The sequence below is a fragment of the Bacillus cereus group sp. BceL291 genome (genome assembly GCF_051776705.1).
GTDB lineage: Bacteria > Bacillota > Bacilli > Bacillales > Bacillaceae_G > Bacillus_A > Bacillus_A cereus.
In genome coordinates this window covers 1-57671 of the sequence record NZ_JBPWAP010000013.1, presented here as the reverse complement: position 1 = coordinate 57671, position 57671 = coordinate 1, and the positions used below count along the sequence as shown (strand labels likewise).

Genomic DNA, 57671 nt, shown 5'->3' with positions numbered 1-57671 from the left:
CTCTGGATATATATATTGTAATTGTTCATACGATAATGTATGCATTTTCCCCCAATGTGGACGCCCTTCATACTTCAGAAAAATCTTTTCCACTTCGCCAAAGTAAGCAGCATATTTCATACCTTTATACATATGAACAGCGATATATGCTGAATCTCTTCCATAGGCCGGACTAAGCCATATATCATCCCCTTTCACATAGCGGCATTCGATTGGGAAGTGCACCTTATACTTTTTCTTTTCAATAAGATTTGAGATTTCTTCTACAACCGTCCTCATATACTTTGAAGGAATGCTATACTCCATTTCATAAAATGGCACCGTACGTGATGTAGCAAATACTTCATAGCTCGGGCCAATTATTTTTGTGTTTGGTACAGCTTTAGCTGATAACCGACTCACGCCTTTACTTATAGAAGGAAACCATTTACATCCTTTAGATAGTAAAGAGAACATCCTATTTTCAAGTAACTCCACCTTTAGTTTATGCCATTTCAAATCACTGCCTTTATTCGTTGTTTCGTTCGTAAGTTTCACTTGTACTTCATCAGAATAAGGAAAAACGAAAAATTCAAAATGACGATGCTTCTTATATTCTTCTAGTTTGTTCATTACAGTGGATAATGACTGTTTTTCACTTTCATAAACGAGTGAATACGCTGGAATAACCTTCAATTTTATCTTTACAATGATACCTAACATTCCAAGTGACAACTGAAACGCTCTCCAATATTCTACGTTCTCAGCTTCCGAACAAACTATACTCTCACCATTAGATAGAACTGCCGTAATCTCTATAACTTGTGTTGATAAACTCCCAAAGGTAATACCCGTTCCATGAGTCCCCGTACTAATCGCTCCTGCAATAGATTGCGAATCAATATCCCCTAAATTTTCTTGCGCATAACCTTTTTCCTCAAGTAACTTCCCTAAATCATATAACTTTGTTCCTGCCCATACTTCAGCAACCATCTTCTCTGCATCAATATTCACAATACCCTTCAATTCATCTAAAGAAACTAAAACTTCTTCCGTTTGCACAAGGGGGGTAAACGAGTGTCCTGAACCGACAACACGAATTTTCTTTCCCTTTTTTCGCGCAAGCCCCACAACTTCTACTACATCTTGTATACTTTCTGGATACATCGTATAATGCGGCGTTCCTTCTACATTCCCTGTCCAATTTCTCCACTTTTGTCCCTTTATAGAAAGCATTGGCCATCCCCCCGATATGTTGAATACTCCCCGACAATCTCTCCTTTTTTAACACGATACAAAAAAGGAAAGCGTTCACATAATTCACCAGCCTTACTATGACGAAACAAAATGGTCTCTCCTATATCCACTCGTTCCTCGCCGTTATAAAAAATTGGCGTTTGTACCTCGCCAGCACCTTCTAAAGCTAATAATTTTGCACCCTTCGGTCTCCAAACTTCAGGCTCTTTATCTTTTCCAACTGCTCCTGAAGCAATATATCCACCACCTAGGCAAGTGTAAATAAACGGGACTGGTTTACGCACAACTGGTAAGGCAAATCCGACCGCTGGATGAAATTTCACCTCTTTATAATAATCAAACAGCTTCGGAGAATAAAAAGCAGAACCTATTGTAATCTCTGAAACTGAATTATCTTTCTCGGTTGTTTTTATGCTTCCTGTTCCGCCTCCATTTACAAACCTTAGCTCAATACCAATGTTTTGTATTGCTTTTACAATATGTTCTCTTCTTTCTTTAACTTCTAGCACTGATTTCTGCTTTAAATACGAAATCACTTTACTTTTCAACCATTGATTCGGTATATAATCGCCCACCCCGGCAATTTGAGCTTCATAACCCATCACACCATCTAACATTAAATATGATGACCTTCTCACCTTTTCTACTACTTTCAACGCATCCTGCACATTTTTTACTGGGGACCTTTGTACACCAAAATGAAATTGAAAGAAACGACTACTCATATCAATATCCAAACAAACACGAAAACATCCTTTGGATTTCTCAGCAATGTTTTCTAAATACACAATATGCTCTTCACAATCCACCATACAAGTTATAATGAAACCTTTCTTTGTTAACAAACTAATTTCATACAGAGCTCTTTCATCGTAAGCAGGATATCCAAGCAATAAATCATTAAATCCTTGTTCTATTAAAAATAAAATCTCTCTAGGTGAAAAGCACATAATACCTTGAAATCGATCATTTGCAGCTAGTATCTTTTGCATAATCGGAACAGAGCGTAACGATTTACTCGCTATACGAATCTTTTTATTTCCACTTAACTCTATAATCGATTGAATATTTCTATCTAAAGCTACTTCATCCAAAAATGCACACGGTAATGGAACTTCTTTAAAAATTCCTCGATCCACATTTTTCTCTCCTCTTCTCAATATGTCTTATACATATTGGAAAGAAAGTGTGATTTTCCTGTTTGCAAATAAAAAAAGTTTCTTCTTTACGAAGAAACTTTTTGAAACTACTTCATAGAAATAGTCGCCTCTACTGGATAATGATCAGAGTAATCATTATACGTATATTTTTGGAACCATGATGTAACAGTCCATTGTGGAGATTGCGGCTGTAACACCTTATTCTCTATATACGATGGGTTCGCATGGTCTTTACTTGCAATAATATAATCTAAATACTCAGCAGGACTATCAGGGAAATTATATTTTGCAATACTGTTTGTCGTTGCGTCCCAAGTCGCTGTATGTCCAGTATAAGATGGTACAGAAGCGTTCAATGTTTTAAACATAGATGCATACTCTGAGTCATTCTTGTTCTCTGCATTTATTTTATTTACGTTCATATCACCACCAATTAACACATACTCATTATTTGGTATATTTTTATTTTTAATAAAGTCTTGAATTTCTTTTAATTGGTCTGTACGTACAGATGCAGGTGAAGTTTTTCCGCACATACTATCTTCCGCTTGCAAATGCGTACCAATTACATGAACAAAGCGATCATTTTTCTTAATTTTCGTGTATACAAATCCTTTATTCGATAAATTATCTGGCCCGCATCCTTTTGCAAATACATATTGAATCTTTTCAGCGATTGGCCATTTGCTCACAATCGCAACGCCACCATCTTCAGGAGTTGAAGATGAATAGTTTCCTAACGTTTTATCCCATTCACTTCCACTACTACGACCTAATACTGCTGTTTGATTTGGATATTCTTTCTTCAAATTCCCTAATAAACGATCTGATGCGCTATTATCAAACACTTCATTTAATATAACTACGTCTTGATTCTTTATATAATCTGCCGCCCCGATTAAATCAGCACGCTCAGTTTGTCCCCAGTTCGGATATAAGTTTGTTGATAGCATATATACATTATGCGTCATCACTTTTAATGTATCGTTTTGATTTGTAGACGCTTCTGCTTGAGCTGACGTTCCGCTATATAAAGCTCCTAAACCAACACCTAAGCTAAGTACACCTTTTAGCAATTTACCTTTCACGTTTCATACCTCCATGTATTGTATAGTGATAAAAAGGCCAAATACTCTATTCTGAGATTTGACCTTTTTTAAATACTTAACGATTTCCGTACGTATCAAACCAAAGCTGAATATATCCAGCAGTAACACGTTGTGCATCCATTAAACGCTTACCTGTCATTGGTGTAACTTCAGCGCGCCATTTATCTGCATATTCTTGTGATACAGCAGCTCTCACGAACCAATCTTTCGTATTATCATTTACAATGCCAGCGTAATCTTGTTTCGCAACTACTGCCGCTCCATGAATCCAATCTTCTGGATTCGTACCTTTCCAGTTCCAATATCCATTTCCATCCGTTACTTTATAGTTATCTTTTATCGTATCTACAAAGTTTTCATATTTAGAATGGAACCCTTGTGGATACGAAAGGTTCGTAAAGTTTGCTGCATGCATCGGTTGGTTTACATCCCCTAGATAATGAAGAGATAATCCTAAATAGAAGAATGCTTGTTTCATATCTTTATTTTTGTAAGACTCACCAGCTAATTTAAAATACTTAGCTCCAGTTTCCTTTGCCTGCTTTGCATACGGAATATAAGTTTTCCCATTGTCAGGGTCATAGAAATGTGAAGCGAATGTGCTATTATCATAATAAGGATTTTCATAGTCAGCAGCATAAATACCGTTCTCTAACTCCGTACGCCATTCATTTAATAGTGCAACTCGATCTTGTTTTACAAGTGTTGTATTACGAGACATAATATCAATTGCACGGTTTACAATCCATAAATGAGAATTCACGCCTTCTTTATGTTTATCTTCAGCAGACCAGCGCGGAATAACTCCAAATCTCTGTCCCCCATCATTTTCATGAGCAAATGCAACACTTTGTAATGGAGCAACTAATGTAATAGCTGCCGCTAAAGCAAGTACTTTCTTTTTCATATAAAATCCTCCATTTTATAATTGAATTATTGTAAACATTTTGTTAGGATCCTATGATGTCGTCCGGTTAACCTATGACTAGAATATCCCACCTTTCACGAAATTTCTATCAATAAATTAAAATATTCAAATGTTCATATCATTATAACTTTATACACAGTGAATATAATGAATGAATACACTTTCATTTTAATAAACTATTATTAAGGCTTGTCTAAACTAATGTAAAAAAAGAGTAAAGCATCTGAACGCTTTACTCTTTTTTTCTATTCGATAATATACTTGGCAATTGTACATTAACTGCTAACTTATGAATAAATCCAAACACTAATCCAATCCCAATAAATATGTATAAGATTGTAAATATCTTTCCGAAATCAGTTTGCGGACTAAAATTCCCATCACCGACAGTCGTCAACGTGACCACACTAAAATATAAAGCGTCAATAGGACGTAATTCTTCAACTGTACTATAAAAAATCGTACCCGATATTAAAGTCAAAATTGTTAATACGAATAATACTTGAAATTCTTTATCTTTCCACGCTCGTAAACAGGCTCTTAACATTCGCTTTAAAGTTAACAAAAATGAAAGCATTAGATTCTCCCTTCCAAACAAAAATACATTTAGTCAAAGGAAAGTCTATCACCTTTCAGTATAGAAAAAAAGTAGCCCTCTTCTATTTCTAGAAAAGGGCTACTCTATTCGATTCTATCTTATTTAGGTGAAACAAGAATTTTCACTTGTGTTTTATCTTTTACAAGTGCTTCAAATCCTTCTTCAACAACTTGATCGACTGTAATTTTTTTCGTAATTAATTTCTCTGCTTGAATTTGACCAGAGCTAATTAATTTAATAACAGCTGGGAAGATGTGACGGTATCCTAAAATACCAATAACTTCTTTTTCTTTTAATACTAAGTTATTTGGAGTAATTGTTGCGTCTTTTTCCCATACGCTAACAATTACAGTTTGTCCTTCGAAGCTTGTACTTTCAATCGCTTGTCGTAGTACAATTTCAACACCTGTTACTTCAAAGCTAACATTTACACCTAAACCATTTGTTAAGTTACGAATTTCAGCTAACACATCTTGAGTTGCTGGATTTAATACATAATCCGCACCTGCTAATTTCGCTAACTCTTGACGTTCTTTAGAAAGTTCAACTGCAATAACAGGAGTCGCTCCTGCTGCTTTAGCTGCTTGGATAACAAGAAGTCCAATTGGACCGCAACCAAATACTGCTACAGCTTCCCCTTCTTTTAATTTACTTTGACGTACTGCATGAACTGCTACTGCTGCTGGTTCTACAAGCGCACCTTGTTCATACGTCATTTCATCTGGAATGTGATGAACCATATCTTCTGGTACTACTGTATATTCAGAGAAACCGCCGCCTTCTCCGCCAAGACCGTGGAAAACAAGTTGTTCACAAACATTGTAATGTCCATGTTTACAAGCTTCACATTTACCACAAGAATAAATTGGTTCTACAACAACGCGGTCTCCCACTTTATGAGATGTAACTCCTTCACCAATCTCTATTACCTCACCACTAAACTCATGACCTAAAATAACAGGTGCTTTCACATGTGTTAATGGATGTTCTTCTGTTGGAATAAAAATAGGCCCTGCTAAATATTCATGCAAGTCTGTCCCACAAATACCACACCATTTAACTTTGATTTTCACTGTTCCTGGTTTTACTGTTGGTTCTGGTACTTCTTCTACTCGTACATCACGTTGATTATGCCAAAGTAGTGCTTTCATTTTATACATCCCTCTCTATGTATATACTTAACCTGGTGAAGTTTACAATTCTATTATAATACTTCTATCCATATATTTCAAAAAAACAATCGCATCTCTACTAATTTTTTACAAATAACGTTCAATATTTTGTCACTTTGTACTTTTTTCCACATCTGTTAATTCAATTTCATTGCAGGTGAAATTAGCATTATGCCATAATAGCATAGGAGAGGTGAATATCGCTTGAAATATTTTATTTACTTTATCGTTATCGTGGCATTTTTAGATACATTTTCACAATTACCTATTATGAGTACTTTCGCTCAAAGCCTTGGAGGAACCCCTCTTATTATCGGGCTAGTTGTCGGTATGTACTCATTCGCTAATATGATCGGTAATATTATTGCTGGAGCAGCTGTCGATAAATTTGGTGCAAAAAAAATCCTTTATATAAGCATGGGAATTACGAGTTTCATAGTCTTGTTATACACCGTTGTTCAAAGTGGTGAACAACTATTAGTTGTTCGCTTTATGCATGGATTTAGTGATGGCTTTTTAATTCCTGCTGCCTTTACATTTTTATCAAAACAAACAACTGCAAAAAAACAAGGAAAAGCAATGGCTCTATCTGGTGCTGCTGTTGGAACAGCGGCAATCGTAGGACCTGCTTTCAGCGGTATTATGAAAGCAACAGCTGGCGTAGAATGGGTCTTCATTACTATTTCTATTTTAATGGCTCTTGGTACGATCGTATCTCTATTCTTCTTACCAAATAACGTATCAAGAAAAGATACATCAAGAACGCAAATGATGAACAAAGAAGATATGGTTGAACTTTTAAAATCAGAACCGTTATTACAAGCATATATTGGTGCTTTCACATTAATGTTTTCACAAGGAATTGTCACTTATATGTTACCAGTAAAAGTTGAGGCATTAGCGCTTAAAGCATCCACAACAGGCATGATGTTAAGTGTATTTGGTATAACTGCTATCCTCTTCTTCTTGCTTCCAACAAATCGTATTTACGATCGATTTAATCGTTCGAAACTAATGCTAATCGGAATTGCAGTTATGGCATTCGCATTATCTTTACTCGGATTATTTGCTACAAAAGGTATGCTCTTTATCGTAATGATGATTTATGGAATTGGATTCGCAATCCTCTTCCCGTCTATTAACGCTTTACTCGTTGAAAATACTACAGACGATAATCGCGGAAAGGCATTCGGATTATTTTATGCCTTCTTCTCATTAGGAGTTGTTGCTGGCTCCTTTACAGTCGGCGCAATCGGAGCATCACCTAGCATCAGCTTCATTATCGGGACAGCATTTTTATTAACATTTGCTGGGATGATTTATGTAAGAAGCAAAGTAAAAAAGACAATGATGGGATAATCCATCGTTGTCTTTTTTAAAATGCATATTGATATAATCCGTAATATAATGGAAGCGTTGGAATAATTCCAATTACTTTAAATATAAAAGGTAACGGCTCATCTCGCTCTTCATATAAACGAAAAACAAAAACTGCAGTTAAAGTCCAAATGACGCTAAACAAGAAGATACATTTCCAAACAATTGAGGTTAATATTTGTATATCAAATACAAAACCAAAGAGCCCTATCCACGTAATAATAGAAACTACAAAGTCAAACTTTTGAATTGGTGTTTGAAACATGCCCCTTACTAACGAAATAATAGCTAACATTGCTACAATAACTAAATATATTTTCCAAAGCATTATGATAATCTCCTATTCAATTCAACTTTTAACTTTCAATAAGCCGTATTTAATAAACAATATAGCATTATATTTTTCATAGAAATAATACAATGGATAACAAAATAAGAAGAAAATAAGTACAGTTGGTACATCATCTATAATAGAAAAATATTTTACTAGTAATTCCTTAATACTCTCTCCAATTATAATAAACAGTGGAATGATACAAATTGCTGCTAATATTAAGCACGGTGTGATTCTCATTTCTTTTAACCTCACCTTGCAGTGTGGACATCTGAATGCAAAAGGATGCGGGAGATCAATAATATGTTGCGCAGTAATCTCTCCTTCACACTGTGGACATTCAATTATTTCTTTCATTTAACTCAACTCCTTTCTATCTACAAAAAGAACACTATCCAATAGCGCTCTTTTACTGCCGAATATATTACTTTTGTGTATAACCAAATAACAATGTAAATAAATTGAGCCGTAAAGGCAATAATACATCTCTTCTTTTAAACAGAAAGTTTATAAATACTGACGATACTTCGACAATTTCCTCGGAAATATTTCCTTTCCCCACATAATTTGATACACTACACATGAATAAAAACTTGTATTACATAAACTAAAATAATAACTTACTGTACAAATTAAAAAGCACACTCTTCATATGAAGAATGTGCTTTTATGTTATTAACGTTTAATCCAAACAGCACCTGCCGATTTATCTTCTGCCTGTCCAACAACTTGGAATTTAAGTCCAAGGTTTGGAACTTTTCTTCCTGCGTCTGCAATTTGCTTGTTACTATATACTTTTGAATCATCAAAAGTTGTAACACCTTGTAATCCAGAATAGTTAAACTGACCACGTGTTAATGAATTTACACTCCATGCTGGTGTTTTATCAAATGAAAATGCAGCATCTGCAATTTGCATGCCCGTATTACCGTATGCTGGTTTCCCGTTTAAATTACCAACTAGCGCTTCTGGATGAGAGTCAACAACACCAAGGAATCCTTCACCTGGATGCATCCCAACCCAGTTATCTTTAAAACTATCATCTGCATACCAAACGACAAGACCTGTATTATACACTGGACCTTTTCCTGCTTTTAATCCATTATCTGATCCCGCATAGTTTCTCCATTCTAAGTAGTAGTAATGAGCTTTCTTCTCTGTCCCATCAGAAACAACAAAACCATTTAAATTCATTTTAGACTGTCCTTCTGCATCATCAGAAAATACAACTTGTCCATCAACAGTTACATTTACATTATCCATCGCAAAACCTTTATATGTTACAGCCGGATCTGTAATATAGTCGAATTGTAGTTTCACTTTTGTGCCTTTAAATTGACTTAAATCATATGATTTATCAATCCATTTCCCATCTGTTGTATCTTTATCTCCTTGGACTACTTTTTCTCCAAGTCTATCAATTAACGTCTTCGTTCCATCTTCTGTTACTGCATGTACTTCGACGAAATCGCACTCTGCTTCTAACTCATAATTTGCTTTATAATCGAATTTTGCATTTGTTCCCTTTGTTAAATCAAAGAATGGTGTCTCTAACGTTGTATGCATATCATCGCCTCTTGTACTATAATATGCACGCTTTCCAAACTCCGGTTTAATCGTTTCAACACTTTTACCTGGTAAGTTAACACGTACAACGCCTGGACGATTTGATTTCGTAACACTTTGATCAATATAGGTAGGAACTCCCACACCACTCTTAATTTTATCGTAATCTACTTCTAATATTTTTGCCCAGTTGCCACCCATATTCTTTTGTAAGAAGTCTTTATTTTGTGGTGAAAAACTAGTCGGCTCTGTTCCTGCGATTTTCCCTGTCCAACTACCTCCACTCATTAATGACCAAGCTTCGACTGGTGAACCATTTCCAGTATATTTCGTGTCATATTCATCTGGTAATCCAAGATCATGTCCAAATTCATGTGCAAACACACCTACAGCTCCATCTTCTGGTTCAATTGTGTAATCATGTGCTGCTACTTTACCACCAAAGTAATCTACCTTTGATTTCGTACCTTCAATCGCTACTGGATCTACTGCTAATTTTGAACGATGTGACCAGATCGCATCATCACCTAATTTACCGCCACCAGCTTCTTGACCAACACCAGCATGGATTACCATTAAATGATCAATTACACCGTCAGGTTCATTTTGATTCCCGTCCCCGTTTGTATCATATCTATCAAATTGATCAAACTGGGATAAATCTAGTCCTTTCTCAGCAGCTGCATGCAAAGCTTCTTTCACTAAATCACGTGCACCTTTCGGACCTTTATTATCGTGCCCACTGCTACCATCAGCTCCATAATCAGATGCTTTTCCTGGAACAGTTAGCCACTCCGTTACATATCCATCTGTCGTATAACTACCACCAGACTGCTCTTCATAGTATTGTTTAAACGTTTTTACTTTTGAACCATCAAATAAAGTATACGGCTCATTACCGAACAACATCTTTTGATAATGTTCTCTACTAAAGTCTTTCGAATACATATAACCTGGTGTTTGATCAATATTATTATGTTTATAATCACTAAATTCAACGAGTAGCACTAATACTTTATCTGATCGAACAGATCCCTTATATGGAACTTGCTTTGCTTTTGAAGTTGGAACTTGCCCATTCAATTGATTTTTATTTGGTTCTGGCTTTTGCTCAAGGCTAACATTTTTTTCAGCCTTTTTTACATTTTCCTTTTCTTCCATCTTTTTCTCTTTTACTTTTTTTGTGAAATCAGACGTTTCTTGTGAGTGAGCATCTGGAAGAATTTCTTTATTCGCCTGATCTCCTTGTTTCTTTTCAATATATTGCTCAACAGCTTTTTTCGTCTCTTCTTTAGAAGATGATGGATTAATTGTTCCTCTTTCTTTCAGTGCTTCCGCTAAACGATCTTCTTGAATTAAATTGTAATCAATTGGTGTTGTAGATACATTATCTTTCTTTTTTGCTGCCGTTTCTGCATATGCTAACGGAGCACTCATTACAGATGTACATCCGATAGTTGCCGCAATTGCTAATGATGACAACACTTTAAATGGTGCTTTTCTTCTCATTCCATTTCTCCCCTTTTATAAAACTTAAAATTCAGATAAATCGGTGCGTTTTTGTCGAAATCTCTGTTTACTACCCTCCCTATATAAAAAGACATAATTCTATAAACATTAAGCTTTTTGTTATAGAATCATGCCCTCCAGTTTTCTGGTCAGACCCTCTATCTTTTTATCCCTTGGTTCAATTAATAATCAGTGGGGGGATGAACAAAGCCCCCACTGATTAAAGTTTCACTTTATGTCGAAATATGAAAAATAAAGAGTTATGTGATATATATTAAATATCTTATATAACAAATTTAAAAGACAATATGCAAAATTGCATGAAAATTCTTTTAAATAAAAAAAAGAATCCTATTCAATTAAACTAGGATTCTTGCTTTTCTATTATTTCTCTTGTGTTTTTTCCCAATCAGCTAAGAATTTCTCAATTCCTTGATCTGTTAATGGGTGCTTCACTAATGAAGCAATTACGTTTGCTGGGATTGTTGCAATATGTGCACCGTTTAATGCTGCGTCAGTTACGTGAACACTGTGACGTACAGATGCTGCAATGATTTCTGTTTCGATGCCATGAATTGCAAAGATTTCTGCGATTTGACGAATTAAGTCCATACCGTTATGACCGATATCGTCTAAGCGACCTAAGAATGGTGAAACGTATGTTGCACCAGCACGAGCTGCAAGTAATGCTTGAACTGCTGAGAACACTAATGTAACGTTTGTACGAATTCCTAAATCAGAGAACGCTTTTACTGCTTTTAAACCTTCTGTTGTCATTGGAACTTTTACTACAACGTTTGGAGCAATCTTCGCTAGTTCTTTTCCTTCTTCAATCATCTTATCAGCTTCTAAGCTAATTACTTCTGCACTTACAGGTCCTTCTACAACGTTGCAAATTTCACGAATGCGTTCGTGGAAGTCTACGCCTTCTTTTGCTACAAGTGATGGATTTGTCGTTACTCCAGCTAATACACCTAATTCATTTGCCTCTTTAATTTCGTTAACGTTTGCTGTATCAATAAAGAATTTCATTTGTTGTTCTTCCTTCCTAATTTTCATTTTATATTTATTTATTTTTCTTAATAAGCTCTAATTCAATCGGAATAGATTTGTCCACTTTTTTACCTTGTGTTATCTCTTTTGCTGTTTGCATCGCCTTCTCCCCGATTAATTCCGGTTTTTGAGCAACTGTTGCAGCCATACGCCCATCGTTAACCGCTTTCACTGCATCGTCTGTTGCATCAAATCCAACAACGACTACATCTGTTTTTCCAGCAGACTTCAATGCTTCAAGTGCACCTAATGCCATCTCATCGTTATGCGCAAACACGGCTTTAATATCACCATTTGCTTGCAAAATGTTTTCCATAACAGATAATCCTTTCGCTCTATCAAAATCAGCCGCTTGTTTTGCAACTACTTTTAAAGACTTATCGGCTACGTTATGGAATCCTTTCCCACGTTCACGAGCAGCGGAAGATCCAGGGATTCCTTCTAACTCAGCAACGTTTGCTCCTTCGCCAACTAATTCCCGAATGTAATCACTAGCTATTTGACCACCTTCAATATTGTTAGAAGCAATGTGAGAAACAACCTTACCTGAATTCGCAACGCGGTCTACTGTAATAACAGGAACATTTGCTGCATTCGCCGCACTTACTGCTGAAGCAACAGCATCTGAATCGGTCGGATTAATAACAACTACATCGACACCCTTTTGAATTAAATCTTCAACATCGTTCGTTTGCTTTGCTGCATCATTTTGTGCATCAACAGCAATTAATTCGATGCCACTATCTTTCGCTTTCTTTTCTGCACCCTTTTTCAAAGTTACAAAAAAGGGATTATTTAAAGTTGAAACAGAGAATCCAACTTTAATAGTTTTATTTCGACCTTTATCGCTAGAATCCTTTGCCCATTCTGGCGGTTCCATTGAACAACCAGCAGTAATGACCATAATACATGCAACGAGTATAAGTAACCATTTCTTCATGAACTGTCCCTCCATTACGCTTCTTTTCTGCGATCAATTAATACAGCTAGTAAGATTACAAGTCCTTTTACAACTTGTTGGAAGAAAGAAGATACACCTAATAAATTTAAACCGTTATTTAATACACCGATAATAAGTACACCGATGAATGTACCAACAATCCATCCTCTTCCCCCAGAAAGACTTGTTCCACCTAATACAACTGCTGCAATTGCATCTAATTCATAAGAAGTACCTGCAGTCGGCTGTGCAGAATCTAATCGTGATGTTAAGACAATACCTGCGAGCGCTGCCAAAATTCCGGAAAGACCGTAAATCATTACTTTAATTCTCGTAACATTAATACCTGATAGTGCTGCTGCTTCTTCATTTCCACCAATTGCAAATGTACGGCGACCAAATGTCGTTTTCTTCAAAATGAAGTACAGTACTGCGAAAGCAATCATCATTGTAACAGCTGGTACCGGAATACCAAGAAAATAACCGCGGCCAAACATTTGGAACATTAAATGATCACCAAGACCAGTGATCGGACGTCCGTCCATATAAACAAGCGTCAACCCACGAAAAATAGTCATTGTTGCCAAAGTTGCAATAAATGGAGCTACTTTTCCTTTCGCAATGATGATACCGTTTACAATTCCCATTACAAGACCTGCTAATAATCCAACTGCCATTGCAAGGAACGGATCCATGCCACTTGCCATCATTCCAGCAACAAGTGCACTTGATAATGCTAAAATAGAACCTACCGATAAGTCAATACCCCCTGTTAAAATTACGAAGGTCATTCCGAATGCAATAAGCGCATTAATCGATACTTGACGCAGTATATTAAATAAATTTGGAATTTCAATAAACGCTGGATTTAAAGCTGTAATTACGACGATAATTAATACTAAACCGATTAAAGAACCGAGTTGTTGTAATACATTCCCCTTCTTAGTCATCCTTACTCTCCCCCTGTAGCTAGTGCCATAATAGACTCTTGTGATGCCTCATCTTTCCCTAAAATTCCGCCTACTTTTCCTTCATGAATAACAAGAACACGATCACTCATCCCTAAAACTTCTGGAAGCTCAGATGATACCATAATAACGGCATCTCCTTGCTCCGTAAGCTTATTCATAATAGAGTAAATTTCTTTTTTCGCTCCAACATCAACACCCCTTGTTGGTTCATCTAAAATGAGTAACTGCGGATGAATGCCTAGCCATTTTGCGATTACAACCTTTTGCTGATTTCCACCAGAAAGAGATTTCACTGCCTGCTCTCCGCTAGATGCTTTCACATTAAGAAGTTTCATCATATCCGCCGTAAACTGTTGTTCTAGCTCGTTGCTTAGAACACTTCCCTTTGAAAGACTTTCTAAATTCGGTAAAGCTAAATTTTCTCGAATTGAAAAATCTAACACTAATCCTTCAGACTTTCTATCTTCTGTAATGAAAGCAATTCTTTGTCTAATTGCATCTATTGGACTATCAATCTTTACTTCTTGTCCATTTATAAAAATTTGTCCAGAGTCTAAAGGTTCATAACCAAATATCGCTTTCATAATATCAGTGCGACCAGCCCCCATCAAACCAGCTACACCAAGGATTTCACCTTTCCTCACTTGAAACGAAACATTTTCAAATTTCCCTTTCTTCGTTCCGTTACGCATTTCAAAAATGACATCACCAATTTGACTATTTCGCTCTGGGTAACGTTCACCAATGCTGCGCCCCACCATCATACTCACTACTTCATCAAATGATGTTTCTGGAATTAATCTCTTTCCGACGAATTCTCCATCACGCAAAATCGTAATAGCATCACATATTGAGAAAATCTCTTCCATACGATGCGAAATGTACACGAATGAAACACCTTCTTTACGTAACTTATTGATTACTGTAAAGAGCGTTTCGATTTCACGATCCGTCAGTGCCGCAGTAGGTTCATCCATAATAATAACGCTCGCGTTTGTCATTAATGCTTTCGCAATTTCGATAATTTGCTGTTGTCCAACCGATAATTCCTCTGCTAACATAGCGCCTCTTACATGCAACCCTAACTCCGCTAGTTGCTGCTGCGCAATCGCGTTCATTTGTCGAGTGCGTAAAATACCTGTTTTCCCATACATTAACTCTTTGCCGAGAAACATATTTTCAGCTACTGTTAAATTCGGCAATATGTTTAGTTCTTGATGTATAAATGCGATGCCGTACTCTTCAGCTTCTTTCGCATTTTTAAAGGTGCGCTCTTGCCCATCGATCGTGATTGTCCCACCATCTTTTTTGTATACACCTGTTAAAATCTTCATGAGCGTTGATTTACCCGCTCCATTTTCCCCCATCAATGCATGGACTTCTCCTGTTTCAATCATAAACTGTGCATTCTTCAAAACAGGATTTCCATTGAACGCCTTTGAAATGTTTTTCATTTCAATATGCATTCCCATCACTTCCCTTTATTAAAAAATCACGCCTGCATGTAAAATTACATTTGCATAAGGCGTAGCCTCGCCTGTACGAATAATCGCCTTCGCTTTCTTTGTATGCTCTTTAAATTGCTCATGAGATACATACTCAAATGCTGGCTCTATTAATTTCTGCTCTATTTCTTTATTTACTTCCGCATTATTTATAATAACTTCTTCTGCTAACGTCACTTTTTCGATTGCCATATCATCAGCTACCACTTGCAATACATCTAAAAAGCTAGGTTTTCCAATTTCAACAGCTAAATCAATTCTTTTTACTCCGTCAGGAATTGGTAAACCGCAATCAGCAATTACAATCGTATCCGTATGCCCAAGTAAAGCAAGGATTGATGCAATCTCACTGTTTAATACGCCGTGTTTCTTCATCCAACAATCACCTGCACTTCACGTACTTTATCTCTCGTTGGCATGCCGCCTTGCGCCCCAAGTTTCGTTACAGAAAGACCACCGGCAATATTCGCGAAACGAATTGCTTTTTGAAGTGTCTCTCCTTCAGAAAGTGCAACTGCTAACGCACCATTAAATGTATCACCAGCTCCAGTTGTATCCACTACATCAACAGCAATGCTAGGAACATGTACAATCTCCGTGCCATTATGGAAACGAACACCGTTAGAACCTTCTGTCATCAATAATTTATTGGGATACTTCGCCAATAAATCTTCAATTGGTGATGTAAAATCATCTAATACGATGCGGCACTCATGCTCATTTGGCGTAATATAAGTCGCCTTTTCTAAAATTCCTTCTGATAAAACTTGTGCTGGCGCTGGATTCAACATAACAGGAATATTATGTTCCTCACAAATAGCCAATACATATTTTACTGTTTCAAGTGGAATTTCTAGTTGAAGAACAACCATATCCGCTTTTACAAGAAGGTCTTTGGAGCGATCTACAACTGACTTATTTACAAGAGCATTTGCCCCTTGTACGACAACAATACTGTTATCTTCTTCTGCTAAAACGATATGAGCAATTCCTGTCGTTCTATCTGTAACCGGTACCACATAATCGATAAAAATGCGTTCGTTCTCTAGATTTTTTCTAACTACTGTTCCATAATCATCATTTCCTACCGCTCCAACCATTGCTACATTTGCTCCTAATCTAGCTGCAGCAACTGCTTGGTTTGCTCCTTTCCCTCCTGGGATTGTATGAAACGCTTCACCAATTACTGTTTCTCCTGCTTTCGGCCGTTTTTTTGAAACAGCCACTAAATCCATTGAAATGCTTCCTACTACTGCAATATTTGGCATCTGTTTCATCTCCTTACTTTGTTGTATTTCGTTCTATAATTTCGATCGGCAAACGATAGTGTTTCTCTTCTAATGTATTTCCTTCCATTTGCTCTAACAACAACTCTGTTGCAATTTTCCCCATTTCATATATCGGTTGTGCAACTGTTGTAATAGATGGATACATCATTTCCGTTAAAGAAATTCCATCAAATCCGATAATTTGTAAATCATTTGGAATGACAATCCCCTTTTGAAGTGCAGCCTTTACAATACCAATCGCAATTAAATCATTCCCAGCAACAATACCATCAATATGCGGGTATTCTTCTAATAATTCCATCGCTACACGCTCACTATTTGCTGGATCAAACGTACTCTCTGCAATCATATACGAAAGATTATTTTGCGTAATAACGTCTACAAAACCTTCAAAACGTTCATTTGCAGTACTCACATCACGTGGACCGCGAATATGTGCAATATGTTTACATCCTTTATCTAGTAACAACTTTGTCGCAGCCTGACTTCCTGCATAGTTATCTGCATATACAGTAGGAATACGCTCATTAAACATACGGTCAATCGCAACAATTGGAATAGATAAATTCATGTAATTAACACTATTTTGTGGATTCGTTGCTACAATAAATCCATCTACATTATTTTGTCTAAGCACATCAATATATTGTTTCTCTTTTTCTAAACTTTCATCAGAGTTACAAAGGACAACTGTGTAACCTTGTTTATGTGCTACATCTTCTACGGCACGTGCAACTTCCGGAAAGAATGGATTCACGATATTTGGAACAACTAAGCCAATTAAACGAGACTTTTTATTATACAGTGAACGCGCTACTGTACTAGGCTTATAATCTAACATCTCAATTGCACGTTCTACCTTTTTTAATGTATCTTCGTGAACATATCCATTTTTATTTAGAACTCTGGAAACGGTCGCAACAGATACTCCCGCTAATTTCGCAACGTCTTTGATCGTACTCATTCTCTTTTCTCCTCATTTCATGTAACCGTTTACAGAAAATAATATAACGTATTTCTAAAAATACGTCAATCATTTCTCACTAAAAAGCTTTTAAGGTTATACTCAAAAAAGCACCGCCATAAGGCGATGCTTCTTCATTACGAGTATGATACAGTTTTTTCTTTTTCTTCTACAGCAGGCTCTTTAGCATCTTTTTTACGATCTGACAATTTAATTTTTTGTAAGAAAATCGTAAAGATGGCACCTACTACGATAAATACTAATCCTGTTAAGAATACAGTATGAAGCGAGTCTACTAAAGAGTTTTTCAAAATAGGTACAATACTGTTAGCGAACGCTTCTGGCATTTGTTTTAATGCCTCTGGGCTAAATAGCATTGAATATAAACCTTGTGGATCTGTGTGAATCATATCTTTAAATTTCGTTACCATTTGTCCCGCTTCTTTCGGGAATGTATCTAATACAGGTACTAAATTCTTTGTTAATGTCGCACCTGAAGTGTTATTCATAATTGATCCTAAAATTGTAATACCAAATGTACCACCGATTTGTCGGAAGAACTGACTTGATGATGTTACAACACCAAGGTCTTTTTTCGGGAAGCTTTCTTGTAACGCTAATGTTAATGTCGGCATTACAAGACCCATTCCTAAACCGATAACCATCATATAAGAAGTAGCTGTAAGCTTCGTTGTGTGCATATCCATCGTTGTTAATAACCAGAAACCACCGGCCATAATAAGCATACCTGCGATAATTTGTGGTTTTACACCAACTTTTAATACAAGTTGCCCACCGATAATACTCATCACAATCATTGTAATCATCATTGGAGTCATAATTGTTCCTGATTCAGCAGCACTTACTCCTACAATACCTTGCATGAAGAATGGTACGAACATAATCGCGCCGAACATTCCAATACTCATAAAGAATCCAATCGCATTCAGTATTGTAAATGTGCGATTTTTAAAGAAATGCATTGGTAAAATTGGCTCTTCAGCTTTCGTTTCAACGATAACAAAGCTAACGATACCAATTACAGCTAGTGCAAATAAACCGATAATTTGCCAAGAATCCCATGCATAATCTTTTCCGCCAAACGTTAGCGCAAGTAATAAACTTACAACACCGAGAATCATCGTAAAGATTCCAGCGATATCGATTTTAATTGGTCCTGTTTGTTTATGCGATTTTAATCCCATTGCAATAAAGATTGTCGCTAAAATACCAACCGGTAAGTTAATGTAGAATACCCATCTCCAGTTCACTGCATCTACAATCCAACCACCAACTTGTGGTCCAATTACAGAAGCAAGACCGTATAACGCACCAAAAATACCTTGCCATTTCGCACGTTCTTTTCCCGTGAACATATCTCCAATAATAATCATAGCCATTGGCATCATAATACCGCCACCAAGACCTTGAATCCCACGGAAAATAATTAATTCTGTCATACCATTTGCCATACCACATAACGCCGAACCAATCATGAAAATAACTAGCCCTGTTATATATACGTTACGACGACCAAGTAAATCCGCTAATTTACCTGCAATTGGTACAACTGTCGTTGATGTTAACATATAAGCTGTCGTTAACCATGTCATTAAACTTAATCCGCCTAGGTCACCGACGATACGTGGCATTGCTGTACCAACAATTGTTCCATCTAATGCAGCAAATAGCATCGCGATTACTAAACCGATTAACAACAACTTTCTATTTTGATTTTCTTGTTGCTCCATGTAATCTCCTCAATTCCTCTTAGTTATTCTCTTTTTTCTCTTGTGTCCCGCAAATAATGGTTTCTAACTTCTCAAAGAGACGTAATAAATCTTCTCTTTCTTGCAACTCTAAATGTGAAAAGTATTTTGCAATATGCTCGTTACGAGCTGTCATTGCCTCTTCTACTCTAGCTTTCCCCTTTTTCGTTAACTCGATGATGACAACGCGACGGTCATCTTTGTCGTGATAGCGTTCTACAAGTTCTTGATCGATTAGACGATCAATCATCACTGTAATCGCGCTAGGCTTCACATACATCTTTTTCGCTAATGTTGTCGCTCTTGAAGCCCCATAATGATCTAAAATCTTTAAAATATAAAACTGCGGTGGTGTAAGTCCTGTCGCTTGCATTTGTTCTAATAACTCCGTCTGCATTTTCTTTCCAATCGAAAAGGCAAGAGCTTGAATTTTATCGATATGCGTCATATCATTTGGCATGTTATCCACCTCTTATTTAAACAATAAAATATTTAATGTATTTAAATATTAATCCCACGAACAAAATCCGTCAATACTTTTATTCATAAAAACGTTTACATTTTTGTCACAAAGTTGTATAATTTTCGACGAAGTTAATATTGACAGTCACGGAGAAACGGAGTACACGGCTATGAATCATAAAAAAGGAAACTTTTTTATATTTCATGGCCTTTTTATGTTCTCTGTCTTAAAACGCTTCGAATTAATTAGGGGAGGATTTTCATTTTATGTTTTTCACACAATTATTTAAACCTGCGCCCCACGCGGAACGCTTACCAGCTGATCGCGTTGATAGCGAATACCGTAAATTACGTTTACAAGTATTCTTAGGTATCTTCATCGGTTATGCAGGTTACTACTTTGTTCGAAAAAACTTTTCACTAGCAATGCCATACTTAATCGAGCAAGGCTTTAGTAAAGGGGAACTTGGGGTTATCCTTTCAGCAGTTTCTATCGCTTACGGATTAAGTAAATTTCTTATGGGTATCGTATCCGATCGTTGTAATCCTCGCTACTTTTTAGCAGCTGGGCTATTTTTATCAGGTATCATTAATATTATTTTCGGCTCATTTTCTTTCATTACAACGAGCATTATACTTATGTTTGTACTTCAGTTTTTAAATGGATGGGTACAAGGTATGGGGTGGCCTCCTTGTGGTCGTACGATGGTTCACTGGTTCTCTATTAGCGAACGTGGTACAAAAATGTCTATTTGGAACGTCGCTCATAATGTTGGCGGAGCGCTTATGCCTTCACTTGTAACATTAGGCTTATACTTCTTCGCAGATGACTGGAAAAGTATTTTTTACTTCCCAGGTATTCTTTCAATTTTAGTTGGTATTTATGTATTAATTACGATGAAAGATACGCCTCAATCTTGTGGACTACCTTCTATTGAAGAACATACTGGAGAATATCCACCAGATGAAAAAGTAAAAGACCGCGAACGCGAGCTTTCAGTAAAGGAAATTTTATTTAAATACGTATTAAACAATAAGTTTTTATGGTACATCGCTATTGCGAACGTTTTCGTATATTTCGTACGTTACGGCGTTGTAGACTGGGCTCCTACTTATTTAGTAGAAGAAAAAAGCTTTACTCATAGTAGCTCACGTACTGCTTACGCTCTATATGAATGGGCTGGTATTCCAGGTACACTTCTTTGCGGATGGATGAGTGATAAACTATTTAAAGGACGTCGTGCACCTGCTGGTATTCTATTTATGGTCGGTGTATTTATCGCAGTTCTTGTTTACTGGTTAAACCCTCCTGGTAATCCAATGGTTGATAGTATCGCACTTGTCGCAATTGGATTTTTAATTTACGGACCGGTTATGTTAATTGGTCTACACGCTCTAGACTTAGCACCAAAGAAAGCTGCTGGAACTGCAGCAGGCTTAACTGGATTCTTCGGTTACTTAGGCGGAGCTGCTTTCGCTAGTGCAGCTATGGGCTTTATCGTAGATGCATTCGGATGGGATGGCGGATTCATCTTATTACTTGCATCTTGCGTACTTGCAATGTTCTTCCTTGCTCTTACTTTAAATACAGGGTCAGTAAAACAAAAGCAAGCTTAAATAACATATAACAAGCATAAAAATAGCTCTTAGCATTTACATACATGCTAAGAGCTATTTTTTATTTTCATTGCTGTTCCTACTAATGATAACAACCAATTCCTTCCCTACTATAAAATTAAAAGATTTGATGAAACACCTTTATTAAAACAGCTAACGTAACAGATGCAGCAAATCCCCCTAGACAAATTAAGCTTACCCCTTGACTATATGACAAATTTTGAAATGATTTCATTACTTCCATCCTCCCTATCTCCCCTTTGATACTTTTATTTTACCAATGGGAAAAATCTCATAACATCGATTTCTCTAACAACTAACTTACAAATTTGTAAGTTAACATCTTTTCAACTTATATATCTAGTATTTCCACAAATAAGAGTCATTTATACATAAAAAAAGACCTCAGTTATACTAAGGTCTTCGTTACATTCTATTTCATTTTACAATCATCACCGGACATTTCACTCGTTTTGCTATTTTATGACTTACACTTCCAAGCACCATTTCTTGCAGTGTATTGAGCCCTCTACTTCCAGCAATGACAAGATCTATATCTCCTGTATTTACATATTGAACAATTGTATCTCCAGGATCACCATGTAATATCGTAATTGTATAAGAAATGTTCTCTTTCTTTAATAAACCTTCAATCTCTTTTAATTTATCTTTTCGACTAGCCGATATTGTTTCTAAATCTGTTTGACCTTGTATAATATCTGATTTTGCCGTTCTATTATCTACTACGTACACAACTTCAACATTTGTTTCTTCGCTACATTTCGCAATATATGTTGCATGCTCTGCTGCTCGAAGTGCATGTTCAGAACCGTCACATGCTAATATAATTTGTTTGTACATATGCTGAATCCCCTTTTCGTTATCCTACTCGTATTATATAATAAAGCCCCCTAAAAAGGAGGCTTTTAACTAGCAATTCTTTTATTATAAGTCGCTAAATTTGCAACAAGTTTTGAACTACGTTCATTTAATCCTGTTATAGTTACTTTCACACCACTTTGTTCATACTTCATGATAACTTTATCAATTGATGCCACTGCTGAATCATCCCATACGTGCGCATGAGTAAAATTCATTTCAATTCCTTTTACATCTTCTTTAAATGAAAAATTATTTATGAAATCGGCTGTAGCTACAAAGAAAAGTTGACCGTGAATTTCGTATATTTTCTTATTTTCAATATATAAATGTTTCACGTGAATCTTTGCCATATTGAATGCAAATAACACCGCACTAATTACTGTTCCGATAATTACACCTAATGCTAAATTATGTGTAATTAGGACAATCACAACTGTTACGATCATAACAAATGCGTTTCCTTTTGGTACTTTATGAATTGTTGTTACAGAGTTCCAATCAAACGTTCCGATTGAAACCATGATCTTTAACAAGCGTTACCATTAATAATGCCATTGCACCTGTTGCAGCTGAAATCATCCCAGTTCTTCCGCCAACAAATGAAATGGTAACTGCAATACAAAAGGCTGCGTATAGTCCAACTGTTGGATCCACGCCTGCAATAACAGAGAAGGCTATCGCTTCAGGGATTAATGCTAAAGCAACGACAATTCCTGATAACACGTCCCCTCTCACATTAGAAAACCAATCATTTTTTATCGTTTGAAACAAAATACCACTCCTCTACTCCTTTATCATTTGATTTTCTCCATAAGAAAATCTAGCCGACTGCACGAAAGCTATTATATAACGAGTAGAAGATTTTTTACTATGTAAAAGTTTCCTAAAGAAAAAGACGCTATATCAGTAGCGTCTTTGCTCATTTCATTAATGTCCACCGTGTCCTTGACTACTTTCCTGAACAATTTCTAACCTCTCATCTAGTATTCCTTGTGTTTCAAATGAAATATCACTCGTACTTCCTAATAAGAAACCGTGATTATATGGTCCAAGTGTTGGATCATCTTTAAACTTCGGCTGAATGCTTGCAAGGAAGTCATACACTGGTTGGGAAGCTTTACCTTCTTCTAATAATACAACAGGTGCATGTTTACCCATATGTGAAAAAGGTGCCCCAGCAACTGCTAAATCTGGTGTTTTACTTGAAACAAATGATAAACCGTGACCAGGTTTTGTGAATCCCCAGCCAAATTTTGTTTTTTCATCTTTAAATTTAGCGAACGCAATCGAGTTTTCTGTAGGGGTCTCTCCACTAATACGCGTTACTTTCCCGTATTTGCTTAGCTCTTTTTCTACTTCTTTTGAAACAATTTTTTCTGGCCCTAATACATATATATTTGCTTTATCTTTTCTCATTTTTAATGCCTCTATTGTCGCTTCTGGCACTTTATTCTTTTCTGTATAGAGTAGTGGTTCCGGCATATGAGAAATCCAATTTACAGCGGGGGTTGTATATAAACGTCCTTCTTCTGCAGACGAACCGATAATAACACTATTTGGGTAGCTTCCTGTTATATCGGCATACTCCTTATCAACATCCTTCGCAAATATAGCTGGGTCCGTTTCTTTTATTTGTTTTACTTTATAACCTTTTAATTGTTCAAGCGCGCTAGTACCTACATCTCCCATCACCATAATTTGTGTTCCATCTTTCGTTCCGATTGGATTTAATCGTTTTATTTCTTTTAACGTCATTTCCGGTATCTTTTCTTTTTCTATAAATAAAATCGGCCCGTTATTCGGATGATGAATAAGATCTGCACTCGCAATACCTAATTGCCACTCGCTTGCTGGTACTAAAATAACAGCACCTGGCTGGTTCTCCTTATGAGTTGCTGGCCATATCGTTTGCGAAGTTAATACTGCCATTTGCGAAGGATCATTTGTGTTTAATCTCGTTACATTTTTTAAACTTGTCGTTAATAAATCATTAGATGCACCTTGGTTCATTTCTTTTGGCGCCGTTACCTCCTGATTCATTTTCATTTCCTTTTGCTCTGTTTTCTTCTCTTTTGTAGATTCATGGTTTTTATGGTCTGTATTCGTTTGTCCGCATGCAGTAAGACCAACTGCTGTAATTATTGTTATCCCAAAAATTCGGGTCATTTTTTTCACTATACCGCCTCCGTATTAATCATTTTTGAGCCAATATGATTACCTAAAATGTAATTTCAACTCCACAATAACAAGCAATTCTGAAGAAATTATGCAGACGCATCATAATCTGCACCATTTCTTCATGATTTTGCATTACACTTTAAGTAACGATTATAAATATGGAGGGCTCTCTATGATTGATATACTGCTCGTAGACGATGAACCGAGAATGCTTGAATTATTAACGCTTTATCTTACACCAATTGGATATAACTGCGTATGTGCGACTTCAGGAGAAGAAGCTATTTTACATATAGAAAATCGAAACTTTAAATTTGTTTTACTCGATATTATGATGCCAAAGATGGACGGATGGGAAACGTGCAAAAAAATCCGATCTTTTAGTAACATTCCTATTATTATGGTTACAGCTCGTGATCAAACAGTAGATGTCGTTCAAGGATTAAAACTTGGAGCCGATGATTACGTAACGAAACCTTTCCATGAAGAAGAACTTTTCGCAAGAATTGAAGCCGTTTTAAGACGTACAAATGAACATAAACAAATCCAATATCACGGTATTGTATGGGATGAAACAAAACACTTCGTTTCTGTCCATAGTGAAGAACTCCTTCTCACACCAATTGAATTTTCTTTACTCGGATTATTTTTACGCCATGTGAACTACGTATTAAACCGTGATCAGCTCATCGAACGAATTTGGGGGTTAAACACAAATACAGAAGATCGCACAGTCGATTCACATATTCGTAATTTACGTGATAAATTGCGAAAAGCAAATTTCCCTATTGATCATCATTTAAAAACCGTGTATGGAGTAGGTTATCGATGGATTGATACTGAACAGTAAGGGGCAAAACGATGAAACGAATTTCAATTCAATTCGGATTTTATTTTTTAATTGTTACACTTTTAATTGAAAGTGTTCTCTTTATTTTGCTCTATTATAGTCTTGTAAACACTAGAGTAAATGAAGAAATGACAGCTTTATTAAAGCGAGGAAATAGTCATCGAGATGTACTTGAAAAATATTACGATGAGCAAACCATCTCTCACGTAGCATTAATGGAATCTGAAGCTGAAACAACTGTCGTTATTACAAATGCAAATAAAGAAATACTAGCTAAATCTAACGAAATAAACACGACTATAAACGATCATATTAGTAAAATGCAAACTCGAACAGACCATAACGGAGCGATTATAGAAAATCATTGGAAAACATCTAATTATATATGTACAGTTAGCCCCATTGTAGTAGATGGAAAACATGAAGGCTATGTGTACATGTTTCTTGGAACAGAATCAATTGAAGAGCTGGTTAATGGGTTAACGAAACAATTCATTATTGCCGGTATCATCACATTCCTACTAACAGTCATCACCATTTTTCTATTATCTCGATTATTAACAAAACCATTGTTACACATGAAACATGCCACTGAAAAAATGAGTAAAGGTGATTTGTCCGTTTCATTAACAACTACTCGAAATGATGAAATTGGTGAACTAGCATCATCTATCCAGACGCTCGCAAATGATCTACATTATATGAAAACAGAGCGAAGTGAATTTCTAGCAAGTGTTGCTCACGAATTACGAACACCGTTAACATACGTAAGAGGTTATGCAGACATTGCATTAAAAGAAAGCACCTCTCCTGAGCAACGTTTACGATATTTATCTATTATAAAAGATGAGTCTGATTACATTACAAACTTAGTTCAAGATTTATTTTCACTTGCACAAATGGAACAACATAACTTTTCTATTCAAGTAAAGGAAGTGCATTTACACACCTTCTTTACTCGCATAGCTGAAAAAGTAAACGCCATGTATAAAGAAAGATATATTAAGGTTTCTTTCTCTTGTCCTCCTACACTGCTAGTAAACTTAGATGAACAGCGATTTGAACAAGTTATAGTAAACATTTTAAATAACGCTTATAGACATTCAAAAGAACATTCTCATATAAACATTTCTATTACAGAAGAACATAAACGTATCTCCATTACAATTGAAGATGAAGGCGAAGGTATTCCACCTGAAGACCTCCCTCACATTTTTGACCGCTTTTACCGTGTCGATAAAGCAAGAACACGATCTACAGGCGGAACTGGTTTAGGGCTATCTATCGTAAAAGAAATTGTAGAACTACACGACGGAAATATTACTGTAACGAGCGAAGTCGATTACGGGTCTTGCTTTATCATTTCATTGCCATCTATAAAGAAACACGACTACCATCAGTAGTCGTGTTTCTTTATCATTTTACTTTATAATATAAATTTACAAATTGCCCAAAACGTTTCGTATCCGTTAAAGTTAAATTAATTTCCGGATTCTTATCTTGAAATAACGGAACTCCAGAACCTAATATGTGAGGGGTAATCGTGACAACATATTCATCAATTAGATTATTCTTAAAGAATTCTCTCAGTAGATTCCCTCCACCGACCATCCATATTTTAGATCCTTCTTGCGATTTTAACCTTTTTGTAAACTCTACTACATCTTCATTTACAAACTCCACGTTTCCGTTTGAACCTTTTTCCGAATTAGAAAAAACATAACATTTTTTATCTAAGTACGGGAATGTTTCTGTATGCTCTACTACATAATTGTACGTTCTTTTTCCCATAATTATTGTATCAATCGTTTCGTACATTTCTGTATAACCGTTATCTCCCTCCCCTTCGGTTTCCATTAACCACTGTAAATCATCATCTTCTTTCGCAATATATCCATCTAAGCTCGCCGCAATAAATAAAACTATTTCACGTGACATATTTTTTCCTCCTTACATCTCATCTTGATAACATTATGCTGTAAACAATATACTAACAATAAAACACGACAATTTATGTCATGTTTAAAAAGAAAAAAGGTGATACATTTGTCAAAAGCTAAACGCTTATTAGATATTCTTATATTTGCTTCTGCGAAAAAAGCATTTACAGCGCAAGAAATAGCTGATGAATTTAATATTTCTGTTCGTACTGTCCATAGATACATTTTAGATTTAAGTGATATGGGATTACCCATTTACGCTGAACAAGGTCGCAACGGAGGATATAAAGTATTAACGAATAGAGTAATTCCACCTATTTTATTTACCGAAGAAGAAGCAGTCTCCATCTTTTTTGCCTTTCAATCTTTAAGCTACTACAGAGACTTACCTTTTAACACAGAAATAAATTCCGTTACACATAAACTATATAGCTCCCTACAACATGATGCGAAAGCGAAAGTTGACAAAATACGTTCTTATATCGCCTTTTGGAATCCAAAGAGAACAATTGATACACCACTTTTAAACGAAGTGTTAACAGCGGCTATTGAAAATAAAAATTTACACTTTCAATACGAATCTAAAACGGGGATAAAAACAAAACATGTTCATCCTATCGGTGTATATGCTCATGACGGGCTATGGTACTTACCGTCCTATGACTATGACAGGAAAAAAGTATTACTGTATCGCATCGATCGTATTCTTTCTATATTATCAACGAAAGAAAATGAGGATACATTCATGAATTTAGAAGAGTGGTTTTCCTCTAACTCTAACGTAGTACACATCCCTACTCAGTTACATGTTTTACTGACACCAGAAGGCGTACGCCAATGTAAAAGCGTGCCTTACCTTGAAGAATTCGTTGTAACAAACGAAAACGGGACAGGATATATACATTCAACAATTGATAAAGGAGAAATCAATTTTATTACCCCTTTATTTTATAGACTCGGAAAAGATGCAAAAGTTTTAGAACCGACAGAATTGATAGATGGTTTACGTATGCGTGCGAAAGAAGTTTTACATATGTATGAAGACGAAAAAAGCTGCTAAATATAAGCAGCTTCTTTGTCCTGTTGTTCCTATTGTTTTATTATTGACGAATATCAAACCACCAACGATTTTTCGAATTCATATTTTCAGTGTCACCAATCCCTCTGTAATTGAAAGCATCCAAAAAGATTGAATCTAATTTATCTTCATCTACAAAATAACCTAAATTAACTTTTACCGTTTCTCCTGGTGTGATACTGCCAATATTGTAAAAACTTTTTCCATCTCCGTGAGGTTCTAAATAATCAACTTCACCTGTCATAATACGCGTTGCGTCCATCCCCTCTTCTTTAGCGTATTTCCATGCATTCCCTTCAAATTTAAGCTGTTTTATGGATGGATGCATATAGATTTCTTCTGTCGACTTTTTGCCAATATTTTTCACTGTTGTTGTTAAGTAGACAAATTTAACATTAACTAATTTCGAATCTACTAATGTATCAATTGAATCTTTACCATTCCCTAATTTATATTCATCTCGTCTGTATGATAGTAATTTTCCCGTCTGATCTAAAGCCTTCTTCTTGCTTAATATCCCTAGGCCAAGTTCATTAAAGTTCTCTTGTTTAAAATCTTTAATCGAATCAAAAACTTCAACTTTTTCTATCACATATTCAATTTGGCTGTTATCCATAGATATCGTTACTGGAACCTTTTGCCCTATATGAAATAGTCGTTTGCTATCTTTTTTCAAAGGAATCACTTTAGATTTTTTAGGTTCATCTGCTTGGCTAAAATACTTTTTATCATAATTTGATATATGTGATGCCTTTTCTTTTGACGTGGGCTCAAGTGAAATATTCCCTAAGACATCTATCATTTGTTCTTCATTTATATCTGATCCAATAAAACTTTCTAACATAATCCCTTCTTTCTCAAAAAAGAGAAAGACCTTCCTATCAAACATTACATTGTTGTTTCCAGTTTCTTTATGAACAATTACTGCTTTCTTGCCACCTATCTCTTTTTCTTCGTAGCTTTTTGAATATAAAGTTTGAAAGTCCGCATTTTCCCCTACTCTCCAAAGACTAAATGAAAAGCCTCCATTTGCGTCGTTATCTTTAAATGAATATTTCATAGCAGAGTCATCAATTGCTTCCATATTTTCTGGTAATTTATCAATTTTCAGCTTATACCACTTATCAGCCTTTTTCGTGTCCTTATTTGTTACCGACACATTTACTTCATAATTTTGTTTTTGAACAATCATATTATAGACTTTTACTGCTCCAAAAACGGTTGTCGGCATGCCGATCAATAAGCAAGCAGCAGCGATTAACATACGATGTCTTTTACGCTTTTTCAGCGGTTGTCCATTTTGCGGCTTCATTTCCTCCATAAACAATTTCTTTTTGCGCGTATATGTATGTGAAAATTCATGTTGTTCTTCAAGTTTATCAAAATCATCTAAAGCAATTTTTTCAGCAAGTTCATATATTTCTTTGGAGTTCTTTGAATTCGTCATGTTGTATACCTCCTATCATATTTTGGACTCGTTTTCGAGCGCGTTCAAACTGCTTGCGGACATTTGCCTCGGTTATCCCCATGACACTTGAAATTTCTTGATACGTTAAGTTATAGAAGACTTTGTACTTAAACACCTGTCTATTAGATTCGTTTAACTCTTTTAGCAATGCATCAATTTGAACCTCAGACATTTTACGTTTTTCCCACTCTTCAATATTTTCATCTACTGCTTCTACAGATTCTCTTTCATATTCTTCTAAAAATGTTTCATGTCGTTTGTTTTTCCGGTAACTATCAATCGCCTTGTTTTTCGCGACCCTCAAAATGTAGCGTTTAAGCTCTTGAGTAGCCAAGCTATGGAGCTTTTCCAAGTTCTTATAAAGAGTAATAAACGTCTCTTGAACCGCATCTTCAGCCTGTTGAATATTATTTAAAATAGAATACGCTACATAATAAATCTTTTGTTCATACAACTCATATAGCTCTTCCATCTTTTCATAATCGTTGTTTGTAACTTTCATATAATTCCTCCTCTCACTCTATATAACGAATAAGCGCTATACTTTGTGACACTGCAAAATCTTTTTATGTATAAAATTTAATAATAGAATAAACAAAAGCCCAATTTCTCTATTTTAACTGAGAAATTGGGCTTTTTAATATTAGAATTTTCCTGACCGCTACGTCTTTTCAGTAAGCAGCATATGCTCTATCGCTTCTTTTAACAAATTCTGTGTCTCTTCCAAGTTATGATTCTGCTTCTCTCCTGGTTGTACCATATAAAACTCAGCAAACGAACGCTCTTTATATCTTGGTACGACATGCATATGATAATGTGTTAACTCGTTAAATACTCCACCATTTTGACAAACTGTAACTCCGTCAGGTTTATATACTATCTTAATCGCTTTTGCAATAAGCTTAGAAGCATCCATAACGGATTTTGCTACAACATCATTTAATTCATCTACTTCTACAACATGTTGCTTTGGCACAATTAAAGTATGTCCTGGGTAGAAAGGCGCATGATCTAAAAAGCAAGTTACATAATCATCTTCATATATTATATATATAATTTCCTCTCCGCCTGCTAATTTACACCCTAAACATTCCATCATATTTCCCCCTTTATTAAAAACATAAAAACGTGAGAGCCGTATTCTCACGTTTTTATGTTTCATTTTATTAGTTCAATTGTTTCCGTAACCTTTATACTATCTTTTACAGATTGAACAATCGTACAATTTTTCACTGCAAGTTGCAGCGCCTTGTCCAGCTGCTCTTCTGTAATATTTTGCGCTTTAATTTTATAGTGCAAATGAACACTTTCAACTGGCTTCGATAACGCTTCACTTCTACCAATTTCAGTTTCGATTGTAAACGTATCGTATGGAATACGTTTCTTTTCTAAAATCGTTCGAAAGACAATTGCACTACACCCTGCGATAGAAGAAACGAGTAATTGTAACGGTGAATAACCGTTTTCTTTTCCAATCGCTAATTGACCATACGATAAATCTGCTTCTATATCATCGTGTTTGATTGTTAGTTTCATTTGTTTTTTCCATCTCCACTTTCATCGGTTTCTGCCGTTTCTTACTAATATAATAATATATATAGCAGAAAATGATATATGGAATACCACAGTATAACGCCATTCTTTGTTCTGGAATAAACGCTAAACTAATAACAACGATACTATTTGTAATTAAAGCTAAAATTGGAACGATTGGGTATAGTGGTGTTCTATACTTTAAGTCCTCTAACTTTCCTCCGCCTTTTATATACTGACTTCTAAAGCGAAGTTGCGATAAAGCAATAATGATCCAACTTGAAACAGCTGATAAACCAGCTATAGATAATAAGTACATGTATACTGTATCTTCTGCAAGGAAGCTTGTTAATAAAGATAAAGCAGCTACAGCAATTGTTACAACTAACGCTGTAATTGGAATACCACGTTTATTTACTTTTTGGAAAGACTTTGGTGCCATTCCTTCATTTGCAAGTGACCATAGTATACGAGTTGCCGCATATAATCCTGAATTCGCTACAGATAGTAACGCTGTAATAATAACGAAATTCATAATATCAGCTGCATACGGAATACCGATTTTATCAAATACGACTACGAATGGACTTTCAATTACACCAGCTTCTTTCCAAGAAATTAACCCTACTAAAATCGTCATTGTTAAAATGAAGAATAACATAATGCGCCATACTGTATTACGGATCGCGCGTGGAATTGTTTTTTCTGGATTTTCACTTTCTCCCGCTGCAATCCCGATTAACTCTGTTCCTTGGAACGAGAAGTTAACTGTAATCATCGTAAGTAATACGGCAGCTAGTCCATTCGGAAATAATCCACCATCGCTTACAAAGTTAGAGAAAAGAGGTGCTGCTTCTTTTCCGTCATATGATATAAACCCTAATAATGCACTACCACCAAGAACAACAAAGGCAAGAATGGTAACTACTTTAATACTAGAAAACCAAAATTCTAATTCAGCATAACTTTTTGCCGAAATTGCGTTTGAAGCATATAAAATAACACCGAATACAAGGCACCATACCCAAACATCAACATTTGGAAACCATCTTTTCATCATTAAACCTATTGACGTTAATTCTAGACCCACTGTTACTGCCCAGCCAAGCCAGTATAACCAGCCAATCATAAAGCCCGTTCCTGGTCCAATAAACTTCGTTGCATACTTTTGGAAAGAACCTGAAACTGGCATTGCTACCGTTAACTCTCCAAGACAAAGCATTGTTAAATACATAATAAATCCGCCTACTAAATATGAAAGGATGGCTCCCCCTGGTCCAGCCTGATTAATGGTGTAACCTGAACCTAAGAAGAAACCAGTTCCGATTACACCACCAAGTGCGATCATAAATAAATGTCTACTCTTCATCGTACGATGTAATTTCTCATTCGTTGGTTGCTGCATCTAAATCCTCCCCCTACCAATACCCCTATATCTTATTAAAATTTTCTGATAATAAAAATATACACGAAAGCGATTACATTTTCTATATAAAATTAAAACTTTTCTGATAAAATAATATAAAAATCGAATTATCGCAAGATTTAGATTCTATTTAGAGGAAAATAAGGAGAAACAAGGAAAAAACCCTTACATATATTGTAAGAGTCAACGAAGTTCTAATCTTCTCGATAAAATTGATAAACTATAATTTACGATAAAGTACATACAAGCTACTAATATAAATGTTGGAATCATGTAATTCACATTTTGCCCGCTAATAATTTGAGCATTATGCATAAGCTCAGGGAGTGATATAACAACCGCTAGCGACGTATCCTTCAGCAATGAAATAAATTGACTGACAAGCGGCGGAACCATTCTCCTTAATGCTTGTGGCAAAATAATATGCCAAAGCGCTTGCACATAAGTTAATCCCGAAGATCTTGCGGCTTCAACCTGCCCTTTTTCAATAGACAATAAACCACTTCTAACAATTTCAGATATCATTGCTGCCTCAAATATTGTTAAAGCAACAATTGCAGCTGTTATAATTTCTAATTTCAAGCCTGCTTCTGGAAGTGCAAAATACGTGAAAAATATAATTAACAGTAGTGGTAAGTTTCGAATCACTTCAACTATAACTCCTAATATTTGTGAGACGACAGGTATTTTCGTGTAGCGCAATATACCGATTACACTTCCAATAATAAAACTAAGTACAATTGCTATGAGCGCTACCTCTAATGTTATAAGTAATCCTTTTAATAAAAATAGAATATGATCTCCTGTAATTGCTCCCTTGAAATCCATTTACACCGCCTCCTTTGCCAAGCGTTTTTCTAAATAACGCACTAGCATACTGAGCGGAATTGTTAATATTAAATAAAACATCCCGACAAATATATAAACATCAAACGTAACAAACGTCTTCGTTGAAATTAAATCTCCTTGATACATTAAATCAGCACCAGCAATAATTCCAAGTATTGAGGAGTTTTTAACTAAATTGAGAAACTGGTTTCCTAAAGGGGGAATTACAATTTTCACTGCTTGGGGTAAGACAACATAATACATCGCCTGCACATACGTTAGCCCTGAAGAGCGAGCAGCTTCCATCTGCCCTTTCGCAACTGATAAAATACCAGCGCGAATTACTTCTGCAATAAAAGCTGCCGTATATACCGTAAGCGTAACTGTTCCTGCTACAAAACCATTTAAAGTAATTCCTATTACAGGTAAAGCAAAATAGAATATAAATGCAATTAATACGAGTGGAATATTTCTTACAAACTCCACAAAAGCTGATCCTATCCAATTTAAAATACGAATAGGTGCAATACGCATTACTGCCAAAATTACTCCTAAAATAAAACTACCTATCAATGCAATTACACTAGACATAACTGTATATTTAAATCCTTCTAAATACATATCAATGTTATTCGTTAATATAGAAAAATCAGGCACATATTCTCCCCTCTTTCTTTACAAGAAGAGGATGAGTACTCTCATCCTCTCACTTTTACTATCTACTTTTCTGGTTTTTGTCCAATCCATTTCTCATATAATTTGTCATACTCTCCGCTTGCTTTCATGTCTTTAATTAAAGTATTAATCTCTTTCGTTAAATCATCTGCCCCTTTTTGCACTGCAATTCCATACGGTTCATCTGTGAAAATTTTTCCTACTACTTCATAATTAGAATCTTGTTTTGCCATTCCGTAAAGGATCGCATTATCTGTCGTTAACACATCACCTTTACCTGCCTTTAACGCTGTAAATGCCTCACTATAATTTTCAAACTCTAATACAGTCGCTTCTGGTGACTTTTGACGAATGTTATTTGTAGATGTTGACCCTTTTACAGCTAATACTTTAACGCCTTGTTTTATATCATCGACACTCTTAATATTGCTTCCTTTTTTCACAAGTAACGATTGTCCTGCTTTAAAATATACATCTGAAAAATCCACTTCTTTTTTGCGTTCTTCCGTAATTGTCATTGTTGCAATAATTGCATCAATATCACCATTTTTCAGCATTGGAATACGTGTTTTAGACGTTACTTCTTTCAGCTCTAGCTTCTTTTCATCTCCAAGAATCTTTTTCGCAAGTGCCTTCGCGACATCAACATCGAATCCTTCTACCTGCCCTGTTGAAGGATTTTTTAATCCAAATAAATTCGTATCATTCTTCACCCCAACTACTAATTTCCCTCGTTTCTTAATTTGCTCAACAGCCCCGCCTTGCTTCGTATTTGTTTCCTTTGCCTCATCTTTCTTACTTCCGCAACCAGCAACAACAAGCACAAATAAACATGAAAATACGATTAAAGTAAATAATTTTTTCATTTTAAGCATGAAATTCCTCCTCTAATGATTTAGCACCCGACTTAAAAATAAACGAGCTCTTTCTTGTTCAGGATTTGCAAAAAAGTGCGCCGGTGTTGTATCTTCAATAATTTGACCATCATCCATAAATAAGATCCTATCTGCTACCTCTCTAGCAAATCCCATTTCATGCGTGACAACGACCATTGTCATCCCTTCTTTAGCCAGTGCTTTCATAACATCAAGTACCTCTCCAATCATCTCTGGATCAAGAGCAGACGTAGGCTCATCGAATAGCATAATTTCCGGCTGCATTGCAAGTCCTCTAGCAATTGCCACCCGTTGCTGTTGTCCTCCGGATAATTGATGTGGATATACGTTAGCCTTCTCCGGGATTCCTACTTTCTCTAAATAAAACATTGCTGTTTTCTCTGCTTCTTCTTTGGAAACTTTATTTACTTTAATCGGTGCTAATGTAATATTTTGAAGAACCGTTTTATGTGGATATAAATAAAAATGTTGAAAGACCATCCCAATATTTCGCCGCAATTCATTCATGTCCGTTTTTTTATTGTGTACCTCTGTATTTTGTACAATTAATTCTCCATCTGTAATTGCCTCTAATTGATTTATACATCGAAGCAATGTACTTTTTCCTGATCCTGAAGGCCCGACAACTACTACCACTTCGCCTTTTTTCACTTGCACATTAATATTTTTCAAAACTTGAAAGTTACCATAATATTTATTTACATTACGAAATTCTATCAACATACTCCCCCTTCCCCTAACAATGCATGTACATTCTTTTTATATTCAAAAATAGTCCCAAAAATAACTTTTAGCTTCAATTTGTCCATAAAAAAAAGCAAAGAGTTTCCCCTTTGCTTCTTCATTTCTATTCTGTTAAGATACTTCTTCTTTCTTATCTTTCCCGTATTCATGCTCCCAAAAATCAGCATTTTTAATTCCTAATGGCTCTGGATCGAATACTGGATCTTTTCCTTCTTTTTTCTGTTTTTCATAATCCTTTAATGCGACTAATGCAGGTTTTTGTAATAGTAAAATCGCAATGATATTTACCCATGCCATAATTCCTACCCCAATGTCGCCTAAAGCCCAAGCCGTTGCTGCTGTTTTTATACATCCATAGAATACAGCTCCTAAAAATACAAACTTTAGTACCATAGACATCCAAGGACGGTCTTTATCACGATTTAAGTACGCAATATTCGTTTCTGCAATGTAGTAATACGCCATAATTGTTGTAAACGCGAAGAATAATAACGAGATTGCAACGAAACCGTTTCCAAATCCAGGGAAAACAGATTCTACCGCCGCCTGTGTATATCCTGGTCCTGGCTGAGCACCATTTAGTTTATTAACGATAAAGTTTTTTCCGCTTGCATCAAATACGTTATACATGCCTGTAATAATCATCATAAATGCTGTTGCTGAACAAACAAATAATGTATCAATGTAAACGGAAAATGCTTGCACTAAACCTTGCTTAGCTGGATGTGATACTTCGGCTGCTGCTGCTGCGTGTGGTCCAGTCCCTTGTCCTGCTTCATTGGAATAAATACCACGTTTTACCCCCCAAGAGATTGCTAAACCGATAATACCACCGAAAGCAGCTTCTAATGCAAATGCACTTCTTATAATTAACATAAATGCTTCTGGCAATTTTTCAATATTCATAGCAACAATGACGCAAGCTACTAAAATATAGCCTATTGCCATAAAAGGTACGACAACTTGCGCTACGTTAACAATTCGCTTTACTCCACCGAAAATGATAAGAGCTAATACGACAACTAATATAGCCCCTGATGCGGTAGTATTAATACCAAAAGCCGTTTCTAAACTTACAGCAATACTATTTGCTTGTACGCCTGGTAGTAAAAGTCCTGTTGCAAGAATTGTCGCTGCAACGAATACTAAAGCATACCATTTAACTCCTAGACCTTTTTCGATGTAATAAGCAGGTCCACCACGAAACTGCCCTTGATGTTTCGTCTTATATATTTGCGCGAGTGTTGATTCTACATAAGCTGATCCTGCCCCTAAAAAGGCTACTGCCCACATCCAAAATACAGCTCCTGGTCCACCGAATGCAACCGCTGTTGCTACCCCAGCGATATTCCCTGTTCCAACACGTCCTGATAACGAAAGTGCTAACGCTTGGAATGAAGAAACACCAGCCTCTGATTTTTCTCCTTGAAATGTCAGCTTCACCATTTCTCCTACGTGCCTTACTTGTAAAAACTTCGTTCGAATAGAAAAATATAAACCTACTCCTAAACATAAATAAACAAGTGCTGGACTCCAAACAATATTATTTAACCAATTTACGAAAGTTTCCAACATTCCCCCTCCTTCTTTATAAAGAATATTCAGAATATATATAAAATTATAAGTGCATACCGAATCTAGGACAATATTATTTTAATAAAGTAAACATATTTTTGTATAAAAAAACAAAGTATATATTTGTTTTATATACTTTGTTTTGAACTAAATGTATTATATATTCACAATTGCTTCTCTTTTAATAATTCTTTCGTATAGCTCTTCTGATAATTTCAAGAAGTTATCAGGCATATCTTTCCCTTTAAACTTCTTCTGAAGCGTTCCATATAAACCTATATCACGTAAACGTAAAAATAGTGGCAACGATTCATACCAACTATCCGCCAGCCTGTGCTCATACTCATATCCTTTTCGTAACACTTGTAACTGTTTACGAGCAAAATCTGTCTTCTCTTCTGCTGTCCACGTTGTAAATAGAACAGAGTAGTATAGAACCATCGCTAAATCATGTATAAAGTAATTATAAGCCGCATCATCAAAATCAAAGATTGTTAGCTCTTTACCATCATAATGAAAATTACCTTGATGGATATCACCGTGCATAAGACCGAACGTTTCTCTTTCAACTGGAAGGGCCTTAATTTCATCCATTAGTACCGCTGCAATCTTTTTCACTTGACCATCTTCTAATTCATTAACAATTCCACTTTCGTCTTCTTCCCACGTATCACGGTAGTCTGTTTTAGGATATTCCATTGTAAGGCGATGCAGTTGCCCAATCGCTTTTCCCCATGCTTCAAAGAGAGGCTCGCCCCAATAAGGCGATTCCTCTCCTTTTACTTGCTCACCTTTTGCATATGTAAATAAAGAAGCGGAAAAGAACGTTCCATCCTCTGCTACGATTTCTTCTACGAGATTTCGAGACGTTGAATAAAGAGGTCCTGCTACCTTTGCCCCATTCTCCGCAACATATCGTAAAAAATCTAGTTCAGCCTCTACCTCTTGTTTAGAACGATGAGAAGAATGTGTTAAACGTAATACGTAATCTTCATCATTATCACCCTTCGCCTTAAAAATATAATTCTCAAAATCTCCAAGTGGCTTTTCTTCCACTGTTACATGAAACAAATTCGCTGCTCTTTTTAAAATCTCTTTCGTAAAAACACGTTCTACAGCTATTTCCATATATATCCCTCCTATATATCTTCTTAATTCGACACAAATGTTAGAAGTACTGCTATGAAATTGAATAATGCACAAAAGACAATGTAACGTAACCTTCAATCCTCTTTTTTTAAAATAATTCAAGCATAAATTTCTCACAAACGACAAAAATTAACAGAAACAATTGCACTTTAAGAGAGGTGGAAATTATGACAGAGCAAAAAGAACAACAAGAGAGTAAAAAACAAAAGCATATGTTTCCATCACTTCCGGAGAACATTAATTACATTGAAAATAAACTTTCTCATTCTGATGATATAAAAAAATTAGATCTCCCTTTTCAAAACGGAAAAGGAGCAATCTTATATATCGAATCTTTAGCAGATCCAAATCTAATTCATCAGTTAGTCCTTGAGCCATTATTAACGCGATCAGATTTATCTTTAGATAAAGCTTTTTCTACGTTAAATATGAAAAAAGAAACGAATTTAAATTATGGGATACAACTTTTATTACAAGGTAAATCCTTATATTTTCATGAACACGTCGACAGTTTTTGTATTTTCGAAACAACCTTATCTTTAAAGAGAGATATAGCAGAGCCTGATAATGAAGGAGTTGTGCGCGGTCCACATACTGGTTTTGTAGAGGATCTAGCAACTAATTTAACCTCTATTCGTAAACTCATTAAGAGTCCAAATTTAGTTGTTAAGTATTTTACACTCGGTGAAGAAATGCACACGAAAGTGGCAATTACTTATATGCAAAATATAGCGAATGACGATTTAGTTATAGAAGTGAAAAGAAGATTGGAAACCATTAAAACGGATGCACTTATGCCACCAGGATACATACAAGAATTTATAGAGGATACGTCTTTCTCCCCATTTCCGCAGCAATTAAATACAGAGCGTCCAGATAGAACTGTTGCTAATTTAATGGAAGGGCGTGTTGCTATTTTATCTGATGGAGATCCAACAGCGCTCATCGTTCCTGTTACGTTATTTGCTTTCTATCAATCACCAGATGATTATAATAACCGTTGGATTGTCGGTTCTTTCGTCCGAATGATTCGCTTAGTAAGTTTTTTAATTGCCTTTCTCTTACCAGCTTTATATATTGCAACTGTTGCTTTTCATCCTGATGTGTTACCGCTCGAACTTGTGTATACGATTAAAGCTTCATTAGAGAAAGTACCGCTTCCTCCTATTTTTGAAGCTCTCTTAATGGAGTTAATTTTCGAGTTATTACGAGAAGCTGGTATTCGCTTGCCGAGCCGCGTTGGACAAACAATCGGTATTGTAGGTGGTTTAGTAATTGGGGATGCAATTGTAAAAGCTGGACTCGTTTCTTACACAATGATCATCGTTGTAGCTTTAACTGCAATCTCATCTTTTCTCGTTCCATCAAACGATATGAGTTCAGCAGTTCGGATTCTTCGTTTTCCATTAATGCTCCTTGCTGCCATATTCGGATATGTAGGAATATCATTCGGTCTCATTATAACTTTCGTTCACTTATGTCAGCTTCATTCATTTCATACACCATATCTTTCTCCTGTTGCCCCGATGCGGATTAAAGATATGAAAGATTCTTTCATAAGACTACCAATTTGGTCATTTTGGGAAAGACCACATGATCCAAAACCGAAAAAAATGCAGCGCCAACATGTAACGAGAGAGGATGAGGACGGTGACAAACACGCAAAGTAAAATTTCACTTGTTCAATTTACCTTTTTCGTTATTCAATGCCAAATTGGGGTCGGTATACTATCTCTACCTAACCGGCTTCATCCGATAGCAAAAGGTGGTGGTTGGATTTCTGCGCTCATCGCGGGGCTTGCCATTCAACTTATTATTTTACTTATGTGGCTTTTCTTAAAACGATTTCCTGATGCAGATATGTATAAAAGTGTTTGTATGCTATTTGGTAATAAGTTAGGAAAACTATTGGGCTTTTCTTATGTTTTTTATTTTACCCTTATCGGTATGACGGTTATGTTGAATGCTTGTAACGTCATTAAAGTATGGGTTTTACACGCAACTCCGTGGTCTGCAATTCTCATATTATGTACAGTAGCTTGTTGTTATGTAGCTTATAACACATTTAAAGTCATCGTACGATTTTATGTCATGGCCTCTATTCTCATTATTCCAATGGCCCTTTTAATTGCCCTAGGGCTTTCACGAGCTGATTTCTCTTATATTTTTCCTATTACAGAAGCCGGATGGTGGAATATAATTCAAGCATCCAAGGAAACAATTACAGCCATGTATGGTTTTGAAATTATTCTTATCGCTTTCCCAAAAGTAAATGGGAGTTCTATTGCAAAACTGAAGGCCATTTCTATCGCCAATGGATTTGTAACTCTTTTTTATACTTTTACCGTTTGGATTTGCTTTATCGTATTTAGTCCAAAGCAAATTGAGCTTATTCCAGAGCCAGTTGCTTACTTATTACGCTCCTTGCATATTGGAATTATAGATCGAACGGACCTAATCTTCATCCCAATTTGGATGATAACAGTTGTCGCTTCTATTGCTAGTTATTACTGCGCTGCTTCAATCGGAATTGGACATATATTCAACCTTGCTAATCATAAAAAGGCTGTTCCAATCGTTGGTATTATTGCTTTTAGTGTAGCCTTATTTATAGATACACCTGAAGAATTAAAAGTAATTTCAACTTTCACTGATAAGTTCACCTATATTTTCATCGTTGTTCTCCCTCTTTTATTTCTACTTTATTCAATAATAAGAAAGAAGAAAGGAGAACAGTATGTTCCCAAAAAGAGTTAAATTACTTTTAATATTATGTGCTAGTTCCCTCCTTTCTGGCTGTTGGGATCAAGAACCATTAAGGGAGGCAAGTTTAGCTTATAGCGTTGGAGCTGATATTACGGAAGAGAATAAACTCCAGCAAACAATCGAGCTCGTAAAAAGTTCAAGCGGAGAGCAATCTTCATTTGAGAATGAAATATATTCAGCAACCGGGCATAACATAATGGATACAGGCGATGCCCTAAAAAAAAATGTGACTGGGAATATTCGCTATTTTAAATATGGTGTTCAATTACTCGGAACCAAAATTCTAAAAAAGGGTATACTCCCCTATTTAGATGTCAGCTTTCGAGATCCAACAAACCCAACTGCTTTAGTAAAACTTATTGCAGTAGATGGTGAAACATCGGAGATACTCGAAAAAAAGAAAATAGGAAATTTACTAATTGGAGATTTTCTAAAGAAAAAAGTGAAAAGCTTAGAAGATATGAGTGTATTTCCAAAAGAAACTTTAGAAACAGCTGCTACAAAAATGTTAGATCCCGGTAAAGACTTTACCCTTCCTTCTATAAAAATAAAAGGAAAAGAAGTAGTTACAAACGGGTTAGCTTTATTTAACAATGATAAATTAACTGGGCATTTACCTTTGCAACAATCTGTTTTATTCGTGTTATTAACCGGAAAAATGGGAACAAGTGCCCGTATAACCCAAAAACTGACTAGTGATGAATCTGAGAAGACATCTGATTATTTAACAATGGAAATTAGTAATCGAAAATTAAAACGCGACTTAAAAATAACAACAGATAAAAAAGGAAATGTTTATGCTCACATTAAGCTCCAATTAAAAGTTATAGCACTTGAATCTCCAAGAGATAATATGTATACAATGGACGATAGAGAAAAACTAAATAAAGAACTTTCTAAGCAACTCACGAAAGAAGCGAAAAAAATAACACGAAAACTACAAAAAGCAAATTGTGATGCTTTCGGTATTGGAAGACATCTTATCGCTTATCATCCTAACTTATGGAAGAAAAAAAATTGGAATAAAGATTATGCAAAAGTAAAATTCAAACCTGAAGTAGAAGTAAGCATTTTGTATAGTGGTGTCTTAAAATAAAAAGGTTGTATGCCGCTCGGGCATACAACCTTTTTATTTCGTATATCGATACACAATTGATTCATATGGTCTTAAGTTAAGTTTTGCAATATCCTTGCTGGCATCTTTATAATTCGACAGTAGTACTTCTTGTTTCATTCCATCTAACTGAACGTGCGCTGGTACTGAATACGTTATTTCTTCTCCATAGAAGTTATTTATAACAAGTAGTACTTCACTTTCTGTAGTACGAGTATATGCCCAAATTTTAGAATCATTTTTATCCAAAATAGCATATTCTCCTTCTGTAATTACATCATACGTTTTTCTAAGCTCTATTAACTTTTTATAATGATAAAATACGGACTCTTTATCTTCTAATGCCTTCTCTACGTTTATTTCTTTAAAATTTTCAGCCGCTGAAATCCAAGGTGTACTTGTTGTAAAACCACTGTTCATCTCTTCATTCCACTGCATCGGAGTGCGAGAGTTGTCACGAGATTTTTGCTTTAAAATCCCTATAATCTCTTCTTTTGATAGCCCTTCTTTTAGCTTTATATCGTATATATTTAACGATTCTACATCACGATATTGCTCGATGGACTCAAATTTAGGATTCGTCATACCGATTTCTTCCCCTTGATAAATATAAGGCGTTCCTTGCAGCATGTGCATGGCTGTCGCTAACATTTTTGCAGATTCGTTTCGGTACTTTCCATCATCACCAAAGCGTGACACGATGCGAGGCTGGTCATGATTACACCAAAATAACGCATTCCATCCTCCGCCCTTTTGCATTTCAATTTGCCAGTTAGACATAATCTCTTTTAATTTAATAAAATCAAACTCTGCTTTCGTCCACTTATCACCATTCGGATAATCTACTTTTAAATGATGGAAACTAAACGTCATGCTTAATTCATTACGCTCAGGATTAGAATATTTAATACAATTATCAATTGTCGTAGATGACATTTCTCCAACTGTAATGACATCTTTTCCTGCAAAAACATTTCGGTTCATCTCTTGTAAATATTCATGAACACGCGGACCATCTGTATAATACTTGCGTCCATCACTTGTCGCAGTACTACCTTCATCGTTTAAGAAGCATTGGTCTTTTGAAATTAAGTTAATGACATCTAATCGAAATCCTGTTACCCCTTTATCCAGCCAAAAACGCATCATATCATATACTTCTTCACGAAGTTTTTCATTTTCCCAATTTAAATCAGCTTGTGTTTCATCAAATAAATGTAAATAATATTGCTCCGTCTTCTCATCATATTTCCAAGCAGATCCACCAAACTTAGACTGCCAATTATTTTTTTCATCACGCCAAATATAGTAATTACGATATGGACTATTTTTATCTTCCTTCGCTTCTTTAAACCACTTATGTTCAGTCGAACTATGATTTACAACAATATCCAGCATAATCTCAATGTTACGTACTTTCGCTTCTTCTAAAAGTTCTTCAAACTCTTCCATCGTTCCGTAAGATGGATCAATGCTATAATAATCACTTACATCATATCCATTATCATTTTGTGGTGATTGGTATATCGGTGTTAACCATATATAATCCACTCCGAGTTCTTTTAAATAATCTAGTTTCTCTGTAACACCTTTTATATCCCCGGTTTCTCTATTGTAATAACTATTAAAGCTCTTCGGATAAATTTGATAGACTACACTTTTATGCCAATCCTTCATGTTTAACTTCCTCCTACTTCTGTTTCACTCTTTTTGCAAATAACCATGTTAAAGTAAATGGGAGTACAACTGCAATAATCATTCCTACAATAAACATTGGAATCGATTTCGGAATGATAGAAATAAATGCTGGCAATCCGCCAATTCCGATAGCAGGTGCTAATACACCATTTAATGTAATGAATATCGCTGCCACAGCAGACCCTATAATCGCTGCATAGAACGGGAACTTATTTCGTAAATTCACACCAAACATCGCTGGTTCTGTAATACCGAAGTATGCTGAAATGGCTGATGTTGATGCCATACTTTTATCATTTTGATTTTTAGAAATCCAGAACATCGCAAGTGCCGCACTACCTTGCGCAATGTTAGAAAGAGCAATCATCGGCCAAATAAATGTACCGCCATGTTGTGCAATCAATTGTAAATCAATTGCAATAAACATATGATGCATACCTGTAATTACGAGCGGTGCATATAACGCTCCAAATAATACTGCTCCAACTACTGGTACTGTTTCATATACACCTACTAATCCTCCTGTTAATAAATCTCCAATATGACGTGTAACCGGACCGATAATTCCTAACGCTAACACACCTGTCACAACGATTGTTGTAATTGGTACAACTAGTAATTGAATTGCATTTGGTACATGTTTCTTTAAGAAAATTTCCACTTTACTTAATACAAATGCTGCTACTAAAACAGGTAAAATTTGTCCTTGATATCCTACCTTCTCAATTTGGAACAGTCCTAAAATATTGAAGTACTCAATCTTTTGACCCTCTAAACCAGTCGCTGCTTTTCCATAGTCCCAAGCGTTTAATAAGGCCGGGTGCACAAGCATTAATCCCATAACAATCCCTAGTATTGGACTACCACCAAAACGCTTCGTTGCTGACCAACCGACAAGTGCTGGTAAGAATACGAATGCTGTATTGGCCATCATATTAATTAAATCCCAAAGCCCGCCTAAGTTCGGATAAACATCTAATAAATTTTTCCCATCAAAAAATAAGTCCTTTGCGCCTAATAGATTGTTAATACCCATTAGTAAACCAGCTGTTACGATCGCTGGTAATATCGGCATAAATACATCCGAAAATATTTTTACAAACTTTTGAGCTGGATTTAACTTCTGATTTCCAGAGTCTTTTACGTCAGCTACAGTCGATTCTTTCATACCTGCAAGCGTTATCAATTCAGCGTAAACACGATCTACATCCCCTGGACCAATTACAACTTGAAATATACCAGCGTTATGAAACGCTCCTTTCACTAATGAAACAGACTGTAATTTATCATTATCTATTTTACTTTCATCTTTTAAAGCGATACGGAGCCTCGTGACACAATGTGCAGCTTGTTCAATATTGTCTTTCCCACCAATATACTGCAACACTTCCTCTGCTGTTTTACGATAGTCTTTCCCCATATTCCCGTCCCTCTTTTCTTTTTTTGATACCGTTTACAATTACATATTAACTCGTATATATAAGTTAGTCAACACTCATATATACGAGTTTGTGTTTTTTTTTATAAAAAAAGAGATGAAACAATATTTTGTTCCACCTCTTTACTTCCTGCGTGCCACATCCGAAAAGTGAAAAATATCTAAACGGTGGCGTGATTCTGTATATTCAAACTGACTTCCATCATACAAATGTGTAAAGTTTTTCACAACGACAACATAGTCTGTTCCATTTAAATCTAAATACTTTCTGTCATCCTCTGTACATGGCTGTACTTCAATTACCCTCTGCGAATAACTAATATGTAGCCCAAGCTCTTTCTCGATGTATTTATAAATCGATGCAGTTGCAATTTCTTTCGTTAATCCTGGAATAAACTCAGATACAAAATGATTTATATCTAAAATTACTTTTTCTCCATCAATATTTCGTACACGTTTAATATGATCAATCTCTGTTTTTTCTTTTACATTTAATAATTTTGCAATTTCTTTTGTGGCTTTTTCTTTGTCCATTTCCACAACTTCCGTAATACAATGACGTCCCAAACGTTCATTTTCTTCTTGGAAACTTACAATACCGCCAAAATTAAATTCAATATTTTTTCGCTTTAAAACAAAAACACCTTTTCCATGAATTTTTTGCACATATCCACGCTCTTGCAGTAAATCTACAGCTTTTCTCACCGTGCCTCGGCTTGCCTCATACTGCTTCATTAATTCTGTTTCTGATGGGATTTTGCATCCCTCTTTTAATTGTTTATTATCAATAGATTTACTGATTTCTGTATAAATTTGTTCATACTTACTCATCATCTACAATAGCCCCTTGTCACCTTCTAATTCTATATGTATTATAACATGCTTCACTCTTCTGCCAATCTCTCACTTATTTTCCAGTACAAGAAAAATATAGGTAAATATTTAATCTTTAAAACGTATTTTTATAAAAATTTTTATATTTTTCTTTTCATTCAAAAAAACATGTAGTATACTAACTTCAAAATCAGAGGAGAAAGGGAGCAAAGAACTATGCTTACTTATACAACAACTGTAGTTACATTTGCACAAAAACATCATCATCATACGTAACCCTTGAAACCTAGCGGAAAAATTACGCGTAGGTACAAGGGTTATTCCCGTTGTACCTACGCTTTGGCAAAAGAGCCATGTAGGTATTTTTTTATCTACATGGCTCTTTTTTTATTGTCAAAAAGCTAGTAAAAAATGATGTTTAAGCAAAACTTACTACAAAGGAGTTAACAAAAATGGAAACGAAAAAATGGGGATTATGGGTTTTAACAGCATTTGTTATCGGGAATATGGTTGGCGGTGGCGTATTTATGCTTCCAGCAAATTTAGCACAAGTATCAGGTCCAATGGGTTCTACACTCGCATGGAGTATTACAGGCCTTGGCGTATTTATGATTGCACTTGTATTTGGAAATTTAGCGATTCGTAAACCAGAATTAAAAGCTGGACCACAAAGCTATGCTCAAGCGATGTTTCCTTCAAAAAAAGCTGGTAAAGTTGCAGGATATAGTATGGCATGGGGATATTGGGCTGCTAACTGGGCTGCAACAGCATCTGTTATTATTTCCTTTGCTGGATATTTATCAACATTCTTTCCAGTTTTACAAAGTAAGCAAATTCTTTTTTCAATAAATGGATTTTCACTGGAGCTCGGAAAAGGATTAACTTTCCTCGTATGTAGCCTTATGCTATGGGGAATTCAATATATTCTTTCGCAAAATATTGATCGAGCTGGAAATATGAATCTACTTGCTACTATTGCAAAAATTATCGGATTTACAATGTTTATTGTAATTACATTGTTCATTTTCAACGCCTCTAATTTCGGAGACGGTCAAACCTTTATGAATGAAGCAGGACAATCAATCTCATTAGGTGGCCAAATCAATTCAGCTGCTATTGCAACACTCTGGGCATTTATCGGTATTGAATCAGCAGTTATGCTTTCTAATCGTGCAAAATCACAGCGCGATGTAAAAAAAGCTACGATTTTCGGATTAATTATCGCTCTTCTTATTTACATGTCAATTACTTTACTTACAATGGGAGCTCTTCCGCAAGATGCTTTAAAAGAGTCTCAAAAACCGTTAGTAGACGCATTAAATTTAGCAATTGGAAATAAAGGTGCATATATAATGGCTTTACTCGCTCTTATATCTTTATTTGGATCTACAGTTGGCTGGATTGTTGTTAGTTCAGAAGTACCTTACCAGGCAGCAAAAAATGGACTTTTCCCTAAGTTTTTCGGGAAAACAAATAAAAAAGGTAGTCCTTCAAAATCACTATTGATTACAAATATAATGACGCAAATTTTCTTATTTTCAACGATTTCTGGTACTGTTTCAGAAGCGTATAGTTTCGCTATCGTCGTAGCAACATTAGCCTATTTAATTCCATACCTTGTTTCTACCTTGTACCAATTAAAATTAGTTATTACAGGAGAAACGTATGATATACTGCCCGGATCTCGAGTAAAAGATGGAATCATTACGACATTAGCGTTGGTATACTCTATTTGGGTTATCAAAACGGGAACTGCTGATTTAAAAACATTCTTCTTAGGAATTGGATTGTTCGTATTAGGTCTTATTCTTTATCCAATACTAATGAAAGACTCACAAAAAACGGATTAAATAAAGAGAAGCTGCTGGCTTCTCTTTTTTATTAAAAATCTGTAATTAACTTTTCTTTTAGCTCTCCTACAGATAAAGGTTTCGCATAATAAAATCCCTGTACATAATCACAGCTCATTGATTGTAACAAACTCTCTTGCTCTACTGTTTCTACTCCTTCAGCAACTACTGCTAAATTTAAACTATGAGCAATTTCAATAACGGATTTTACAATCGTTCGTTCTGGTTGTGCGTGATCATAATGAAATTCACGAATAAAATTACGATCAATTTTTACAATATCCAGTGGTAGTTGTTTTAAATAATATAAGGAAGAATAGCCAGTTCCGAAATCATCCAAAGCAATTAAAACACCCATATTTCTTAATTCTTGTAATGTAGCAATAATATAATCAAAATGGCGGACTGCTATGCTTTCCGTTATTTCTAATATTAAACGGTTCGGAGGAAAACCAGTTCTCTTTAAAATGCTACGTACAGAGAAAATAAAACGTTTCTGCATTAATTGTTGTATAGATAAATTCACTGATAACTTTAGTCCTTCTTGATAATTGGGCAATGTTTTAAACAATCGGCACGATTTTTCTAATACCCAGTCTCCTAGCTTTATAATAAGTCCAGACTCTTCAGCTACCGGGATAAATTCGTTTGGTGAAATAGGTCCGTCTTCTGTCATACAGCGTACTAGAGCTTCTATACCAGAATATCTCTTCGTTTTCAAATCAATAATAGGCTGCAATACTACATCTAACTCTTCATCACGAATTGCCTTTTGCAAAGCAAACTCAACTTTCATTCTACGATTTATTTTCGCGCGTAGCTCATCTGTAAAGAAACATGCAGCATTTCTCCCCTGTTCTTTTGCACTATACATAGCTAAGTCGGAGTTTTTCAATAATGTTTCCACGTCTTGTCCGTCTTGTGGATAAGAACAAAGTCCTAGACTAGCTGAAATATATACTTCATGGCCTTCAAGAATAAATGGTGCCTGGAAACATGACAACACAGATGTCGCTAACTGCCTCATATCATCTTGTCTATGATTTTTTGTTAACAGCACAAATTCGTCGCCACCTAGCCTAGCCAGAACATCTTTCTCTCCTAGTACATAATGCAACCTTGAAGCGACTTCGCTTAAAAGTAAGTCCCCTATCATATGACCTAACGTATCATTTACTAATTTAAAACGGTCCAAATCAAAGTAAATCATACCAAATTCTTTTTTATCTGCAATCAATTTATTAACGGTCGTTATTAATTGCAAACGGTTCGGCAAACTCGTTAAAGCATCATGATAGGCAAGTTCCCTATAACGACTTTCACTTAGCCGCAACCTCTGTTCCGCTTCTTTTCTACTACTAATATCATTTCGTATTGCGATAAACTGGTAAGGCTCTCCTTTTTCATTTAAAAATGGAACAATTGTTGTTTTGACCCAATAATATGTACCATCTTTTGCTCGATTCCGAATCTCACCTGTCCATACTTTCCCATTCAAAATACGTTTCCATAAGTTTTGAAAAAAGGTTTTCGGATGATGACCTGAATTTAAAATACGGTGATCTTTTCCAATTAATTCTTCTCTTTTGTATTTAGAGATTTCACAAAATTTATCATTTACATATGTAATAAGACCTTTTCGATCTGTAATTGCAACAATTGAAGACTCATCTAATGCTAACTTTAAATCTCGCAACGAAGAGTCATATAATGCATGACCTCTCTGTTCTAGCATGCGCATCTCTCCTTGCTTCTATCTGACTAAAACACAACCTGTTTCTCTTCATAGAAATAGAGATATTTCATTTTCTAATACTAGCCCTTTACATAAATTATCTTTTTAAATAAACCGATTAAAATAACATAATATTATTTGTAATAAAAAGCAATATTATACCGTTTCAATTATAACTGGTAGCTTCCCATATCTCTAATTACTTCGCGTCTTATTATACCGCAATCCTTTTAAGTAGCTCTATGCAAGCCTTGTTTCCAACTAATACCACTCATATCTGATTTCTTTGTTTTTAATAACGAAATAGAAATTAGATCATACTACATAACTATTCACAAATAATAATATGAAAATCTACATTAATGTGCATGTTTTTGAATTACAATAACAAAATATTAACATATTTCCACCTTAACTTTGGAATTATTTTATAAATAAATACTGTATTAAACTAAAAAAGAGGATAGCCTCTTTTTTAGTTTAATACGAATATGGTATTTGCTGATAACCTGGGTATGGCATTGGATACGTTACAGGGTATGGTGATGGATAAGCTACTGGATATGGAGCCGGATAATATCCTCCACTTGTTGCACCTGTTAATGCACCAGCTGTCAGTCCGCCTAACACTCCTCCTGCAAAGCTTCCAGGGAAAAATCCGCCTCCCCATGAACTACCACCACCCCAGCCCCATCCGCCTCCGTGATGATGATGGTGATCATAGTGATTGTGTCCTCCATGGTGATGATGTCCACCATGATTGTGTCCTCCATGATGATGATTTCGATAGTACAATCCATTATTTTCTATATAATTCATGTTTCTCCGCTCCTTTTCGATTTTTTCATTTTCATATGCGTTAAGAGTGGGATAAAAAATGGGATAGTACACTGTATGTAGGACAAATGCGGAAAGTATAGGTGAAATGTCTATATTTTGTAAAAAAAGCAAAACACCTTATAATAAAGATGTCATATTACATCTTCTATTTAAGAAGTCTATATTGAAAAAAGATTAGGGGAATTATATAGAAATGAAGAAGCCTATCGTTCAATTACTATTAATATTTACAATTGTATCTATCGTTCTGTTCCTATTAAATACATCGTATATTTCGTTATATACATTTGTCGGTGCTCTATGGTCCATCACAATTGTCGGAATTTCATTCGTTATTTTTATAGAAAATAGATCTCCACAAAGTACGTTAGCATGGTTTTTAGTATTAGCACTTCTTCCTATTATAGGTGTGCTTTTATACGCTATTTTCGGACGCAGCCGCTGGAGAAGAAAAAAACATCTCCATCGTTCAGAAGAACAAAGAAAATTATTCCGTGAAATATTAGAAGGAAGAAGACTAGAGTTATTACTCACAGTCCCACTAAATGAACGTTCCATACATTTAACAGAAGTCATACAAAAATTTGGAGGTGGTCCTGCCGCAGATAAAACAACTACAAAACTTTTAACAAACGGAGATCAAACATTTTCAGAAATTTTGCGAGCTATAGAGCAGGCAAAGCATCATATACATATTCAATACTACATTTATAAATCTGATGAAATTGGTACAAAAGTTCGAGATGCTTTAATACAAAAAGCAAATGATGGTGTTATTGTACGCTTCCTTTATGATGGCCTTGGAAGTAATACGTTACGACGACGATTTTTGCAACCTATGAAAGAAGCTGGGATTGAAATTGTAGAATTTGACCCTATTTTTTCAGCTTGGTTACTTGAAACTGTCAATTATCGTAACCATCGAAAAATTGTTATTGTAGATGGAAAAATTGGTTTTACCGGAGGACTCAATGTCGGTGATGAATATCTTGGCCGTTCCAAGAAATTTCCTGTTTGGCGTGATAGTCATTTAAAAATAGAAGGAAAAGCATTATATAAATTACAAGCAATCTTTCTAGAAGACTGGCTCTATGCCTCTAGTGGTTTAAATACTTATTCCTGGGATCAATTCATGAATAGACAATACTTCCCAGGTAAAGAGATTTCAAATGCAGAAGGTGCTGTTCAAATCGTAGCAAGCGGACCAAGCTCCGATGATAAAAGTATTCGTAATACATTATTAGCTGTTATGGGCTCTGCAAAAAAATCCATTTGGATCGCTACACCCTACTTTATTCCAGATCAAGAAACTTTAACATTATTACGCTTAAGTGCAATTGCCGGAATAGATGTACGGATTTTATATCCAGGTAAAAGTGATAGCATCATTAGTGATCAAGCATCTCAATCCTATTTCACTCCGCTTTTAAAAGCTGGTGCTTCTATTTACAGTTATAAAGATGGTTTTATGCATGCAAAAATTGTACTCGTTGATGATACAATTGCAACTATTGGAACAGCGAACATGGATGTACGTAGCTTTGAATTGAATTACGAAATTATTAGCGTGCTTTATGAATCAAAAACAGTTCACGACATTAAACGTGATTTTGAAGAAGATTTTAAACATTCAACTGAAATTAAATGGAACTCTTTCCAAAAAAGAAGTATAAAAAAACGCATATTGGAGTCTTTCATGAGGCTCATTTCTCCTTTACTGTAGGCAATCAACTTCATCTTGATTGCTTTTTCTTTTCCCTTTATCCTCCTTCCTTTTCTTTGCATACCATATTAAAACAAGTTATCATAAGATGTATTACTTTATGAAAATAATGTTAGGTGGGAAATACATGTTAGAACAATTTCATATACATGCTGATTTAAAACAACAGCTTTCTACGATTCATGAAAAGAATAAACAAGAAGCTGGTGAAAATGCACATTTAATCGGAACGAAAATATATAAAGCGTCTGATAATAGCATTATTGAAGATGCGATTACAGCACTTCTTCTTGGCAAGAATATTCTATTAAAAGGACCGACTGGTAGTGGTAAAACAGTACTAGCGGAAACTCTTTCTTCTTTATTCCAAAAACCAATGCATAGCATTAACTGCTCTGTCGACTTAGATGTAGAGGGTATTTTAGGATACAACACACTACAAACGAAAGATGGTGCATCTGAAGTTTCATTCGTTAACGGTCCTCTTATGAAAGCAATGAAGAACGGTCACTTCCTATATATTGACGAAATCAATATGGCAAAACCTGAAACGTTACCACTTCTTCACGGCGCATTAGATTACCGTAAAATGATTACAAACCCATTTACACAAGAGGTTGTATACGGTGATGACGAATACCGTGTAATTGCTGCGATTAACGAAGGTTACGTTGGAACAAGTGAACTAAATGAAGCGTTAAAAAACCGTTTCGTTATTATTGAAGTTCCTTACATTCAAGGTGATACATTAAAAGAACTATTATTAGCAGAATCAAAATTAAATGATGTTGCAACAATTGAAAAGTTTGTTGCATTTGCAAGCGACCTTATGCCTTTAGCTCGCGATGGACGTGTAAGTGAAGAAGCAGCAAGTATTCGTGGTATTATCGACGCATGTGATTTAGGTGTATATATTCCTGTTATGCGAGCGATTGAACGAAGCATAATTGCAAAACTTAATGATGAAACAGAACAAATGACTGTCCGTGAATTAGCAGAAAGTTATTTCTTTGAGGGATAATTTATGAGACAAATTTTTAGTGACAAAAAAATTGATGCGTCGCTGTTTCTACAAATGGAAAACTTAATGTATGCCCTTCTAAAAGAAGACGATGCCTATCTTGAATATGGCTATAAAGCATACTACGACGAAATTGAAAAGAAAGTTGTCATTAGTCACTTTTGGGATGATCGAAAAGAAGAAGATACAGTAATCGGATTAAAAAGCGAAGTGTTCTTAAAAGCACTTGGTAATAAACATTACTCGGACATGACTTTAATTCGTTCTTATGCGATTGAATTGCAAGAATCGCCCCTAAAAAAGTTTTTAACACAATTATTTGTTCTATTAGAAGATTTACGCGTTGAGGAAATCGTAAAGAACTTACGTCCTGGCACGAAGCATGTTTTTAAACGTCGAAAAGAAATGTACCGCAATTATTTCGGCTCTCAAAATGAAATAAACCGTGTTCGTAATTATCACGGTGATCGTCTATTTTGCCTATGCTATCTTTCATTAACTAGCGATAAATACGAAATGTTTAATAATGAATATTTTGAGCAAATTGAAGCGATTTTACATGAAACATTCCAAGCACGTAATACAGAAGATATTATGTATATCGTTGAGAAAATTCGCTATCGCTTAGAGGCGCTTCTTGAAAGCGATATGCTTAACAACTATTTCGGACATGCTCCACTTTACTTATCTGTCCTTGCAGACGAAAAGAACTGTCGCGTCGAAGATTTAGCAAATGATGATACTCAGCTTATAGATGACGATGAAAATAAAAACAAAATGGATGAAAGTTTCTCCACATGGCATCGTGAAAATAAAAATAACGAAAACGAGAACTTTTTACGCTTTGAATTAGAAAGCGGAACAAAAACTAATATGATGGGTGATACTGCCCGTGAATCAGAAGATGGCGACCAAGCACTTGGTTCTGTACAAGGTACTTCACAAAAAAGTACACAATCCAACTTTGATGGCGCTGATACAGAAGAAGCAAGGGCTTCACACGCTTCTAGCCAGCACGACGGTGCATACGGTAAGTATAATGTAGGTGCTTCTCATACATTTAAAGAAGCTCGCAAACCAAACTCAGATGAGAAAAAAGATTACCAAGCTATCAAATCAGTCGTCAATAAAGATGTAAAAGAATTAAAGAAAATTATCGAAAAAACAATTGAAAATAAAACGAATGCGAATAGTGATAAATATTACGGAAGACTTCGTAAGAAATTCCTTCGTATTTATACCGAAAAACAACCACGTATGTTTTATAAAAAAGGACAAGAGTCACAAGAACTCGATGTTGCATTCCAACTATTAGTTGACTGTTCTGGTTCTATGTATAACAAAATGGAAGAAACGAAGAAGAGTGTTGTACTATTTCATGAAGCTTTAAAGTCTTTAAAAATCCCGCACGCTATTAGCGGATTTTGGGAAGATGCCTCTAGCGCTAAACCTGAAGATAAGCCGAACGTTATCCATGAAGTTGTAAATTATAAAAACTCAACGTTGCCAAACGTTGGTCCAGAAATTATGCAACTTCGTGAAGAAGAAGATAACCGCGACGGATATATTATTCGTATCGTTTCTGAAAAACTTGCCAAAAGACCTGAGAAACATAAATTCTTACTAGTCTTCACAGACGGTGAGCCTTCTGCGCTAGACTATCAACAAGACGGAATTTTAGATACGCATGAAGCTGTTAAACTCGCGCGTAAAAGTGGTATGGAAGTAATCGGTATCTTCATCGAAGAAGGCGAAGCGAAAGAAGCAACTTATCAATTGATGAAAAACATTTATAACCATCACTTCTTAGTTGCAAATCATGCTGAAGATTTACGATTGAAGATTAAACCATTGCTGAAAAAACTATTACTGAAGACGATTGAATAGAAAATAGGAGCCTTGTGGCTCCTGTTTTTTCGTTCAATTACTTTGTTTCTGGTTGAAACTTGTATGGAATGGCTACTTCTAATAAAGATTCAAATCCTCCGTCATAGTATGGGAAACGCTCATTCGCAATTGTTCGATCTACCCACTCTATTGCAGAAATTTCACCTTCATCTTCCGCAATAAGTTCCCCTTTTACTACATTCGCTCGGAATGTAAAAAATAGTGCATGATTCCCTGATTCTTCAAAGAATTTTTCATTGATCGCAACAAGCCCCCCAGCCAATGCGGTTAAACCTGTCTCTTCTTTCACTTCTCTTATTAGTGCTTCCTCTAATATTTCACCTTTTTCCACAGCCCCACCTGGCAATGACCAAACGTTTTGTTCTACATTATGTACCATTAATATTTTATCTGTTTCTTCGTCATGTATTAGTGCGTATACGACATCAACTCTTTGCATAAGACTTCTCTCCTCCCAAAAATAATGAAGAGCCGATTCCTAAGAATCGACTCTTCCTATTAATTCATCACTAACTCAGCTGTGAGCTTTTTTTTTAACTTAGCCAGCATGTCAGTTGTCATTTTGTCTAAATCGTATTCTGCTTTAAAGCCCCACTCTTTCATTGCTGCAGTTGCGTCAATAGAGTTTGGCCAGCTATCAGCGATTGTTTGACGAGCTGAATCTACTGCATAATCCATTGTAAACGTCGGAATGTGTTTACGAATTGACGCTGCAATTTGCTCTGGCTCGAAGCTCATTGCTGTAATGTTAAATGCATTTCTATGCACTAGCTTACTTGGATCAGCTTCCATTAATGAAATGATCGCTTGTAAAGCATCAGGCATATACATCATGTCCATGTACGTTCCTTCAGCAATGTATGAGGTGTATGCACCTTTTTCAATCGCCTCATAATAAATTTCAACTGCATAATCAGTCGTTCCGCCTCCTGGAGGAGCTACGTAAGAAATTAAACCTGGGAAACGGACACCGCGCGTATCTACGCCAAATTTTTGATGATAATAATCACATAGTAATTCTCCTGCCACTTTGTTTACCCCATACATCGTAGTAGGACGCTGAATTGTATCTTGCGGTGTATTATCTTTTGGCGTCGATGGACCGAATGCACCGATAGAACTTGGCGTGAAGAACTTACAGTTTAATTCACGAGCTGCTTCTAATGCATTTACAAGTCCGCCCATATTTAAGTTCCATGCGAATAACGGATTTTTTTCTGCTGTTGCTGAAAGTAAAGCTGCTAAATGAATAATTGTATCTACTTCATTACGCTTTGCGATATCATGTAGTTTTTGTCCATCTGTTACATCTAACGTTTCAAATGGACCAGACGTTACTACTTCACTATCTGTTTCACGAATATCTGTTGCAATAACATTTGATGCGCCGTATACATCACGAAGTTTCATTACTAGTTCAGAACCAATTTGCCCTAAAGAACCGGTTACTAGAATTTTTTTCATTTTCCCCACTCCTCATTTGCAAGCTATTCAAAAGATGTCGTTACTTAAATGATGCCCATTTCTTTTCCTACTTTTTCATACTTAAGAATTGCTTCATCTAACATTTCTTTCGTATGAGCTGCTGTAGGCATATTACGAACGCGCCCTGTTCCTTTTGCTACAGTTGGGAACACGATAGATTTTGCGTATACCCCTTCTTCATTTAGACGTTTACTAAATTCTTGTGTTAATACTTCGTCCCCAATGATACAAGGTGTAATTGGCGTTTCACTTTCTCCAATGTTAAAGCCAAGTTCTTTTAATCCTTGTTTCAAGTAGCGGCCATTTTCCCATAAGCGATCGTGTAACTCTGTGCTTTCCATTAAGATTTCAATTGATCTCATGCAAGCTGCTGGCGCGACACGTTTCTCTATAAGCGTTTAGACGTGAAGTGAGAGTGTTGCTGAAATTTATCTTAAGCAACAATAACTAATATATCGAGAGTTGGAATGAAAATCGT

Annotated in this window: 52 protein-coding genes and 2 pseudogenes (1 of these 54 running past the window's edge); 12 read left to right on the top strand and 42 right to left on the bottom strand. The window is 35.6% G+C overall.

Features of this window, described 5'->3' with window-relative positions; translation table 11 throughout:
• The 6 genes from ACS2CR_RS11380 to bdhA form a co-directional block, all read right to left on the bottom strand.
• Positions 1 to 1215: the 5' portion of a D-arabinono-1,4-lactone oxidase gene (locus ACS2CR_RS11380; protein ID WP_000948950.1), read on the bottom strand. The gene continues 102 nt to the left of window position 1, outside the view; only the first 1215 of its 1317 coding nucleotides appear in the window; the start codon lies at positions 1213 to 1215; its stop codon lies off the left edge, out of view.
• Positions 1203 to 2375: an amino acid deaminase/aldolase gene (locus ACS2CR_RS11375; protein ID WP_016112155.1), complete on the bottom strand. Its 1173-nt coding sequence runs from the start codon at positions 2373 to 2375 to the stop codon at positions 1203 to 1205. The genes ACS2CR_RS11380 and ACS2CR_RS11375 overlap by 13 nt, the downstream gene beginning before the upstream one ends.
• A gap of 107 nt (positions 2376 to 2482) precedes the next feature.
• Positions 2483 to 3484 carry a sphingomyelinase C gene (gene sph, locus ACS2CR_RS11370; protein WP_000676797.1) on the bottom strand — a complete coding sequence of 334 codons (1002 nt, stop codon included), beginning with the start codon at positions 3482 to 3484 and terminating at the stop codon, positions 2483 to 2485.
• Positions 3485 to 3560: 76 nt separating this feature from the next.
• The gene (gene cerA / locus ACS2CR_RS11365; RefSeq protein WP_000730997.1) at positions 3561 to 4412 is read right to left on the bottom strand and encodes a phospholipase CerA; all 852 of its coding nucleotides are present in this window, start codon (positions 4410 to 4412) and stop codon (positions 3561 to 3563) included.
• Positions 4413 to 4665: 253 nt separating this feature from the next.
• Positions 4666 to 5010 carry a potassium channel family protein gene (locus ACS2CR_RS11360; protein WP_000948209.1) on the bottom strand — a complete coding sequence of 115 codons (345 nt, stop codon included), beginning with the start codon at positions 5008 to 5010 and terminating at the stop codon, positions 4666 to 4668.
• A gap of 119 nt (positions 5011 to 5129) precedes the next feature.
• The gene (gene bdhA / locus ACS2CR_RS11355; protein WP_016112154.1) at positions 5130 to 6182 is read right to left on the bottom strand and encodes a (R,R)-butanediol dehydrogenase; all 1053 of its coding nucleotides are present in this window, start codon (positions 6180 to 6182) and stop codon (positions 5130 to 5132) included.
• A gap of 225 nt (positions 6183 to 6407) precedes the next feature.
• Here bdhA and ACS2CR_RS11350 point away from each other — a divergent pair, with 225 nt between their 5' ends.
• Positions 6408 to 7562 carry an MFS transporter gene (locus tag ACS2CR_RS11350; protein ID WP_000873276.1) on the top strand — a complete coding sequence of 385 codons (1155 nt, stop codon included), beginning with the start codon at positions 6408 to 6410 and terminating at the stop codon, positions 7560 to 7562.
• A 16-nt stretch (positions 7563 to 7578) separates the two neighbouring features.
• Here the strand turns inward: ACS2CR_RS11350 and ACS2CR_RS11345 are convergent, their stop codons facing one another.
• From ACS2CR_RS11345 to ACS2CR_RS11290, 12 genes are all read right to left on the bottom strand, one after another.
• Positions 7579 to 7908, bottom strand: a complete 330-nt coding sequence (locus ACS2CR_RS11345; protein WP_000964467.1) for a hypothetical protein — start codon at positions 7906 to 7908, stop codon at positions 7579 to 7581.
• 21 nt (positions 7909 to 7929) lie between these two features.
• On the bottom strand, positions 7930 to 8271 hold the full coding sequence (locus tag ACS2CR_RS11340; protein WP_016112153.1) for a hypothetical protein: 342 nt from the start codon (positions 8269 to 8271) through the stop codon (positions 7930 to 7932).
• 318 nt (positions 8272 to 8589) lie between these two features.
• Positions 8590 to 10989 carry a M6 family metalloprotease immune inhibitor InhA2 gene (inhA2, locus tag ACS2CR_RS11335; RefSeq protein ID WP_053514424.1) on the bottom strand — a complete coding sequence of 800 codons (2400 nt, stop codon included), beginning with the start codon at positions 10987 to 10989 and terminating at the stop codon, positions 8590 to 8592.
• A 384-nt stretch (positions 10990 to 11373) separates the two neighbouring features.
• Positions 11374 to 12021 carry a fructose-6-phosphate aldolase gene (gene fsa / locus ACS2CR_RS11330; protein WP_000667698.1) on the bottom strand — a complete coding sequence of 216 codons (648 nt, stop codon included), beginning with the start codon at positions 12019 to 12021 and terminating at the stop codon, positions 11374 to 11376.
• A 34-nt stretch (positions 12022 to 12055) separates the two neighbouring features.
• Positions 12056 to 12982 (bottom strand): ribose ABC transporter substrate-binding protein RbsB, encoded by a 927-nt coding sequence (rbsB, locus tag ACS2CR_RS11325; protein ID WP_053514423.1) that lies wholly within the window; start codon positions 12980 to 12982, stop codon positions 12056 to 12058.
• 14 nt (positions 12983 to 12996) lie between these two features.
• On the bottom strand, positions 12997 to 13932 hold the full coding sequence (locus tag ACS2CR_RS11320; RefSeq protein WP_000162129.1) for an ABC transporter permease subunit: 936 nt from the start codon (positions 13930 to 13932) through the stop codon (positions 12997 to 12999).
• A 2-nt stretch (positions 13933 to 13934) separates the two neighbouring features.
• On the bottom strand, positions 13935 to 15419 hold the full coding sequence (gene rbsA / locus ACS2CR_RS11315) for a ribose ABC transporter ATP-binding protein RbsA (RefSeq protein ID WP_002100767.1): 1485 nt from the start codon (positions 15417 to 15419) through the stop codon (positions 13935 to 13937).
• Positions 15420 to 15437: 18 nt separating this feature from the next.
• On the bottom strand, positions 15438 to 15833 hold the full coding sequence (gene rbsD / locus ACS2CR_RS11310) for a D-ribose pyranase (protein WP_000716154.1): 396 nt from the start codon (positions 15831 to 15833) through the stop codon (positions 15438 to 15440).
• A complete protein-coding gene (gene rbsK, locus ACS2CR_RS11305) occupies positions 15830 to 16726 on the bottom strand; it encodes a ribokinase (RefSeq protein ID WP_001132867.1) in 897 nt (298 codons plus the stop codon). The genes rbsD and rbsK overlap by 4 nt, the downstream gene beginning before the upstream one ends.
• 13 nt (positions 16727 to 16739) lie before the next feature.
• Positions 16740 to 17711, bottom strand: coding sequence for a ribose operon transcriptional repressor RbsR (gene rbsR, locus ACS2CR_RS11300; protein WP_000104034.1), 972 nt, complete (start codon positions 17709 to 17711; stop codon positions 16740 to 16742).
• Positions 17712 to 17848: 137 nt separating this feature from the next.
• Positions 17849 to 19462, bottom strand: a complete 1614-nt coding sequence (locus ACS2CR_RS11295) for an MDR family MFS transporter (RefSeq protein ID WP_000437645.1) — start codon at positions 19460 to 19462, stop codon at positions 17849 to 17851.
• A 19-nt stretch (positions 19463 to 19481) separates the two neighbouring features.
• The gene (locus ACS2CR_RS11290; protein ID WP_001132365.1) at positions 19482 to 19940 is read right to left on the bottom strand and encodes a MarR family winged helix-turn-helix transcriptional regulator; all 459 of its coding nucleotides are present in this window, start codon (positions 19938 to 19940) and stop codon (positions 19482 to 19484) included.
• Positions 19941 to 20209: 269 nt separating this feature from the next.
• On the opposite strand from ACS2CR_RS11290, the gene glpT reads away from it, so the two are divergent.
• Positions 20210 to 21559 carry a glycerol-3-phosphate transporter gene (glpT, locus tag ACS2CR_RS11285; RefSeq protein WP_000466384.1) on the top strand — a complete coding sequence of 450 codons (1350 nt, stop codon included), beginning with the start codon at positions 20210 to 20212 and terminating at the stop codon, positions 21557 to 21559.
• Between the two features lie 118 nt (positions 21560 to 21677).
• On the opposite strand, the gene ACS2CR_RS11280 is transcribed toward glpT, so the two are convergent.
• From ACS2CR_RS11280 to ACS2CR_RS11265, 4 genes and pseudogenes are all read right to left on the bottom strand, one after another.
• On the bottom strand, positions 21678 to 21794 hold the full coding sequence (locus ACS2CR_RS11280; protein ID WP_000834733.1) for a DUF4027 family protein: 117 nt from the start codon (positions 21792 to 21794) through the stop codon (positions 21678 to 21680).
• Positions 21795 to 21997: 203 nt separating this feature from the next.
• Positions 21998 to 22420 (bottom strand): universal stress protein, encoded by a 423-nt coding sequence (locus ACS2CR_RS11275; protein ID WP_000277999.1) that lies wholly within the window; start codon positions 22418 to 22420, stop codon positions 21998 to 22000.
• A 65-nt stretch (positions 22421 to 22485) separates the two neighbouring features.
• Positions 22486 to 23212 (bottom strand): annotated as a pseudogene (locus ACS2CR_RS11270) (SulP family inorganic anion transporter).
• Positions 23213 to 23368: 156 nt separating this feature from the next.
• Positions 23369 to 24616 (bottom strand): lipoprotein, encoded by a 1248-nt coding sequence (locus ACS2CR_RS11265; RefSeq protein WP_016112149.1) that lies wholly within the window; start codon positions 24614 to 24616, stop codon positions 23369 to 23371.
• 175 nt (positions 24617 to 24791) lie between these two features.
• Here ACS2CR_RS11265 and ACS2CR_RS11260 point away from each other — a divergent pair, with 175 nt between their 5' ends.
• Both ACS2CR_RS11260 and ACS2CR_RS11255 read left to right on the top strand, forming a co-directional pair.
• Complete coding sequence (locus ACS2CR_RS11260; protein WP_000565483.1) at positions 24792 to 25469, top strand: response regulator transcription factor; 678 nt, start codon at positions 24792 to 24794, stop codon at positions 25467 to 25469.
• 11 nt (positions 25470 to 25480) lie between these two features.
• Positions 25481 to 26872, top strand: a complete 1392-nt coding sequence (locus tag ACS2CR_RS11255; RefSeq protein ID WP_000822522.1) for a sensor histidine kinase — start codon at positions 25481 to 25483, stop codon at positions 26870 to 26872.
• Positions 26873 to 26885: 13 nt separating this feature from the next.
• Here the strand turns inward: ACS2CR_RS11255 and ACS2CR_RS11250 are convergent, their stop codons facing one another.
• Positions 26886 to 27407 carry a dihydrofolate reductase family protein gene (locus ACS2CR_RS11250; RefSeq protein WP_000085777.1) on the bottom strand — a complete coding sequence of 174 codons (522 nt, stop codon included), beginning with the start codon at positions 27405 to 27407 and terminating at the stop codon, positions 26886 to 26888.
• A gap of 75 nt (positions 27408 to 27482) precedes the next feature.
• Between ACS2CR_RS11250 and ACS2CR_RS11245 the strand changes: the two genes are divergently transcribed.
• Positions 27483 to 28469, top strand: coding sequence for a helix-turn-helix transcriptional regulator (locus tag ACS2CR_RS11245; protein ID WP_042991513.1), 987 nt, complete (start codon positions 27483 to 27485; stop codon positions 28467 to 28469).
• A gap of 40 nt (positions 28470 to 28509) precedes the next feature.
• Here ACS2CR_RS11245 and ACS2CR_RS11240 read toward each other — a convergent pair whose 3' ends face one another.
• The 11 genes from ACS2CR_RS11240 to ACS2CR_RS11190 all read right to left on the bottom strand — a co-directional run bounded on the left by ACS2CR_RS11240 (position 28510) and on the right by ACS2CR_RS11190 (position 38760).
• Positions 28510 to 29934 carry a DUF4367 domain-containing protein gene (locus tag ACS2CR_RS11240; protein WP_053514421.1) on the bottom strand — a complete coding sequence of 475 codons (1425 nt, stop codon included), beginning with the start codon at positions 29932 to 29934 and terminating at the stop codon, positions 28510 to 28512.
• A complete protein-coding gene (locus ACS2CR_RS11235; RefSeq protein ID WP_000869272.1) occupies positions 29900 to 30457 on the bottom strand; it encodes an RNA polymerase sigma factor in 558 nt (185 codons plus the stop codon). The genes ACS2CR_RS11240 and ACS2CR_RS11235 overlap by 35 nt, the downstream gene beginning before the upstream one ends.
• 159 nt (positions 30458 to 30616) lie before the next feature.
• Complete coding sequence (locus ACS2CR_RS11230) at positions 30617 to 31051, bottom strand: HIT family protein (RefSeq protein ID WP_053514420.1); 435 nt, start codon at positions 31049 to 31051, stop codon at positions 30617 to 30619.
• A 62-nt stretch (positions 31052 to 31113) separates the two neighbouring features.
• Positions 31114 to 31491 carry an OsmC family protein gene (locus ACS2CR_RS11225; protein WP_000778834.1) on the bottom strand — a complete coding sequence of 126 codons (378 nt, stop codon included), beginning with the start codon at positions 31489 to 31491 and terminating at the stop codon, positions 31114 to 31116.
• Positions 31466 to 32893: an amino acid permease gene (locus ACS2CR_RS11220; protein ID WP_053514419.1), complete on the bottom strand. Its 1428-nt coding sequence runs from the start codon at positions 32891 to 32893 to the stop codon at positions 31466 to 31468. Before ACS2CR_RS11220 ends, ACS2CR_RS11225 begins: the two co-directional genes overlap by 26 nt.
• A gap of 204 nt (positions 32894 to 33097) precedes the next feature.
• Positions 33098 to 33742, bottom strand: coding sequence for an amino acid ABC transporter permease (locus tag ACS2CR_RS11215; RefSeq protein WP_000345955.1), 645 nt, complete (start codon positions 33740 to 33742; stop codon positions 33098 to 33100).
• Complete coding sequence (locus tag ACS2CR_RS11210) at positions 33743 to 34399, bottom strand: amino acid ABC transporter permease (RefSeq protein ID WP_001112667.1); 657 nt, start codon at positions 34397 to 34399, stop codon at positions 33743 to 33745.
• A 62-nt stretch (positions 34400 to 34461) separates the two neighbouring features.
• A complete protein-coding gene (gene glnH, locus ACS2CR_RS11205) occupies positions 34462 to 35292 on the bottom strand; it encodes a glutamine ABC transporter substrate-binding protein GlnH (RefSeq protein ID WP_000916491.1) in 831 nt (276 codons plus the stop codon).
• Between the two features lie 12 nt (positions 35293 to 35304).
• Entirely contained in the window at positions 35305 to 36036 is a 732-nt protein-coding gene (locus ACS2CR_RS11200) for an amino acid ABC transporter ATP-binding protein (RefSeq protein WP_050552230.1), read from the bottom strand.
• A gap of 132 nt (positions 36037 to 36168) precedes the next feature.
• The gene (locus tag ACS2CR_RS11195; RefSeq protein ID WP_053514418.1) at positions 36169 to 37629 is read right to left on the bottom strand and encodes an alanine/glycine:cation symporter family protein; all 1461 of its coding nucleotides are present in this window, start codon (positions 37627 to 37629) and stop codon (positions 36169 to 36171) included.
• Positions 37630 to 37788: 159 nt separating this feature from the next.
• The gene (locus ACS2CR_RS11190; protein WP_000401648.1) at positions 37789 to 38760 is read right to left on the bottom strand and encodes a phosphotransferase enzyme family protein; all 972 of its coding nucleotides are present in this window, start codon (positions 38758 to 38760) and stop codon (positions 37789 to 37791) included.
• Positions 38761 to 38948: 188 nt separating this feature from the next.
• Here ACS2CR_RS11190 and gerKA point away from each other — a divergent pair, with 188 nt between their 5' ends.
• From gerKA to ACS2CR_RS11175, 3 genes are read left to right on the top strand one after another with little or no spacing between them, the layout of a single operon-like run.
• Entirely contained in the window at positions 38949 to 40451 is a 1503-nt protein-coding gene (gerKA, locus tag ACS2CR_RS11185; RefSeq protein ID WP_000139243.1) for a spore germination protein GerKA, read from the top strand.
• A complete protein-coding gene (locus tag ACS2CR_RS11180; RefSeq protein WP_000185796.1) occupies positions 40432 to 41538 on the top strand; it encodes a GerAB/ArcD/ProY family transporter in 1107 nt (368 codons plus the stop codon). The genes gerKA and ACS2CR_RS11180 overlap by 20 nt, the downstream gene beginning before the upstream one ends.
• Positions 41519 to 42643, top strand: a complete 1125-nt coding sequence (locus tag ACS2CR_RS11175; protein ID WP_000484126.1) for a Ger(x)C family spore germination protein — start codon at positions 41519 to 41521, stop codon at positions 42641 to 42643. Before ACS2CR_RS11180 ends, ACS2CR_RS11175 begins: the two co-directional genes overlap by 20 nt.
• 33 nt (positions 42644 to 42676) lie before the next feature.
• Here the strand turns inward: ACS2CR_RS11175 and treC are convergent, their stop codons facing one another.
• The 3 genes from treC to treR all read right to left on the bottom strand — a co-directional run bounded on the left by treC (position 42677) and on the right by treR (position 46631).
• The gene (treC, locus tag ACS2CR_RS11170; RefSeq protein WP_053514417.1) at positions 42677 to 44338 is read right to left on the bottom strand and encodes an alpha,alpha-phosphotrehalase; all 1662 of its coding nucleotides are present in this window, start codon (positions 44336 to 44338) and stop codon (positions 42677 to 42679) included.
• A 13-nt stretch (positions 44339 to 44351) separates the two neighbouring features.
• Entirely contained in the window at positions 44352 to 45779 is a 1428-nt protein-coding gene (gene treP / locus ACS2CR_RS11165; protein WP_053514416.1) for a PTS system trehalose-specific EIIBC component, read from the bottom strand.
• 141 nt (positions 45780 to 45920) lie between these two features.
• Positions 45921 to 46631 (bottom strand): trehalose operon repressor, encoded by a 711-nt coding sequence (gene treR, locus ACS2CR_RS11160; RefSeq protein WP_000987242.1) that lies wholly within the window; start codon positions 46629 to 46631, stop codon positions 45921 to 45923.
• 452 nt (positions 46632 to 47083) lie between these two features.
• On the opposite strand from treR, the gene ACS2CR_RS11155 reads away from it, so the two are divergent.
• Positions 47084 to 48481 carry an amino acid permease gene (locus tag ACS2CR_RS11155; RefSeq protein ID WP_000448443.1) on the top strand — a complete coding sequence of 466 codons (1398 nt, stop codon included), beginning with the start codon at positions 47084 to 47086 and terminating at the stop codon, positions 48479 to 48481.
• Positions 48482 to 48512: 31 nt separating this feature from the next.
• Here the strand turns inward: ACS2CR_RS11155 and ACS2CR_RS11150 are convergent, their stop codons facing one another.
• The gene (locus ACS2CR_RS11150; protein ID WP_000893350.1) at positions 48513 to 50216 is read right to left on the bottom strand and encodes a putative bifunctional diguanylate cyclase/phosphodiesterase; all 1704 of its coding nucleotides are present in this window, start codon (positions 50214 to 50216) and stop codon (positions 48513 to 48515) included.
• Between the two features lie 480 nt (positions 50217 to 50696).
• On the bottom strand, positions 50697 to 51035 hold the full coding sequence (locus ACS2CR_RS11145) for a hypothetical protein (RefSeq protein WP_001106403.1): 339 nt from the start codon (positions 51033 to 51035) through the stop codon (positions 50697 to 50699).
• A 214-nt stretch (positions 51036 to 51249) separates the two neighbouring features.
• Here ACS2CR_RS11145 and ACS2CR_RS11140 point away from each other — a divergent pair, with 214 nt between their 5' ends.
• The 3 genes from ACS2CR_RS11140 (at position 51250) to ACS2CR_RS11130 (ending at position 55687) form a co-directional block, all read left to right on the top strand.
• Entirely contained in the window at positions 51250 to 52779 is a 1530-nt protein-coding gene (locus ACS2CR_RS11140; protein WP_053514415.1) for a cardiolipin synthase, read from the top strand.
• 127 nt (positions 52780 to 52906) lie between these two features.
• Positions 52907 to 53800, top strand: coding sequence for an ATP-binding protein (locus ACS2CR_RS11135; RefSeq protein ID WP_000892973.1), 894 nt, complete (start codon positions 52907 to 52909; stop codon positions 53798 to 53800).
• 3 nt (positions 53801 to 53803) lie between these two features.
• Positions 53804 to 55687 carry a vWA domain-containing protein gene (locus ACS2CR_RS11130; RefSeq protein WP_001248851.1) on the top strand — a complete coding sequence of 628 codons (1884 nt, stop codon included), beginning with the start codon at positions 53804 to 53806 and terminating at the stop codon, positions 55685 to 55687.
• 37 nt (positions 55688 to 55724) lie between these two features.
• Here the strand turns inward: ACS2CR_RS11130 and ACS2CR_RS11125 are convergent, their stop codons facing one another.
• The 3 genes and pseudogenes from ACS2CR_RS11125 to ACS2CR_RS11115 all read right to left on the bottom strand — a co-directional run.
• Positions 55725 to 56147 (bottom strand): NUDIX hydrolase, encoded by a 423-nt coding sequence (locus tag ACS2CR_RS11125; protein WP_001189940.1) that lies wholly within the window; start codon positions 56145 to 56147, stop codon positions 55725 to 55727.
• A 59-nt stretch (positions 56148 to 56206) separates the two neighbouring features.
• Complete coding sequence (locus tag ACS2CR_RS11120) at positions 56207 to 57172, bottom strand: L-threonine 3-dehydrogenase (RefSeq protein ID WP_053514414.1); 966 nt, start codon at positions 57170 to 57172, stop codon at positions 56207 to 56209.
• 44 nt (positions 57173 to 57216) lie between these two features.
• A pseudogene (locus ACS2CR_RS11115) lies at positions 57217 to 57564 on the bottom strand (aminotransferase class I/II-fold pyridoxal phosphate-dependent enzyme); the annotation flags it as partial.
• Positions 57565 to 57671 lie beyond the last annotated feature (107 nt).

Bases quoted from the DNA above. Each gene is read 5' to 3' on its own strand.
- ACS2CR_RS11290 (WP_001132365.1), bottom strand. From the start codon at position 19,940: ATGCCAAATGATATGACGCATATCGATAAAATTCAAGCTCTTGCCTTT.
- ACS2CR_RS11275 (WP_000277999.1), bottom strand. From the start codon at position 22,420: ATGTACAAACAAATTATATTAGCATGTGACGGTTCTGAACATGCACTT.
- treC (WP_053514417.1), bottom strand. From the start codon at position 44,338: ATGAAGGATTGGCATAAAAGTGTAGTCTATCAAATTTATCCGAAGAGC.
- ACS2CR_RS11220 (WP_053514419.1), bottom strand. From the start codon at position 32,893: ATGCAGCAACCAACGAATGAGAAATTACATCGTACGATGAAGAGTAGA.
- glnH (WP_000916491.1), bottom strand. From the start codon at position 35,292: ATGCTTAAAATGAAAAAATTATTTACTTTAATCGTATTTTCATGTTTA.
- glpT (WP_000466384.1), top strand. From the start codon at position 20,210: ATGTTTTTCACACAATTATTTAAACCTGCGCCCCACGCGGAACGCTTA.
- ACS2CR_RS11155 (WP_000448443.1), top strand. From the start codon at position 47,084: ATGGAAACGAAAAAATGGGGATTATGGGTTTTAACAGCATTTGTTATC.
- ACS2CR_RS11240 (WP_053514421.1), bottom strand. From the start codon at position 29,934: ATGACGAATTCAAAGAACTCCAAAGAAATATATGAACTTGCTGAAAAA.
- rbsA (WP_002100767.1), bottom strand. From the start codon at position 15,419: ATGCATATTGAAATGAAAAACATTTCAAAGGCGTTCAATGGAAATCCT.
- rbsK (WP_001132867.1), bottom strand. From the start codon at position 16,726: ATGCCAAATATTGCAGTAGTAGGAAGCATTTCAATGGATTTAGTGGCT.
- ACS2CR_RS11295 (WP_000437645.1), bottom strand. From the start codon at position 19,462: ATGGAGCAACAAGAAAATCAAAATAGAAAGTTGTTGTTAATCGGTTTA.
- ACS2CR_RS11125 (WP_001189940.1), bottom strand. From the start codon at position 56,147: ATGCAAAGAGTTGATGTCGTATACGCACTAATACATGACGAAGAAACA.
- ACS2CR_RS11190 (WP_000401648.1), bottom strand. From the start codon at position 38,760: ATGGAAATAGCTGTAGAACGTGTTTTTACGAAAGAGATTTTAAAAAGA.
- ACS2CR_RS11225 (WP_000778834.1), bottom strand. From the start codon at position 31,491: ATGAAACTAACAATCAAACACGATGATATAGAAGCAGATTTATCGTAT.
- ACS2CR_RS11215 (WP_000345955.1), bottom strand. From the start codon at position 33,742: ATGGATTTCAAGGGAGCAATTACAGGAGATCATATTCTATTTTTATTA.
- ACS2CR_RS11150 (WP_000893350.1), bottom strand. From the start codon at position 50,216: ATGCTAGAACAGAGAGGTCATGCATTATATGACTCTTCGTTGCGAGAT.
- ACS2CR_RS11120 (WP_053514414.1), bottom strand. From the start codon at position 57,172: ATGAAAAAAATTCTAGTAACCGGTTCTTTAGGGCAAATTGGTTCTGAA.
- bdhA (WP_016112154.1), bottom strand. From the start codon at position 6,182: ATGAAAGCACTACTTTGGCATAATCAACGTGATGTACGAGTAGAAGAA.
- ACS2CR_RS11230 (WP_053514420.1), bottom strand. From the start codon at position 31,051: ATGGAATGTTTAGGGTGTAAATTAGCAGGCGGAGAGGAAATTATATAT.
- ACS2CR_RS11245 (WP_042991513.1), top strand. From the start codon at position 27,483: ATGTCATGTTTAAAAAGAAAAAAGGTGATACATTTGTCAAAAGCTAAA.
- ACS2CR_RS11135 (WP_000892973.1), top strand. From the start codon at position 52,907: ATGTTAGAACAATTTCATATACATGCTGATTTAAAACAACAGCTTTCT.
- ACS2CR_RS11130 (WP_001248851.1), top strand. From the start codon at position 53,804: ATGAGACAAATTTTTAGTGACAAAAAAATTGATGCGTCGCTGTTTCTA.
- ACS2CR_RS11360 (WP_000948209.1), bottom strand. From the start codon at position 5,010: ATGCTTTCATTTTTGTTAACTTTAAAGCGAATGTTAAGAGCCTGTTTA.
- fsa (WP_000667698.1), bottom strand. From the start codon at position 12,021: ATGAAATTCTTTATTGATACAGCAAACGTTAACGAAATTAAAGAGGCA.
- ACS2CR_RS11200 (WP_050552230.1), bottom strand. From the start codon at position 36,036: ATGTTGATAGAATTTCGTAATGTAAATAAATATTATGGTAACTTTCAA.
- gerKA (WP_000139243.1), top strand. From the start codon at position 38,949: ATGACAGAGCAAAAAGAACAACAAGAGAGTAAAAAACAAAAGCATATG.
- rbsD (WP_000716154.1), bottom strand. From the start codon at position 15,833: ATGAAGAAACACGGCGTATTAAACAGTGAGATTGCATCAATCCTTGCT.
- ACS2CR_RS11175 (WP_000484126.1), top strand. From the start codon at position 41,519: ATGTTCCCAAAAAGAGTTAAATTACTTTTAATATTATGTGCTAGTTCC.
- treP (WP_053514416.1), bottom strand. From the start codon at position 45,779: ATGGGGAAAGACTATCGTAAAACAGCAGAGGAAGTGTTGCAGTATATT.
- rbsB (WP_053514423.1), bottom strand. From the start codon at position 12,982: ATGAAGAAATGGTTACTTATACTCGTTGCATGTATTATGGTCATTACT.
- ACS2CR_RS11255 (WP_000822522.1), top strand. From the start codon at position 25,481: ATGAAACGAATTTCAATTCAATTCGGATTTTATTTTTTAATTGTTACA.
- ACS2CR_RS11260 (WP_000565483.1), top strand. From the start codon at position 24,792: ATGATTGATATACTGCTCGTAGACGATGAACCGAGAATGCTTGAATTA.
- ACS2CR_RS11320 (WP_000162129.1), bottom strand. From the start codon at position 13,932: ATGACTAAGAAGGGGAATGTATTACAACAACTCGGTTCTTTAATCGGT.
- inhA2 (WP_053514424.1), bottom strand. From the start codon at position 10,989: ATGAGAAGAAAAGCACCATTTAAAGTGTTGTCATCATTAGCAATTGCG.
- ACS2CR_RS11145 (WP_001106403.1), bottom strand. From the start codon at position 51,035: ATGAATTATATAGAAAATAATGGATTGTACTATCGAAATCATCATCAT.
- ACS2CR_RS11345 (WP_000964467.1), bottom strand. From the start codon at position 7,908: ATGCTTTGGAAAATATATTTAGTTATTGTAGCAATGTTAGCTATTATT.
- ACS2CR_RS11235 (WP_000869272.1), bottom strand. From the start codon at position 30,457: ATGAAAGTTACAAACAACGATTATGAAAAGATGGAAGAGCTATATGAG.
- rbsR (WP_000104034.1), bottom strand. From the start codon at position 17,711: ATGAGTACGATCAAAGACGTTGCGAAATTAGCGGGAGTATCTGTTGCG.
- treR (WP_000987242.1), bottom strand. From the start codon at position 46,631: ATGATGAGTAAGTATGAACAAATTTATACAGAAATCAGTAAATCTATT.
- ACS2CR_RS11250 (WP_000085777.1), bottom strand. From the start codon at position 27,407: ATGTCACGTGAAATAGTTTTATTTATTGCGGCGAGCTTAGATGGATAT.
- cerA (WP_000730997.1), bottom strand. From the start codon at position 4,412: ATGAAAAAGAAAGTACTTGCTTTAGCGGCAGCTATTACATTAGTTGCT.
- ACS2CR_RS11140 (WP_053514415.1), top strand. From the start codon at position 51,250: ATGAAGAAGCCTATCGTTCAATTACTATTAATATTTACAATTGTATCT.
- ACS2CR_RS11280 (WP_000834733.1), bottom strand. From the start codon at position 21,794: ATGAAATCATTTCAAAATTTGTCATATAGTCAAGGGGTAAGCTTAATT.
- ACS2CR_RS11340 (WP_016112153.1), bottom strand. From the start codon at position 8,271: ATGAAAGAAATAATTGAATGTCCACAGTGTGAAGGAGAGATTACTGCG.